Origin of the sequence: Mesorhizobium loti (assembly GCF_003148495.1) — a bacterium.
GTDB classification, from domain to species: Bacteria; Pseudomonadota; Alphaproteobacteria; order Rhizobiales; family Rhizobiaceae; genus Mesorhizobium; species Mesorhizobium loti.
Window position 1 is genome coordinate 1 of the sequence record NZ_QGGH01000021.1, and the last position, 57251, is coordinate 57251.

Consider the following 57251-nt stretch of genomic DNA (forward strand, 5'->3'; position numbering starts at 1 on the left):
CTGTCCGGGATTTAGCGGAATCGCTGTCCGCGAATTACTGAAATCACTGTCCGGGATTTAGCGAAAAGGGTGTCCGGGAATTACCGAAACACGCAAGCATCTGGTCGCGAATTCCTTTGGCATCAAGTGATTGGTCGAGCCCATCTCCAATCCGTTCAAAGAGAAAAAGACCCTGTTCGCGAGTGGCGCTTTCAGGGTGGTCTTGGAGGAAGATTTTGCGCTGCTGTTCGACCAATGCTTTCACACGATGACGCAATCGTTCCTCTTCCGCCGCGCGGCGCTTACGGTTCAGTCCTTTGAAGAGCGCCTTCATTCGATCTAGAAAGACGACGATGCTAGCTTCGAGCGCTTGATCCGCTTTCGAGGTCTCGCACAAGGCGACAATAGCGCGAGCGAGACCAATCTTATCGATATGGCTAGCATGAGACTCGGCCGCCACCTTCAGTGCGTCATAGATGCCGACCTGCTTGTTCAAGTGAGGTACGACTTCGGCGGGGGTCAACGTGATCGTCCCACCCTCGCGGAATTCAGCAACCTCTCTAAAATAGATATTTGCGGCAGCGACGGCGAGTTCGATAGGTAGGAGATCCTCCGGTTCTGTCATGGCATAGCTTGGATCCTGGACTATCCCGAAATCAGCGAACTGCATCACGTACTCGGGATTGAGGAGACGGCGGACTTTCTTATCATTCCTGCGTAGTTTTTCGGCGGCCTCATTGCCGCTTTTGTCGGAGTCGAGCAGAATGATTACTGCTGGCGCGTCGCTGTCGCGACCCCGGATCAGATAGAGCATGTATGGGACATGGCTGGCTGAGCCGCACGGCACCAAAACGGTCCGGTTGAGATCTAGCAACTCGCTCTCGCTCGCTGCGCCGCGGCGCTGGATCGCTCGTGAAAGGCCTGCGAGCAGGACCTGGTCAGCGGTCCCTTCGACCAGAAGATTGCAGGCGCCGATAAAAGCCGTTTCGCCTACATAAGAACCGAAGGCCGAGCGGAGAGGCTCGTAGTGATTCTGCGAGGCGTCTTTAATTACGCGAGTACCATCTGAACCCTTGCCCTTCTGAAGCACGCGAATGCGCTCGGCACGATTCTTGTCGAGCAGAAAGGGCGAGTGGGTCACATAGACGACTTGGACCGGCCGCGCATCTCCGTCAGGCTCTGCAAAGCCGCGAAAGATTTTGAGCAGATCTTGCTGGGCCTCGGCCGAGAGGTAGGCATCGGGTTCGTCCATAAGCAGGATTTCAGGTCGATCAGGATCGGGCTCGTGCGTTTGCGACTGGATGAAATAAGAGAGGAAGTATTTGAGTCCTGCGCTGCGCTCGTCGAACGTATATTGAGTTCCGGTCCGATCTCGGATTGTAAAGACGAGATCGGACTCGAGTGCAGTAACACGAAGTTGGAAGTCGCGATCTTGGACCCAATATTTTGGGAAATTGAGTCGTTTTTCCAATTGCTGATTGATGCTGTCGACCAACGCCGTCACGTGTCCATTCTCTCCTGCATCGATAAACTGCCCCAGCTCGACTAGGCGCTCAGGCTCAACATTGGCAAGGTGCAGCAATAGCTTACGCGCAAGCGTGTAGGATTTTCTGAGCTCACCCTGTGTGGCAGGGCTTTCATCCATCTCGGAAATAATTGGGCTGAGCTTAGGCGCGAGGCCTGGCAAGTCCTTCGCAAATCGCGTTTGGTCGGTAGAATAGATACCACGAAGGATGTCGGCGACCTGTAGTGAGAGCCTCCGGTTTTGCCGGTCACGCAAAACGCCACTTTGTCCAGAGATAAGTTCAGAAGTCGGTAGCGCACCAGGTAGCGCGACGTTTGATTGGATCGTGAAGACTCGCGGTAGCACGGACTTGCCGAAGTCGCGTGCCGCAGCACCGAGGAGCTCCTCACGATGAAAGATGCCCGTTGACGTCCAGAAGTATAGCTCGAGCTTGTCAGGACCTTGGCGGAACATCAGGAAAGACTGGAAGCTCTCAGGCGCGCCTGCTACCTCGGAACGGATCTTGCCGACTTCGTCCTCTGTCACGTCACTCCAAGCGATACCAAGATGAGGCCAAAAGTCGTTCCCTCTCTCGACATTGAAGAAGTCGCAATATCGGCACAGATCCTGGTGCTTGAAATCCTCTCCGCTAATAGCCTTGCTGATCGCGCCCAATAAGTGACTTTTTCCAGATTCGTTGGCGCCGACAATAGTAGTGATGCGAGCGTCGATCGGAACTTCTATGTAGGGGTACCACGACTCTCCGATCATTTCCCACGGGCGGGGTTCAGCGTCGCGATGCGCCTTGCGGTGATGATCGTAGTTGAAGGATTTATAAAAACGCGCGTAGACTTTGTTGATTTTCACGACAGATTGTGTTGAAAAAGTCGGCGTTGCTGTGAGCTTGAAGTCCTGATTCACTGGTTTGAGTGAATCGGAGGCGCTGCCGATGATGGGCGAACAGACGAACGTTCAGGATGCTCTGTTCTACGAGTTCAACCTCGAGCGCCATGTGCCGGCCAGTCACCTGTTGCGGTCGATAGACAGGTTCGTTGATCTGTCCGGCCTGCGCGCGCATCTGAAGCCATTCTACAGCGAATTGGGCCGCCCCTCGGTCGATCCCGAATTGATGATCCGGATGCTGCTGGTGGGCTATTGCTTCGGCATCCGCTCGGAACGGCGGCTGTGCGAGGAGGTCCACCTCAATCTCGCATATCGCTGGTTCTGCCGGCTCGGGCTGGAAGGCGATGTGCCCGACCATTCGACCTTCTCGAAGAACCGCCACGGCAGGTTCCGCGATAGCGGCCTTCTGCGCGAATTGTTCGAGACGACGGTGCGCCGTTGCATTGCGGAGCGACTGGTAGGCGGCGAGGGTTTTGCCGTCGACGCCAGTTTGATCCGTGCGGACGCGCATCGTCAGAACGGCGTGAAGGCGAAGGAAGAGCTTGACCCATCCGCCAAGCGGGCCGTGGCCGAGTATCTCGCTGTCCTGGACGATGCGGCGTTCGGCGCGGCCACGCCGGTTGAACCGAAGTTCATCTCGCCTGTCGATCCGGCCGCGCGCTGGACGGCTTCCTGGGGCGGCCCGGCCGTCTATGCCTATTGCGCCAACTATCTGATCGACGTGGAGCACGCTGTCATTGTCGATGTGGAACCATCGACTGCGGTGCGCCAGGCCGAGGTCACTGCGGCCAAGAGGATGATCGAACGCTCCCACGACGATCACAATCTGTGGCCCGAGCGGCTGATCGCCGACGCTGGCTATGGCTCGGCCGAGATGCTGGCCTGGCTGGTCCATGAACGCGGCATCGAGCCGCATATCCCTGTCTTCGACAAATCCGAACGCCGGGATGGAACCTTTGAACGGGCGGACTTCGAATATGACCGCGAGCGCGATCTTTACGTCTGTCCCGGCGGCAGGGAATTGCGGCAAAGACAGCGCAACTTCACAAATGAGCGTCCGCCACCGGTCGACGACATCGGCATGGTTCGTTACCGCGCTCGCAAGGCCGACTGCGATGCATGCGCCCTAAAGGCCAGATGCTGCCCGAAGGCGCCGGCCCGCAAAATCCTACGCTCCATCCACGAAGGCGCCCGCGACATGGCCCGGAATATTGCAACGACCGACGCCTACGTCGTCTCCCGACGACAACGTAAGAAGGTCGAGATGCTGTTTGCACACCTCAAGCGCATCTTGAGACTGGACCGCTTGCGCTTGCGCGGACCGAACGGCGCAAAAGACGAATTCCATCTCGCCGCCGCAGCCCAAAACCTTCGCAAACTCGCAAAACTGATACCGATGCCAGAGCCGATGCCGGTCTAACGGCCGAGCGCCCACATTCAGCTCAAAGATCCGAAAGTCGCCCCGATCAGAACATCGACTTCTTCAACACAATCGGCATAAAACGACCATACCAGCCGTCTCGGCTCTGGGGTGCATTGCACCGTTGCAGCCAGGGCCAGAAGCGGAAAGTCTGCAATTCGTCCGAGTGAGTGGTACACAGACATGAGCGCTCAACTAGCGGCTCGAATTTCAGCCTGGGAACGTCTAATGTAGCAGGTGATCGGAGACGAGACATGACAAAGATCAAAGGCAAGAATGATGGCCCCGGGGGCCGGAACGAACATTACGACATCGGCAATCGAAAAGATGTTCCTCGAAGAAGCGTCGTGGCCGAAATTAAGCGTGGCGAACACGAAGGCGCACACGTCGTGAAAATTAACGGCCGGGAATATGCGCGGGACAATCCTGATAATTCGAAGAAGGATAATGTTAATCGAGGAAAGTGACCACATTTCGCCTTTGGGCCGGCAGAAGACCGTCGGCTTTCGGGCAACCGATCTGCCAAAGCAGGAGCGCAGGTTAGCGACCCAGCCCAATCAAGAGCGCCCCACTAACGCTCTCACCAGCTTTTCACGTCGCTCATGGCAAGCCCCGATTCCATGTCGGAACGTTTTGCGATAAAAGGGCCTCGCGTCTGCACGACGCGATTTGCGGTTCTAGGGGAAATGAATATCTACAGCGCAGCGCAACTTTCTGTTTTGACTCGGCTGTTCTCCGCAACCGTTTTCCGCGAAATGGCGAAGAATGGCCGATCCGGCTTGTTCCGTCGGCTGCTCGAGCAGACCGATTTGCGCGAGCACGCGGGCACGCGCGCGACTGTCGGCGACATCTTCGACTTCGCGTTCGAGATTCTGAAGGTCGCAGGACACCGCGACGAGTACATCTATCGCGCGGCGATTAGCCACAAAGTGCTGTTGGGCACGCACTCGCTGCGTACTGCCTCGATGCTCAACGAATTCCGGGCTGGCAACTGCAAGGCGGACCTCGTCATCCTGAATGGCACGGCAACCGTCTATGAGATCAAGTCCGAGCGGGATACGCTCGCGCGACTCGCCAACCAGATTGACAATTACAAGCGCGTCTTCGCCAAGGTGAACGTGATCGCGAGCGAACGCCATGTCGAAGGCGTGCTGGCCACGGTTCCGGACGATGTCGGCGTAATGTGCCTGTCGAAGCGCTATCAGATTACAACCGTGCGCGACGCGATCGACTGCCCGGCGCGTATCTGCCCGGTCACCGTCTTTGAATCGCTGCGCACGGGCGAGGCTACGGCGATCCTCAAAGCGATGGGCGTGACCGTGCCGCAGGTCCCGAACACGCTGCGGCACGCCGTGATGCGCGATCTCTTCGCCGACCTCGATCCGGCGACCCTGCACGTCGAGATGGTGCGGACACTTAAGCGGACGCGTGATCTGGCACCGCTTGGCGAACTCATCGACCATCTGCCGGCGTCCTTGCAAGCGGCCGCCCTGTCGGTGTCGGTGCGGCGCGTCGACCATCCGCGACTGGTCGACGCCGTCGCGACGCCGCTGCCCGCGGCCATGACCTGGAACTGACAAGCGCATGTATCACCCATATTTTCGCGGCAAGCAGTTCGAACTTCTGACCATTCGGGAAACCGCCAAACTGATGGCGGAGCAGAATTTTGTGCCAGTCATCGAGCCCGTGAAGGAGTCGCTGGGCGGCCTTGAAAAGGCGCTGAAGGCGATTTGCGATGCAGAGGGCAAGGCGATCGTCATCGTAAACCCGTACCATGGCGACCATCAGGAGAACGGAACCGGGATTTCGCAGCTTCTGCAGCAGGGCCTGTTCGGAGGCGCGATCTCGGCGGGGATTCTGCTACGCGGCAACATAAACCTCGCCGATGCGGTCACATGTCACCAAGCCCATCTCGGCCATAATCCGACCTTCATCCACGCCGGATTTACCGAGCAGAAGGGCCTTGCCGGCTACTTGCACGACGCGCTGCCGCAGACACGGCATGTCTTCATCGCGGACCATGCCAATACGCTTTACCGCAAGCACTTCGAGGGCAGCACCCGCATCCTTATTCGCGACGGGTTCAAGCCGCGCAAGAACGCCGAGTTCGCCAAGATCCCTGTCGAGGAATTTTCCGAACTCCATCTCACCTTCCAGAGTGATCTTGGAATGAACGGCTTCGGCGATTTCCTGATGGTCGGCGACGTCTATTCCGAAGGGGGCGGCCCCGCCTACGCCGTCGCGATACACCTGACCTTCATCGACCCCGATGCCGACGAGGTCATGTACATCTATCACTTCGTCTCGACCACGAACGACACGCCGACGGACCCCGCAGGCAAGTTCGGTCAGGCACTGCAGAAGCTCATGGTCAAGCTCAACTCCGGAACGTCAAAGCTTCTGGAAACAAGCGCGATCAAAGAGTTTCGCGACCTCCACGCTAAGGGGCATTTTCCGGGCCTCGGCTATGTCAAAAAGCTCTCGATGAAGCACCATATCGAGACGCTCGCTGACTATCTTGGCTGAGCCCCATGGCACAGCGGTTCTGCTGCCCGGAGTGCTTTGACGATCGCGGTCTGCGCGATCAGCTTTTCCCGTCGCTCGACCCGGGTCGTGGCACCTGTGATTTCTGTGGGACCGCTGACACCCAGCTCCTCGAACCAGGCAAGCTAGCCAATTATTTCGAGCTGCTGGCCAACGTCTACGAGCCGAGTGACCACGGGAAATCGCTGGTCGAATGGATGAAGGACGATTGGCAGCTCTTCAGCCATTCGCGCATGGACATCGCACACGCCAAGGAATTGCTCGGCGAGATCCTCAATGATGGTGAGATCGTGCGGCGTGGCTTCGCCCCGTCGGCGAGCTATATCAGCGAAGGCCTAGCGCAGTGGGATAAGCTACGCGACGAGATGATGTATGCCAATCGCTGGTTTCTCGACGTCGCCATCGATTTGGACCGTCTCCGCCAGCTGCTCGACATGCTGTTGGCGCCGCCCTTGCCCCGGCTATGGTATCGCGCGCGAATTCGCACAGAGGATGAGGCGTTCCCGATTGAAAAGATGGGCGCACCGCCGAAGCGACGATCGTCACATGGCCGGGCCAATCCGGCCGGCATCCCCTATCTCTATCTGGGGTCGCTTCCCGGTACAGCTGCGGCTGAGATTAGGCCCCATACCGGCGAGGTTGCTTGCGTTGCGGATTTCATCATTCCCGAGATCAAGGCCGTGGACCTGCGCAATCCGCGCAAGCTCGTGTCACCGTTCATCCTGACCGACGCGAGCGAGATCGGCCAGTTGCGCGCCGACTTGCCGTTCCTTGAACGCCTGGGTGAGGAATTGACGCGGCCGGTGCAGCCGGCCGGCGCGGCGATCGACTATATTCCGAGCCAGTATCTATGCGAGTTCATCAAAAAGAGCGGCTTCGATGGCGTGGTCTATCGCAGCTCGGTCAGTGATGGCATCAATCTCGCCCTATTCACTCCCACCCAGGCTATTGGGGGAACGGTGGCGCTTTACAACGTGTCCAAGGTATCGGTCGAAGTGGCCGCCGCCTAATATTGGAAGTCCCGCGAACGGTAGCTTCCAGAACCTGCGGGCTGATTGTTGATTGTCCGCGATTAAGCGCGTTGTGGCCGCCCCAAGCATCGCGCGGCGAAGGGTGGTGCCGAGCCCGTAGTGGCAGATGCTGTGTGGACAATGAACTCAGGGACGCGCAGAAACGGACATAAAAGACCTCACATATGTGTTCGCATCAATTCTACCCGCTTGCCTCGCCCCCTCTGCGAATCTTCAGGGAAATCATATCTTTGTCCGTGATGTGCGTCATGGCTGCGTTGTTCCCCGATGCCCTCGCGGACTTGTGCATAAGATCGTTGCAACGTGCATAATGGTGGCGGATCACTTCAAACACATCGTGTTCCCGACTACCGTTCAAGTTTAGCGGGCGGAAGTAGCGGTATAGACCTGCCTCTTTTTGGGTCGGGACCACCCAGCCAAAGCGCTCTTTAAACTTGGAGCCGTACGGGCGCTTGTGCACGAGTTCGTTTCGGATCGAGGTTACTTCCTGCATCCATCCTGCCACCGCGAAATTTCCGGGTTTTTGAGGATGCGCGGCGATGTCGCCACCCGCAAACAACAGCTCCAACAAGGCATCTTTCGGCAAAGTTGCCTGCCGGAGTTGCCCGACGAGCCGCGCCATTGAGTCGATCTTTGCATGGTCGAGGCCAATGCGGTGGGCGATAAGCGCACCCAGGTAGTCTCGCGCCGCTCCAAGATGCAAGAAGAACGAGTGGACATGGGCATACAGTGTTTGGGACAACGTGTTTGCGGATCTTTGCCCGTCGACGCGCCCGGCGGCCATATGGTTCACAAGTTGCTCATGGTAGTGTTCTGCAATTTGCTCCACGCTGATGTCCATGCTCCGCAAACTCAGGCTGACGTAACTCGCCAGCGCTTCCACCGGGTGTTGATCGTCTAGGGCTTTCGCAATTTCTTCTTCGGCAGGATGCTTGGCAGATTCGAAAAGCTCTTTGGTGCGCGGGCGCGAGATATTTCCCGCAATGTTCCTCCAGAGCTCTGCCGGACCTTCGGAATGGTTGGCTTTCTCAGGAACAATCGGCGCCCAAGCGGAATGGTATACGCCATCCATCCAACCCAATCGTTGGAATGCAACTGCGCGGAATTTGTTCTGTGTCGTGAGCAATTGAAGCTGGGCCATTGTCAGAGGGCCCGTGGCACACGGCTTATCGTTGACGAAGACGGGTTCAATCCTCCAACCGCCTTCGGCGAGGTTGGCGGCGCGGAAACCGCCTGTGAAATGCAGATAGAAGCCTGTGCCATCCGATTGGCGTGGAAGTTCAATAGTCTCTGTCACAGCCTGCCCCATATGATATCTGGAATTAGGGTCGTGACGACGAACTGCACCCAGCGCCCTAAAGCTTACAGTATCAGCCGCCTTGTTCGCCAACGCTTTGGGCGGTCCGCCCATCTCTACATATCAGCATGCCGGTTTGAGGTTGAAAATAGCTCTTGAAACGTCTTCCTGGATCATCGCTTTGTCCACATCCCGAATCTTATGCCAAGCGCGTTGAGTGCCGGGCTAACGCTTAAAAGATGCAAATGAAAACCGACACAGAGACTGTCGACAAGGGGCGATTCGGAGCCACCGATAGAAGGGCCGCGGGGAAGCGATTTCGCGGATTCGCTGCTGGGGATGAGACCTACATATGAAACGGACCGACCATTCTGTACGAGGTGATCGCGCCCTGAGCGCCGGCGATGACGACAAGCTTGGTTTCCGCGAGGTTGCGAAACGAATTGCGGTATCACTTGTCGATCGAGCCTCGGAGGACGGACTGGTTGTGGGTTTGGAGGGGGCTTGGGGCTCCGGCAAATCCAGCCTGCTCTATCTGGTCGGTGAAGAACTCGAGAATCTGCCACACTCGCGACGGCCGACTGTTATTCATTTCCGGCCCTGGCTGATCGGCAATCGGGATGCCTTGATCAGCAGTCTGTTTACTGAGTTGTCCGACCAGCTGGATCAGGCTGCGCTGGCCGCTGGCGATGCAACAAAAATATCGATCAAAAAGGCCAAGGAGGCCGGCGAAGCCCTTCAAGCGTTCATGTCGGGGTTAAGCAAGGCTGGCGGTTTGGTTGAGTTTGTAGGCGATATCACGGGTGTCGGGCCACTCAAATACGCCGGCACAGGCATTAAGGTCGTGGGAGATGCTGTCGCCGGCAAGAAAGCGCCGCCGCAATTAGCGTCTCTCAAAGACAAGCTGGTTAAATCCCTGCGGGACCTCGGCCATCGCTTCGTGGTGACGATCGATGATATAGATAGATTGGAACCAGCCGAAATCCTTGAAACACTCCGCCTGGTTAAGTCGGTGATCGATCTCCCGAATATGATCTATCTGCTTTGTTATGACAGCGAGGTGCTTGCCCACAGCGTCCAAGAAGCCGCCAGCGTCCAGGACGGGGGTGCATTTCTGGAGAAGATTGTTCAGCTGACGGTCATGGTACCTAAGCCGGAAGCGTTTCAGTTGCGCCAGTGGTTTGCCGAGGAACTTCAGCAGATCGCCTCCGTAAAAGACGATGACGAACGCGAGCGCCTCCGTCAGGTGATAGATTATGAAGGTGGCCGCCGACTGCGCACCCCTCGATCTGTGGTCAGGACTCTGGATGCAATCCGCTTCTTTTGGCCTCCCTTGCGTGACATCCATGCCGATCTCGCCGATCTCGTCTGGCTACAACTGATAAAAGACGGAAACCCGTCCCTTTATCGCTGGATTGAAGCCTATTGTGGATCGGCCGCTGCGCTGTCTCTTGGCACAGCGCGCATCGAAGACGCCGAGAAAAACCTCCAATCAGCCTCGCTGGAAACGGCGGCTGGGAAGTCTGCGTTCGACGATCACATGTATCGACATGTGTTTGCTTCGCAGCTGCCGGGCCTCACACCCAGTTTTGCAAAGGACGATTCTCCATTCCAACTTTTCGAAAAAGTTGATGACCGGAAGAGAGACATCGCGATTCGAAAGCGGCGTTTGGCGAGTCCTGATCACTACAGGCTCTATTTTGCCATGGCGAGCCCGTCACACGCCCTTACACAAGCCGACTTCGATGCGATGTGGCGAGCGCTGGCATCCGGTCCGGAGGAGGCCTCTGCGTTGCTGCTGGCGCTGCATGCTCAAAAGGCTACGGGATTGCTCAGCAAATGCGATCTGATGGTCGAGCGGATCAAGGGCGGGGCTTATGAGATATTGGATGTCCCGCAGTCTCGCAACCTACTCCTGGCCCTCGGCAACAGCATGGACGAAGCTTTCCGGCTGCGCCCTTTTGATGGATTTGCTTTCAATTCCCTGTGGGACAGGACTCTTCCCCTCATCCGTCTCGTTTCCACTCGTCTCAAGCCAGCTGTGCGTGATCGTACAACTAACGAGATGTTTGAATCCGGCAGAGCGATTGGCTGGCTCACTTTCGTCTTCAGACGCGAGGTTTTCGCACACGGGCGGTATGGCGATCAGGATCGTCCCGCCGGCGATTGGCTGCTGGTTAGCGAGCGGCAGCTGGATGCGGCAACGCGCATCATGCTCAAGCGGTACAAAGCGATGGCCGTCGACGAAATCCTACAATCGCGCAGCCCATTAAGTCTGCTTTACGCTTGGCTTCAGGCGGGTGATGCAAAAGGACCGCGCAGAAAACTGGCTGCTCACATCAAATCGAATGAAGGGCTGTTACAGGTCCTCAAAGGGCTGACATCTCAGATCAACAGCAGTGATCGAGGAACGTTCGATGTGTTGAAGAAACAAGACATCGACCCGTTTATGGACTTCGAAGATGTCACAAGGCGGCTGACAATCCTCGCTTCAAAACCAAAATTCAAAAACAGCGCAACTGAGATGCTAGAGCTCGTCAAAGACGGCGATCGGTACTGAGCTACCGTTGCCACCTAAAACACGTCGACGAGGGCTCCCTGCGGACCGGTCTGAATTCGCACACGGCCATCCTTACGAGTGGTAAGCACGCGTCTGCGTTTACCGTTCAGATCGATGCCGCGGCATCGCTCCCGGTACCAACGCTGCGTCTCTTGGGTGGCGTATTCCTGTCCAGAATCGGATACGACGATAAAATAGGGGAACAGGCCAGTCTCGCGAAATAGGCGATCGCTGCAGCCGTTGCGCCTGCCGTGATGGGAGGCTATCAGAATATCAACCTGGCCCATCGCTGCCCGAAAACTTTGCCGCTGCAGCAGCCTCTCCCATCCCGCAACTTCCATGTCACCGGGAAAGCAGATGCGGATGCCGTGGCTCTCGATGATTGACACCAGGCTCAGGTTATTTTCGTCTTCGAAGTCGGAAGGGTAGTTGTTCCAGAAGCATCGAATCCTGAAATCGCCGTAATCGACATCGCCGCTGAGCGGTCCCGTATAGGTCGTCATCATATTTGCCAGCGTGTCGATGCCCCTGCCAATTCCGCCGATTTTTTTCAATCGGCGAAGGCTGTGCGCCGACACCGAGGGATTTTTGGTCAAGGTGCGTATGTCGACGACCCGCACCAGATTGTGGAGGTCGCTCGCATGATCCTCGTCAAAATTCGATATAATCAGCTTGTCGATATGGCGAATGTTCTTGCCGGGCAGATAGGTGGACGGCCGCCAGTTTGTCGTCGAATTATGACCGGCATCGATTAGGACATGCCGGCCGGTATCCGTGACAATATGCGAGCACTGCCCGTGCTCAACGTCAAAAATCCTGAGATCCATCTAGGCCGCCGTCGTCGATGCGTTGGGCAGCATGCGGCGCAGCCTGATCGTATCGCAGGCGGAAAGTAGCGCGGTCGCGTACTGCACCCCGGCCTCCCAAACCCATTGCCTGGTCACGACAAAGACCCAGATGATGATTGCGGCCGCATTGACGGCCATGGCCGAAAGCACGGCCGGCCCGAGCGGCACGAGCGCGCCGATTGCCATGCGCCAGTCGTGCTTCTGCAACAGATTGAAAAACCCCGGATTGCTGTAGACGATCGCACAGGCCGACGCGGCCAGCGTCAGCCCGCAGATGATGATGCCCACCGGCTTCAGGCCACGCAGGTTGCGGCGGAAGCCGTATTGCGCATTTTCCCGATGAACCATCGAAAAGTCTTTGCCCCGCGCCATCTCCTTGAGCCAGACAATCGCCGAGTCATAGACCGCGTCAGCTCCTGACGGATCGACAGCTTCCTGTTCGGCCGTGGGAAACGCCGGCAAGTCCGGCACCGCCGAGCCCAGGAAGCTGAGGTAGCGCTGGCGCGTGTGCTGATCGAGATGGCTGTCGCGGTGGCGCAGGATGATGGTCGTCGGCCACCCTCCCCATGCCTTCCGCAGACTCGGCTCAATGCGCCGCCCCTTGGTGCGGGCATAGGACCCGAGCGCGTAGAGGAGGCCGCACGAAGTGGCAACCGTCAATAGCGTCGCGCCGATACTGGACAGAAGCAGCCAGGGGAACCAGGCAAAGACCGCCAGCAGCGGCGGAAAGATCGTCAGTAAGCCCGGAAACAGCCGAGCCTGCCGGCCATAGCCGTCGAACATCTGAGCGATATCGGTGGTCAAGGGGATGGCCATAGCCTATTCCTCATACTCTTCGGGATAGGCAGCCGGCGTCGCGGGGCTCCACCCCTCCCGGGACGGAGCATTCCATGCTGTCCGGAAGCTCACCCCTTCCGTCATGTGTAGATTGGCGCCGCGATGGATCATTGCGCGCATCACCACCTTGCGAGGATGGTCTTCGTCTTCCTTGGCGGAGCTGATGACCGCGGTGAAATGACCCTGTTGAGGCTTGCTGTCCACCGGCTCTCCGAGCATCAAATTCAGCAGTTCTGTCGTTAGGTTGCGTCGGCCGCCATGGTGCGGGACCTGGAACCGGTCGACGCCCGGAAGCTGCAGGCCCGCAGAGGGCGCATAGGCGATGACCTCCGCCAGCCCGTCCCGCCCAGTGTCGGCGGTCAGAAGGATCTTCTTACCGCACAGGTTTGCATACTGCACGACGCTCATCTCGTTCTCGTTGCTGGTATCCTCCGCAGGGAACGCCTCGGCGCCCCACGCGGCCCGGATGTAGGCCACCGCGCTTTTGCCTTTTTCCACCAGCGTGGTCAGGAACCCGTCGAAGGCCGACGTTTCGGTCTTGCCTTCCGGAGTCTTGTCGGAGGTGACCACCAGGTCCAGGAACCGGTTACGCGTCGGCGCCATCACGCGGAACGCACCGATCGCGGCCCCCTGGAACGCTTCGCGGATCTCGATGCCCTTCCGCTCTGCGATTTCTTCCAGTGCTGCCAGGTTCGCGTACGCCGAGCGCAGCTTGGAGCGCAGCCGGTCGACGTCATTGTACGTCTCGAACCTGTCGATGATCTCCGCAGCATAGATCCAGGGCCGGTTCATCCACAGCACGCCGACATCGAAGTGCTCGAGTATCTCCACGAGGCCGCGGGCGTGGTCACCGTCATTGTGGGTGGCGACGACGTGGTGGATGAACGTCGGGTTTCCGTAGTGTGCAACGATGTGGTCACGCAACGACTTGCCGGTGTCGACGTAGCCGCCGTCAACGACATGGATATAGGTCGCGCCGTCCTTCTCGTACCGCAGCGCGATCGCGTCTCCGCTCTTCTTGGTTTCAACGCCAAGAAAATCGATCTCAAAATAGTCTGCCATTTTTTTTGGTTTCCTCCCGCCAGTAATTTGCATAATACAAATTTCAACTTCTCCGTCGAAGTGTTGGCGTCAGATGTGAACGCCAATGCTTTCTTACAAGAGAGGAGGCGAAGAAAATTTACGAAAAAGAAACCAGGTTTGGCGGGTCCTCATATCGGGTCGTGAAGCAAGGGATTTTCCCTCGAATTTATTCGACCAGCCGCGCTCGAAGTCCATCGCTGCCGGATCAGCGTATTCCGGCCGAACCTGGCGTCAACCTCATCAATGGCCCATTCACCGCCGACGTCCGTCGCAAGGCGACGTCTGCACCGCGAGTCTGGCCACTGCACAGCCGGCGTTGTTCGACAGGACGATCACCGATCGACCGCTTAACGACCGCGCAAAGGCATGCTCGCAACTGCGGTACACGTCATCGAGTGTCTTTCATGGTCTTAACGCCGCAACGCCCCACTTACGAGATCTGATCTCCAACGAAATCGTCCTCGCCTTCTCTGTTAGCCAAACCGGCAGGAATACCGCCGGCCAGCAGCTTTTCTTTCGACAGCAGCCCTGCGTCCTCCAGCGCCTCGAAATCCGGCAGCTGGCGCAGCGTGTCGAGCCCGAACTGCGACAGGAACGTTTTGGTCGTCACATAGGTGTAGGGCGCGCCGGGCTGCGGCGAACGCGGCCCCGAGGCGATGAGCCCCTGCGCGCGCAGGACGCCGATCACGTCGCGCGACACCTCCTTGCCGAAGAAGCTCGACAGTTCGCCACGGGTGATCGGCTGGAAATAGGCAATGCACATCAGCACGAGCGCCTCCGATTGCGTCAGCTCTTTTGGCCCCGCGCACGCTGCCGTGCCGAAGGCTGCGCGGATGGCGTCGCCAAAAACCTTTTTGGTCCGGTGCTGCCAGCCGCCGGCGACCGCGACCAGCTCATAGGGGCGGCCGGCGAGCTCGGCGCGGATGTCGTCGATGATCAGCTCGATATTGCAGTTTTTTCCCACCACCCGCGCGAGGACACTACGTGTCACCGGTTCGCTGGCCGCAAAAATCACAGCTTCAACGCGGCCCATCCACTCGCGCCAGCGCAGTTCTGGCGGCAGGTGCTCCAGCTCGGTATCCAGCAAAGCTGGCTGACCGTTTGGCTTGCGGCGGGCAGACGCTTCGCTCATCGCTACAACGCAAACAGCCGAAAGGTGGTGCGGCCGGAGAGCTCGCGCACGGCATCCAATTGTTGCAGCCGGTCGAACAGGCGCCGCGACGCAAAGCGGGACAGGTTTTTGGTCGTCAGCGAGCCCGAAACGGCGTCTTCATTGAGCAGCAAAAAAATCACGTCACCGGCGCCCTTGGCGCGCAATTTTGGTGCGATGGCGATGAGTCTTTTGGCACGACGCGACAACTCGGCGGCCAACCGACAAGCGTCGGCGGCGGCCGCAACGAGCGCGATGCAAACCGCCCGCTCAAAATTCTTGTCCCCGGGTCGGATGCGCTTGCCGCCGGCCTCGCCGCGAAAAGCCGGGCCAAAGGCTTGCGCCATCAGCAGCGGCAGCGGTCGCGGCCAGCGCAGGCCTTGCGCCAGCACCAGGTCGGCGAGCCACCAGCCCAAAAGCTCGGCATCGGGCCGCATGGCGACGACGTGAGCGGCGATCGCCGCGGCGGCGAACGGCGCCGGCCGCCCCGAGCGCGCCAGCTCGTCGATGTGTTCACAAAGCGCAGACAGCGCCTCGACATCCCAATGGAGGCCAAGCTGGTCGAGTATCTTGTCGAGCCGGTCGGGCGTAGCGGCGGGTGGCTGCCCGGCCAACTGCCGCCAGGCGCCAAAGATGCTGCCGGCGGGACCGGGATCGGCGCCGGCCGGACGCAGGTGCCAGGCGTCGCGCAAGGCGGCTTCGTCCTCGGCGCGGCCGGCCAGCCGCATGCTGGCGGTGGCACAACGAAGCGCCAGCCGCTGCCGCCAGGCTCCGGCCCAGCTGGCTTGCGCGCGGGCGAGCGTGTCGAGCGCGGCCAGGGCGGCGCCGGCCTGGAAGGCGGCGTCGGCGTCGCTGGGGGCGCCGACGGCGAGCGCCCAGACAGGCACGGCCGGCGGCAGGGCGGGGCTGGTCGCGGGATCGAGGCGAATCATGATGTGGAGGGTAAAACGCCCGTGCGCTTTGCGCCATGGTTTTTGCACCAAAACGCACAGCCTGTCGGAGCAACAAAACGAACGATAATCTTGCATTATCAGCCGTTTAAATCGTCACGATATCCATACCTCTAAGTAAGCCGGCTAACCATGCAGCTCTCGACGGAGCGCGCTTTCTGCTGCGCGGACGAAGATTCCGTGCAGCCATGTCACGAAACACTCGGCCCGCTCCTCTGCCGCCCGATGGTCCATGAAACCCCCTCCCCGCGCATGATCCCGGACACCTCCTTTCCGATGTACCGATCAAGCACCGGCCTCCATGGCACGAGCGTGAACTCGCGCGACTTATCGATCACGGCATATTTGCCGCTGGCAAGCTCGACCGATCGGCGCAGCGTGCCTTCTATTCGTTCTCCAGGCTGCGCTTCGGCATACGAGAGACCGAGCTGATCCGACAGCTGGCCGGCGACACGGTTCAGCTCGCGCTGGCGCAGGATCGAAATCATGTTGGCACGATAGACGACCCGGTCCTGTTCTTCGTGCGCGAGGCCTTGCGCGATCAGCCACTGCCGCCGACGGGCATGCGCCTCCCGCACCTCATGCCCGAAGCCTGAGTTGCGCAACGGCTCCGGTCTCTCGGCAACCAGGTTCCGGTCGAGCCAGGTGGCGCCTTCGAAGCTGACTTGGCGTTCCAGCGGCATTGATGAGAGCTTCTCGACTATCACAGGCTCGACCCTGGCCCGCAGGCGCTCGTATTCCGCGACACGATCGAGATGATCCGGCGCGATGATCCAGGTGCCATTCGGCTCGCGCTCCACGCCGCCGGTGGAGCGCCGGATCGCCTCCAGCCGGCGGATATGCGTCTCGGCAAAGCTTTCGGTGGCGAACGCATCATGCTTGAGGTGCATATCGACGCTGTAACGGCCGCCGTGTGCGGTAGCGATGTCGGCGATTGTACGGTCGACTTGCCTGGGCTTGGTATCCCTCGACGTGACACGCACGATGCAGCCGTCGGGCGTCGGTTCTGTCAACTCGCCTTTGCCGATGTCTATCCAATGGCTTTTGCCGTCAACGCCGTCGACGATGAGGTAATGCCGATCGTTGATTTCGTCGGCGAGCCCGCGCGCGACGAGGCGGCCGACGACCGGTGGGGAGGGCTCTTCACGTCGATCGTGGACAAGGTAATCGGCGGCACTGCGAGCGAGCCCCTTGCCAGTCAGTTCGCGGTGCATGGTCTTGATGATGTCGCCGCGTTCGCCGGTGCGGCGCAGCGTGGCTTCCAGCTCATCATCCAGGCGCCAGCGGACCGGGTCGACCTCCTCGGCTAAGCCCATCCGCTCGAGCTTGCGCAGACGGCCTTGATGCAGCGTCTGGCGAAAGGCGTCGCGGCCGTCCGTAGAAACAAGTCGGTCCTCATCGCGCATGCGCAGCAGCTGCCGGTCGATGCTGGTGAAGCGTTCCTGCTCCATTTCCTGGCGCAAGCGCTGTTCAATCTCGCGGTCGGTGCGGGGACCGAGGTCGAGGCTCACCAGTTCGGCCGCCCGTTCGCGGATGCCGCTCGAAATATACTCCCGCGCGATGACGAGGTTTTCGCCGCGATCATCCTTGCCGCGGACAATGATATGGGTGTGCGGATGGCCGGTGTTGAAATGGTCGACGGCAACCCAGTCGAGCCTGGTGCCGAGATCCTCCTCCATCTGCGCCATGAGCCGCCGCGTCAGCGGCTTGAGGTCGTCATACTCAATGCCGTCTTCCGGTGCGACGATAAAGCGGAATTGATGCCGGTCGCTATCCGCGCGATCGACGAAGGCCTTACTGTCGATGCGATCACTGCCGGGGCCATAGAGTTTGCCGGGTTCGCCTTCCCTGGTGACGCCATCGCGCTGGATGTAGCGCAGATGCGCACGCGCCCCGTCCGCACCCTTGCCGGCCAGCTTCACAATCCGCGCCTTGACCATCACCCGCCGCTGCCGGAAGGCGGCATACCGGTCGCGTGACTTGAGCAGCGCGGCCGCCGCCCCGCCGCGGCCTGTCCGGCTCCCCGTGAAGCGACCGCCGTGCTGGAGGCGGCCGCCGGCTCGGTTGATCGCTGCCTTGACCTGGCCGGCATAGCGCTTGCCTGCATTCGAGCCGCGCGAGCCGATCTTGCCGAGCTTCGGCCTGAACTCATCGTCCTGCATACCAGCCTCCGGGCAAATTCAAGCGAAACCTGAGTCTCGCTGGCCCACCCTCCTGGCGCCGCCGGCAGCCTCCGGCAAAAACGATGTGCAGACAAAGGCCTCGCCGCCTCATGGAGGCGGTGCCTTTATCTTGCCTTACGCGCCCCTCGCCTTAAGCGTCCCCGGCCCCTCCCGGATGCCCTCAACAACGCTAGCCATTGTGCTTCCTTGGCCGCGCGCGATCCCTGCCGAGCGGCACGAAAAGGCCGCCATTCGTTTCACCGGCGCGAACACCGTCGCGAAGGAAGAACAAAGAGCGTCCGGAGGGAGCGTTCCGCCCCTTTGAAGTTGTGGATTGGCCTTTGAATTCGTTCATGTCGGCCGCCGAAATCCCCGTCGCCTCAAGCTGTTTCAGATAGGCAACGGTCTCTTTCGGCAGCGGCCTTCGAAGCTTCAAATGGCCTTGATAGCGCTCGGGTCCAGCGTTGTAGGCGGCAAACAGGCCGGGGAATCCGAAACGCTTATACATGGCGCTGAGATAGGCGGTTCCGGCCAAGATGTTGTCGCGCGGATCGTGCGGGTCGGCTCCCAGACCGTGCTCGACGCGCATCTCCTGATAGGTGCCGGGCATCACCTGCATGAGGCCCATGGCGCCGGCGCGGGAGGTGATGGGACGGCCATCGAGGACGGTCTTGCCGCGGCTTTCGGCATCGATGACGGCGCAAATCCAGGCCTGGGGAATGTGGAAGCGTGCGCTTGCTTCCGATACGAAGTGCTGCCATCGTTGCAGCTGCGGACTTTGGGAGATGACGGCTGGCTCAGCGCCGGTCGAGGCGGAACAGGCGCATGGCGCGACGGCGATCATGCCGAGCATCAGGAGGGTCATTCGGTCCATAGCGGCACCAGCCTCCCGATGATGTTTTCGGCCGGCACCGGCCCGAAATATCGACTGTCGAAGGAGTGATTTTTCTCGTTGCCGAGCAGGAAAACCTCGTCATGGGCGAGCGCTCGGCAGCCGTTCCACCAGGGCAGCGGACGGCCTTGCGTGTCGATTTTGAGCCGACGGGCGACGATCTCGCCGCCGATGATGATGGCATTACTAAAGGCGCAGACATGCTCGTCCGGCAGCGCGGCGAGACGCTTCACCAGCGGTATATTGCGAGGCAGATAGCCGCGTTGGTCGGCGAGATAGGCAACGAAGCCAGGCGGGCGGGCGAGCACAAGATCGCCGCGCGCAGGCGTGCCAGACCCAACGCGATAGAGACCGACCGGCGCGCTAGCCGAGGCGTTCCAGACCAGCAAGGGAGACGGCTTTGGGAGCGCCGTGAAGCCTGTCAGGCTCAGGCCAATCGCGGCGATGGCGATTGCCTTGCGCGCCCGAACGCGCCGCAAACGGCTGCCGATCAGATGGATGGAAGGCCGCCGGCTCATGAGCGGTCTCCCTCGTCGGCTGAGCCGGAACCGCCCTTGTCATCGTCGGAGCCAGGTTCTGGCGGGCGGCCTTTCGACCAGTCGTCGAGTTCGTCGATGTGGTAGCGGACATAGCGGCCGTGCTTGCGGTATTTCGGGCCGCCGCCGGTCAGCCGCATCTTTTCCAGGGTGCGCTGGGACAGGCCGATATAGAAGGCAGCCTGCGCGGTGTTCAGAAACGGACTGCCCTTCTTGGCGCGGGCCGCGCGGTCGTTTTCGTCGTCCATGATGGTCCTCGTTTCGCTTCGGACAAGCGACCCCGAGGATCGGCGAACGAGGTCGTCGTGGGGACGGGCGAAGAGTCGGGTGGGAGTTTTCGCCGCCCCTTCGGGCGAGCGTCGGCGGGAAACCCCCGCGCCGAGTTGCGGCGCGAGGGCTTGAGCCGGCCGGTCAGTCGGCCGGGTTCCAGATGACGGCGTAGGTGTCTTGATCGTCTTGGCCGGCGGCGCGGCCGAGATTGGCGTAGAGCTTGCGCGGACCGAACTCCGGTGCGGCGATGGACAAGCTCACATAGTCGTTGCCGGAAGTCTCCCCGGTTCGGATCCAGCCGGCGCCGACCTCCACGCCCTGCGTCAGCACCCGGAAGTCGGGATGGTTGTCGGCGGACTTGCTCCGATTGGGCACGATGTCGATGTCGGCGCGGACGCTGAGTGTCCTGAGCTGGCCTTTGTAGCTGCCGTTTTCCTGCTTGTTGACGTAACCGATCGCGGTCATTTTCCTGTCTCCTTTTGCTGTCGCCGGGGACCATTCCCCTGCGATGGCGGACCGTGATGGGCGCGTCCGGACCGCCCGAACCCGGCAGGGCCGCAGCGGCAGCGAAGGACCCGAGCGGGCAGCTTTTTTGAAGCGAAGCGGGCGCGAGGAAGCCGCGTCATGCGGCGGGGAAAAAAGCTGGTGGCGAGGGTTTCGGGCGGGCTGGAACCGCCCATAGGTCAATGAGCCAGCCGCAGGGGAATGGTCCTCAAGACGTGTGGGGACAGGTCGCGTGATCGGGTGAGCACAACAAACGATCGGAACGCGTGCGGCGGGTTCCGCACGCTCAACACCGTGCCGGATCGATAAATGTGCCCGTGCACCGGAAGCTCCAGCAGGCATCTCGGCGTGGTAATCGAGCACTGGCAAGGGCGAGCTTTGGCGGCCGGATATTGTTGCCGGAGGCGGGGTCCAAGGGACGGAACGTGCAGCCAACGCGCCCCGGAGAGGCGCCAACCCTCGGCTATCGACGAGCCGCCTCGGCATGGCGGACTCATTCGAGGGTAAACAGCGACCGGGTCTTGGTCGAAATCCGCATCAGCAGGTTCCCGTGGAGCGAAACCGATCGTCTAGGCGTGATCGAGGAACTCGACCACATTGATACCGATTGCCTTCGCGAGGTCCGCCTGGCTGAGACCAGACGCTTTCCTTTGATCGACGCGGACATGCCCGGGGTGATCGGCCAGCCGCCATCCGCTAAGGTTAGGTCGTTCCTAGCGGCGCGGCGGGCACAGCTGAGCCCGCGTCCGAAGTGACGAGGAAAGGGTATTGCTCCCCCGATTTCCGAAGAAGGCCACTGGTCGCAATTGCCCCTGTGGGCCGTGGCGATCTTTTGGTCGCGCTTGCGACATTCTTGTCAGCCTTCGGGACACAACAATGTTTTCGGATAGGCGCGCACGAGGGGGCAAATCAAGGAATCTCAATCATGCAAACGCCGTGACGCCCAGCCGGACTCGATCCTCACGGCGTGGAGACCGGCGCGCCGTGCTGAAGAGCTCGAAGGTGTCAAAGGCCTTCCTCGACAGGGGGAGCAGCAACAGCGCGATCGTAGGCGCGACGGCCGCGTCTTCGCAGATCGCAGCCTGCGCACGCAATTACACGTTAGAGACAAAGCCTTACGCGGTCGATGCCGGCGTGCGGCAATGCATCGGCTCGGCCCGTCCGGAACGGTTTTCGTCTTCCCTAGCCGGTGCGGAAGTTCTGACTACTCCGACAGTATAGCACCTTTGCGGTCCGGGTGACCAAGCGATTGTGCGGCGCGCGCCGTCTCGGTCAAGGCACGGCGCCCTGCTCAAGCCGACAGGGCTTCGGCAAAAGATAGTCCGATTCGGTGCCCCCAAATGAAATGGCATAGCGCTTGCTGTTATCCGTTAGAGCCCATCAAAGCACGTCGAAAGCGATGAACAGAACCCTGGCAAAAACGCGAAGTTCCATACCAGCGCCCAAGGAGACCGTGCACGTTTGCGCCGAACGTCCCCTCCAGACGTCCCTGCTCCGGTATCTGATTTGCGATGGCTGGTTCGAGACTGACGGAGCCGTGGCGCTCGCCCAATTGTCGCTTACCCGCCTCCGGCAGGAGGATGCCTTTTTGGAACACGGCGTCGACCAAGTGCGGCCTCTCGGTCTCAGGACTGTCGCCGACGCGATCAACGTGCATCAGGCGACGGTAATCCGGGTGACGTCGAACACATACATGCAGACCCCGCGCGAAGTGTTCGAACTGAAGTATTTTTTCACCGTCGCGAGCGCGTCCTCCCAAGGTGGCGACGCGCGGTCCCCCCGAAGCTGTCCGCCATCGGATCATGGCGACAATCGCCGACGAATCGCAAGATGACGTGCTTTCCGACGACGACATCGTCGTCCGGCCCAAGGAAAGGGCGATCGATTTGCACGCCGCACCGTCACAAAAAATCGCGAAGCGATGAACATCCCCTCGTCCGTGCAATGCCGCAGGGAATGGCGCTTCTGGCGTTAATGCGGGTCAACGCAGCCACCCGAGTTTACAGCACATCCAAACTGGAGACCCTGTTGATGACCGAATCCGCTACGGGCTTCATGGACGGAGTTCTGCATGACCCAGAACAGCCAGATCAACGGTCTGGTCCCGCATGGGGTGCAGTCATTTCGCTTGCCTTAGGCACCTTCGGGCTTGTGACGGCAGAGTTTCTGCCTGCCTCCGTGCTGACGCCGCTCGCACATGATCTCTCTATCACCGAGGGTGCAGTTGGACAGGCGCTGACAACGACCGCCATTGTGGGGGCGATCTCGGCGCCGACGATGGCCGTCATCACAAGGCCCCTGGACCGCAGGATTGTCATATGGGCGATGACGCTGCTGCTGATCCTGTCGAACGTTCTATCGGCCGTCGCGGGGTCGCTGCCGGTTCTCCTGGCCGCCCGCGTCGTGCTCGGCATAGCGCTCGGAGGGTTCTGGTCGATTTCGGCAGCGCTGGCGATGCGGCTCGTTCCAAGTCACCTCCTGCGGCGCGCCATGTCGATCATCCTCACCGGCGTTACCGGCGCTACCGTTTGCGCGGCTCCAATCGGCGCCTATGTCGGCGACATCTGGGGATGGCGAACCGCCTTCATGATCGCTGCAGTCGTCGGCGCCGTTACGCTGGTAGTGCAACTCATAACCATTCCGAGGCTGCCTCCGATTGGAGTGACGAGCTTCCGCAGTCTGCTGGATGTGGCCAAGAATCCGATGATCAAAGTCGCGATCTTGGTCGTCCTGTTGGTCGCTTCCGGGCATTTCGCCAGCTTCACCTATATCCGCGCCTTCCTTGAGAAGTTTCCCGCGCTTGATATCGAGACGATCTCGCTCGTGTTGCTCGCCTTTGGCATCGGCGGCTTCTTCGGCAATTTGGCCGGCGCATTCCTGGCCGAGCACAGCCTCAAGGCAGCCGCGGCGCTGCCGCCCCTGCTCATAGCGATGGCCACTGTCTCGCTGCTGACGCTGGGAGCATCGGCTTGGGCCACGGCGATTGCGGTTACCGTATGGGGCTTTGCCTTCGGCGCGGTGCCGGTGGGACTGCAGACATGGATGGTGCTGCACGCCGCTCCCGAACAGGCCGAAAGCGCCGGTGGGCTGATGGCCGCAACGTTCCAGGTGGCCATCGCAGCGGGCGCGATTTTCGGCGGACTGCTGATGGACAATGCCGGCGTCGCCAGTGCCCTTGCGTACAGCGCCGTTGCCTCGTTCCTCGCCGCCCTGACAGTGTTCTTGCTCGGCCCGAAGCGCGAACCTCAGACCACCTGACAGAGAGGCCATCAGTGCAGCGCGGGAAAGATGCAATCATCAGCCGCGCTGTGCGATCCTACGCACGATTTTTGGCGGTTGCAGGCCTCGTCTCCGGGTGATCGGACGCTGTTGTCCGGTCGATTTCGACCGGCGGGGGCGTTTCGAATGATGGTGCCGACGAGAGAAACTAAGAGAGTGCCGAACCGGACCGCCTCGCCGTCGACCGCTCTGGCACGGCGACAATGTCGCTGCAGTGTAGGTATAACCACCTGAATTTTGAAAGATCCTCCAACAGGCGAGAACACGCTACGTGGCCACACGGCCGCTGCTAACCGTCAGAGCGTGCGGTCTATGCAGCTTTGTCTTGCGGCGAGCATCGGGCGGATCGCGCGCCTGATCTCTTACATGAAGCTCGGGGCCGAATATGCCCCGCGGCTTCTGATTCGGCCCGAAATAGTAGGATCGTTCGGCGATATCGTAGTTGTATTCACCAACTGTGATCCAGCCGCGATTGAACGTCGACAGACCCGCGCGGCGGCTTTCCAGCGGCGGAATCTCAAGCGCCGCCTGCCCTTGGTAAGGCGGCTTACCGGAATTCGGCAGGACGACGAGATGAGTTATCTCACGCTCAGGATCCCCGCAATTCGGTGCGGCGCATGGCGAAAACCTTCAGCCTCGCACAGCTTGCGGTAAAAGTACTTCTTCCACTTCACGTTTTTGGTGTTGCCGGCTGCCAGCGTGGGGAAACACGTGGCACGCGTCATGCAAAATCATCGAATTTGCGTCAGACCCAATTTTACACGCCGGTTCGCACCCGTATGAGGCGCTGAGTAAATCGAGACTAAGACCAGGAGTGCCCGCGACTTCACATGCGGGATGCCTCCTGCAACATTATCTGCCGCATCCAGATGCTTGCCGGATCACTGTTGTGAAGGGTGGGCCATTGGACGGCCTCGGTGAACGTGGGTAGTGGCCGCGGAAGTTCGATGATCCGCAGGGGAAAGGTTTTTTTGAAATGCTGAACCAGCCGGAAGGGCATGGTCGCTATACGAGCTGTGCCTGAGACCATCGGCGGAATCATGCTAAAGGCCTGCACGACGATCTCGACACGTCTCTTGAGACCATGCTCAAGCAAAAACTGTTCCTCGATGGAGGGCATCTGGGCACCGCCGACCCTGAACGCAATGTGCTTCATCGATACGTATCTCTCGAATGTAAGCTGCCGTGGCAACTCCTTGTTCGTGGGGCAGCCCACGCACACGAATGTCTCGTCGAACAGCGCCGCTCTTGGATGGGCGCTTGACATGAAAAATTCCGGAAGAATCAGAAAATCGACGTCACCGCGCCGGAGAAGCTCATCGGGGTCGTGGTCGAGCGGCCGCAATTCGAAGCTGACGGCGGGTGCTTCGCGTGCAACCCGCTCCACGACCTTTTCAAAAAACACGAGTGTGGCGAAATCGGAAAGAATGATCCTGAAGCGGCGATCGGATTGAGCCGGATTAAACGGATCCCAAGAAATAATCGAGCATTGGATGTGCAAGAGTGCGCCACGAACTGCGGGAGCGAGTGTTTCCGCACGCGGGGTTAGAACACGTTCGCGGCCGCTCATCGTAAACAGTTCATCGTTGAAATAGTTGCGCAGCCGGGCGACGGCCGCGCTCATGGCCGGCTGACTAAGGTTGATGCTGCTTGCCGCCGCCGTGAGGTTGCGCGCGGTCAGCAGTGCGTCGAGCACGACGAGAAGGTTCAGATCAAGGCCTTTGAAACGCATGCCTCATCTGTCCGTAACGTGGTTGTTTGTCATCGTGACCATTATGGGCGCTCGTTTACGGTCCCACTCAGAGGTGTTGTGTCCCGACCTGCCGCCCGCGCGCGTGGAGGACGTGCTCGTCGTAGTTATGGGGATAGCGCGGCCGATGAGCGAATGGCCGACCGGTACAACAGTCGATCGGATAGGTCCGGAGCTATGAAACATGTCGATTACAGATGCGAATTTTTCACGTGGCTAATTGATTACAGATTGAGATTTGAGCGGACTTGGGTGCGGCGGCGCTCCGACAACGATCCGCGACACATATCCGAGGTTGCGCGCAATACTGCGAATTGCCATCGCTATGACGACAATCGCCACTCCAAGCACAGTTGCGAAGGCGATTCTGGTCGTGAGATTCCAGACTTCTCCAAACTGTATCAAATCCATGAGGCGAAACACGGCACCCTGGACCAGGTAAAGCAGCAGCGTGCTCTGACCAAGCTGCACCGCGACAAAGCGAGCTACTCTAGTCGAATAGACAAGTCTCCAGCATTGGAACATAGACTGCATTGCTACCGCAGAAGCCGCCAAAGAGCCAGAGAACATCAGAAAAACTCGTTTAGCTGACTGTTCATCATGAATTAAAACGAGATTGTTGTAGGCATAAGTCTCCTTGCCCCATCCGAGGAAGCATATGAAAGCCGCTATCGAAAATAAGACAACAAAAATCGATTTGTAACGCCAGATGACACCATTCTGCCATCCGATCGGCTGGGCAAACAGGAACCCTAAACAATAAAATGGGTAAGTGTATTTTAACAACGGGGTTATTGATAACGTGATGGGTGCGAATGCGACCGCAATTGCAGATGCGCTTATGATCCACATCGATAGACGGTTGAACGTTGTAAGAACTCTAATCAGAATGAACGAAATAAATGCGGCCCATATGAACCAGTAAGTTCCAATAACTTCCGTCAACAAATCTAACAGAGTATCAGTCAAACTCTTCGTAGGAAAAATAACTGCGGACTTTAACGTCCAAATCAACGTACACCAAAATAGCATTGGCAGTAGTAGCTGCATTGCCCGCTCACCGACACCCTGGGTGAACGATTTTCGCAAAATTGCCCCAGAAGAAAGGTATCCGCTTATCGCCATAAATAGAGGCATATGAAACATGTAGATCGACTTGAAATACGGCGACAGCCAGAAAGCGTCGGTGCCCTGGTAGATTAAATATTGTAACAAGTGCCCAATTATCACCAAAGTAATGAGTATGCCTTTGGCGAAATCAAAGCTTAGGTCTCGGTTGTTTGTCCCTGCTGGGCACGAGCCGCGTCCCTTCGCTCCGGCTCTTATGTGATCAAGCATCAGACTCCAGCCTATCTGTTGCAGTTGCTACTTGCCGTTTCTGGGCACGGCGAGCGCGGTGCAAAGGATCGAAAATCACGCGGATCGCGGCGTGGTATGGAGGGCCGATTGGCTGCAACCGAGCGGACAAAATCCCAGTGCCTGATCGCAAACCTCGAGCGCATTGGCGGTCGCATGTGTGGCGATGCGAACGCCCGGCACTATGGTCGTCTGGCCGTCTCTGCAGAACCTCTCGAGATGGTTTCGCAACGGGTGCCGAACCATGCCAAAAGCGAATGGAATGCCACGCTGCTGCAGCACCGGCCGCATGATGCGGATAGAATGACTCATTCCGAGTCTCTCAAGATCCGGATGCATCCTGTACGATCCGAGCTCGCCTACCAAGAAATCAACCTCGCCAACCGTGAAGAAATGGCGCAGCAGGTCCGAGTGAGCTGCTACGCCGTGCACATCAGAGCCGATTGCGCGAACCTTCGGCCCTGCACCGGCCCAGCTACAACCGCCTGAAAGCCCCTGTCGCCCATAGGCCTTTTGGAAGAAGGCGGAGAGTTCGACATGATCGGCTACTTACAAGTCATTTCCCGGCACACGCTGCAGAAGCAGTGGCGTGATCGGGCGCATGTCAAGTGCGGTCATCTATGCAGCGCCCTGGAAGTTTGGTAAAATCGATTGTTTAGATCGCGAGCATCCACGCTATGGATAAGTGAAAGATGCGCTTCAAGGGCCTTGATCTGAACCTTCTCGTCGTGCTCGACGCACTGCTGACCGAGCGGACCCTCACGGCGGCGGCAAGCAGCATCAACCTTAGTCAGCCGGCCATGAGCGCGGCCGTCGCCCGGCTGCGCGACTATTTCAACGATGAACTGTTTACGACGAGCGGCCGCGAACGTGTTCTAACCCCGCGTGCGGAAACACTCGCCCCCGCGGTTCGCAGCGCACTGCTGAACATCCAGTGCTCGATTATCTCTTGGGATCCGTTTAATCCGGCTCAATCCGATCGCCGTTTCAGGATCATTCTTTCCGATTTCGCCACACTCGTGTTTTTTGAAAAGGTCGTGGAGCGGGTTGCACGCGAAGCACCCGCCGTCAGCTTCGAATTGTTGCCTATCGACGACGACCCCGATGAGCTTCTCCGGCGCGGTGACGTCGATTTTCTGATTTTTCCAGAATTGTTCATGTCAAGCGCCCATCCAAGAGCGGCGCTGTTCGACGAGACGCTCGTGTGCGTGGGCTGCTCCACGAACAAGCAGCTGCCACGGCAGCTTACATTCGAGAGATACATGTCGATGAGGCACGTTGCGGTCAAGTTCGGGCGGACGCTGAAGCCCTCAATCGAGGAACGGTTTTTTCTTGAGCATGGTCTCAAGAGACGTGTCGAGATCGTTGTGCAGGCCTTTAGCATGATCCCGCCGATGGTCTCAGGCACAGCTCGTATAGCGACCATGCCCTTCCGGCTGGTTCAGCATTTCAAAAAAACCTTCCCCCTGCGGATCATCGACCTTCCGCTGCCACTACCCACGTTCACCGAGGCCCTTCAATGGCCCGCCCTTCACAACAGTGATCCGGCAAGCATCTGGCTGCGAGAGATATTGCTACAGGAGGCGTCTCGAATGACTTCTCCGGGGGACGCCAAAAGGCGCCCCAGGCAGCCCTAATTTACTCCCGCGTCTCACGCCGGCACTCGCGTCAATAGCCCGTGTCGGAAGAGAGCGATGCTCGCGGCAAGTGCGCCTGCGAGGTCGTCCAGCGGGTGGGCTGCGTCGACAAACGGTGCGAATGAGAAGGGCCCCCCATAGCCGCCATCAAGCAGCGCCCGGATCTGGCTGCCATTGTCGGAACCGACTAGGACGCGATCCGGGTAAATCCAGTGGATCGGATCGTTCACGCTTGAAATGTGGACGAGACCGGTCAGCTCGGAGGAGAAGAACGTCTCCCCGGCAAGCGTGTGGTGGAACGTGTCGTGCACGAGGCGGAAGACGGATTGGCCATCAATGGCGGCAATGGCCTTAGCCGCTTCGTTCTTCGATCGAAGCGAGCAGGTCCGGAAGCCCAGCGGCTCGATGAGACCGATCAGACCGCGCGACTGGAGGATCGGCTTGAGCGCCTTCAAGGCGACGCGGAGATCGCCGCGGCGCTCGACATTGGCGGGCCAGGAGCCGTCGTTGACCGGCACCAGCATGAGCGTCTTGGCTCCGCAGGCCGCTGCATAATCGGCGAGCTTGCTCGCCTCGGCCCTGCGGGCGGGGGTCCACTCATTGAAGCGCTGGAGGGCATTGACGGAAATAATCCCAACGCCTGTGTCGGCGGCCGCAGACCGGACGTCCGCCGCCGGCATGCCGCGTGCAATAGCATTGCTGCCCGGTTGGCTGCGGATCTGGACATCGGTTAGGCCCTGGTCGCGGGCAAAAGCGAAAAGTGCCCTGACGTCAAGTCCGGGCGTCGCCAAATAATCGAGTGCAAAGCGGGGCGATGCTTGGCGCATGGCTTGGCTTTCCTTCCATGAAACGGGCGTCATTCTCGGCTGACTGGCTTCTACCGTGCGTTGATTCGCGAGGGCCGAAATGATGGGCATGAGCGAGGCGAGGCAGTCGTACTCACGTTTCTCTCACGCTATGTTTTTCTCTCATTTATGAGCCGACGTTCACCCAAACGGCGGTGCCGCGCCTCCTGAGACATGGCTTGAATAGGTGCAATGACCGAACTGGCTCGCAGCCATCCAACTGCTTCCGCAAGGTACCCGCCAACCCTGAAAGATGCCCAACCGATCAGATTCAAACTCAAGCAGCAGGGTGTTTCGCCAGAGCGAGGCAGACGCCCAGCGCGATCATCGCGCCGCCTGACGCCTCCCTCAGGCGGCGGATCAACCCGGGACGCGCTGCCGCGCCGTCTTGAATGCCGCTGGCCACGACGGCAACCACGATGTCGGCGAGCGTGTTGAGCGCAATGGACACGGAGCCAAGCACCACGAATTGCAGAGCTATGAGCCCTGCGCTCGGATTCGCGAACTGCGGAATGAAGGCGAGGAAGAAGATTGCCGTCTTCGGGTTGAGCGCCTCGACCAGTACCCCTTCACGAAACGCCCGCCGGGGTCCGACTGGACCCACTGCGGCGCCGTCATCGCCGCCAGTCGCTCCCTTGAGGCGGGCGGCTTGAAAGGTGCGAAAGCCGAGCCAGACGAGGTAGACCGCGCCGAACAGCTTTAATGCGGAGAACAGTTCCGAGCTTTCGAGCACGATCGCGGAAACACCTAAGCTTGCGGCGAGGACGTGGATCATGCCCCCCAACCCCGTGCCGAAGCTAGAAGCGATACCTTCCCGACGACCACCGGCGAGCGTGCGCGCGGCAACGTAGAAGATGCCCGGACCGGGGGTGATGGCGAGCACGGAGGCCGCGGCGAGGTACAGGGCGAATGGGGTCAGTTCTGGCATGATGGTCGATTCCGACGAAGATTATTTTGGGATGAGAGCGGCGACGTCGCGGTCAGATGCCCGCTCGCTCGCCGCAAGGCCCGCCGCCACGCCAGCGCGGTCGGCCGCGTTCCGGTTCTGGCTCATTTTGCGCTTGCCCTCCAGCCTCGTGATTGGCATGCGCAGGCCGACGATTCCCCGGAGTTGCGCCTGTACAAAATCCGGCGGCGCGTCCGACACGGCCCAAGGCGAGGCGCGCTCGCCCTCGTGGTGGTCGGTCAGCCGATTCACGACGTCCAGCAGTCTTCCCGCATCCTCGAAGAACTCGACCGGGCCATAGGCGTGGACGGCGACGTAATTCCAGGTCGGGACGACCTTCCCGGTTTCCCGCTTGGTCGCATACCATGCCGGCGTCACGTAAGCGTCCGGCCCCATGAAGATGGCCAAGCCGTCGCCCAGCGGCGGAACACGGCACTGGGGATTGGCCTTCGCCAGGTGCCCGTAGATCACGCCGTGCTCGCCCTCGCTTTCGTCAAGGAAGAGGGGCAGTGGCGTTGCGAGCGGCCCTTCCGCCGTGACGGTAACGAAGTTCGCCAGCAGCGCCGCGCGAATGGTCGCGCGCAGGCATTCCTTGTCGTCGTCGCGGAAAGCGGGAGGGATGTACATCGCGAAACTCCTTGCGTTACCAAGTCAGGTATCGGCAAGCTGGCCCGTTGGAAACAGCCAGTCAGAAGCTATTTAGGTAGTCCAGTTGGTGAAAGATGGCATCGCGCGCCGGATCAGAGCACCGGAATCCCCGGTGCCGGTCACGGTATGCGAATTGCTTGCCAAACCTTTTGGACGCAGCCAGCGATCCCGCAGGGTCGCGCTATGTGAGCCTGCGGCAAGCCCAATGAAATCGATCCAACGCGAAGTGGACCATACATTCAAACAATCGTCGAAGAGTGAACCTACCGGCGGTGCTGGGCCATGCCGAGAGCGTGCGCGGGTCCTCATCGTAGCAGGTGACAACAGACGTCTAGGCTTAGCCAACTGTCGGAGCCGACCAGTTCGTCCGATGTGCTTGTTCGCAGGGCGTAAACGGCCTGTAAGCCTTCATAAGCGAGACCACACAGGTACTGGCTGGGAAAGCAGGTCCATGCGATCTCGCATTTCAGTGATGTTCTGGAAGCGAGCGAATTTCATATCCGCAGGCATCTAATGCAGGAATCAGATTGGACAGCGCCATAACGGTCTGGTTGCGCAGACTGGCTTGAGTGCTCCGTGTCGACTCGTCGGGAGGGCATCCGTCGTGCAAGAGCACGATTGCGCCGGGGCGTACCGAGGCGAGCACTGCATCGACGATCGCGTCGGTGCCGGGGCGCGACCAGTCTCTTGGGTCGATCGACCAATGAAGGGCCGCGAGCCCCGCGATCTCTGAGGCAGTGAACACTTCTTCGCTCCAGGCGCCGTATGGCGCGCGAATGTAGCGGATCGAGGCCTGCGGGCATGCCAGCATGATGGCCTGGTTCGCCTCAAATACCTCACGTTGCACTTCGCCCAAACCGCATTTGGACAGGTCCGGATGAGACATCGTGTGGTTGCCTACCTCATGCCCTTCTGCGATCATTCGTTGGATGAGATCCGGATGCTCTGCGGCGTAAGCACCAATGACGAAGAATGTCGCTGGCACCCGATTTTGCGCCAGCACATCGAGTATCTGTGGTGTGAAACATGGATTGGGACCGTCGTCAAACGTCAGATAAACGCTTCGACGCCCGGTGCCGTCAGCGCATTCACTCTGCGCCTCCCATCTGTCATCGAGACGTCTCATAGCTGCGAACCCTTGCGGTCAATTGTTGTACCGGTCGGCCATTCGCAATCGGCATAACCCCGATCCTTGAGGTAGGGGCCTACGCTATCGGGGGGAGCTTGTCGCGAAGAGCCGACGCGATGCAGCTTGCGCCGATCACCGATGTACCTGGTCGAAAAGGGGATCGGCTCGCTCGATGTTCGGTGCAGACCAGGAGGGACACACCAGAAAATGCTCCTCGGAGCCAACGCATGCATCGACAATCTCCTTAGGGCTGCATCCTTGAATTCTTCCTATGGGACGTTCTGTCGAATCGGCAAAATCGATTGTTTCGATGACAAGCATCCACGTTGCGGATAGATGAGACAAAGGCTTGGATCGCGCGCAACCTCACGGCGGCAGCAGCATCAACCTTAGTCAGCCGGCCATGAGCGCGGCAGTCGCCCGGCCGCGCGACTATTCAACGATGAACTGTTTATGATGAGCGGCCGCGAATGCGTTCTAACCCGCGTGCGGAACCGTCAGCGTCTCAGAGTCGAGCGACGACGTCCCGCAGCATCTCGACGCCTTTTTCGATCTGCCGGATGCTCAGGGCGGAATAGCCCATGACAAGCCCGACGCGGTCGGCTTCGCCTGCTCCCGACTGCCTATGATAAAGCGGCGAAATCGGGTGCAGACCGAGACCGGCGTATTGGGCAGCTTCGACCAACGCCGTTTCACGCGATCGCGGCAGGTCGTTGAACCATATGACGACGTGCAGTCCAGCCTCTGCCCCCTGGACGGCGATCCGACCTTGAAAACTCCGCTTCAGGGCGGTCAGCAATGCCTCCCGGCGCTCGCCGTTGATGCGGCGCACGCGGCGCACATGGCTTTCATAGCCACCGCTCTCGATCAGAGAGGCCAATGACTCCTGCCCCGCCATCGGAGAATGCCGGTCGGCAAGCTGCTTGGCGGTTTCGAAAACCTGCAGGAATTCCGCCGGGACGACGAGATAACCGATCCGCAGCATCGGCGAGAGCGTCTTGGAGATGGTGCCGAGGTAGATGACGGCCCCATGATCCTCGAGGGTATGCAGCGGGGGAACGGGGCTGATATCGTAGCGATATTCGCTGTCGTAGTCGTCTTCGATGACATAGGCGCCCTGCTCCCGCGCCCATTCCAGAAGCTGATGCCGCCGCGGGATCGGCATGACGCCGCCGAGCGGAAACTGATGCGAGGGCGTCACATAGGCCAGCCGGGCCGCGACCCCCGCCAGTTGCTCCGTTTGCATGCCGTGATCGTCAACCTCGACGGGAACGGGCGTGGCACCTGTACTGGCAAAGACCTGGCGCGCCATCCTGTAGCAGGGGTCCTCGATGACGAAGCTGTCCCCGGGGTCGAGCAGCAGGCGCGCGCAGAGATCGAGGCCCTGCTGCGAACCATTGACGATGACGATCTGCTCGGGGTCGCAGCGCACAGTACGGGCGCGCCAGAGATAGCCCTGAAGCGCTTGGCGGAGCCGGCTCGAACCGCACGGATCGTCATAGGCGAGCCGTGCCGGCCGCTGCGCCATCGCCGCGTTCATCGCGCGCTTCCAAACCGATGCGGGGAAATCTGAGGGCGCCAGGACGCCATAGCGGAAATCAACCTTCAGCGTGTTCGGCAGGTAATCCGGCCAGCGCGGAGTACCACGCAGCCGTTCGCCATAGCTTGACAAGTGAACCGGGCCGAACCGTTTTGGGGGATTGGCGGTCAGCTCATGTCCCAGCAGTGAGGATGCGACACGAGGGCGCGCGCCTTGACGGATGTCGATGAAACCTTCCGCGGCCAGCTGCTCGTAGGCGACGGTGACGGTCGTTCGCGAGACTCCAAGTTCCTCGGCGAGACCACGGGAGGACGGCAGCTGGCTGCCGGTGCCGTAAACGCCTCTGAGGATCTGCTCGCGAAGCGCTTCGTAGATCTGGCGCGCGCCCATGCCATGCGAGCGGGTTGAAGCACCGGGACCTGGAGACTGGACCATTTCTTTTCCTGCCAACTGGACATTCCATATCAACCAGTTTGCAGCCACTCCTTCCGAAAGCCAAGAGCACGTCTGAAGCCGATGCCCGAGACCGCAATCCAAGACCGGAAAGTGGCACATCTGCGAACGATGCCAAATTCGGCTTCGCTACCCGCGCCATCCATCACGGCTACGATCCGGCTGGTTTTCCCAATGCCGGTCAACCACGCGTCTTCCTGAGCTCGACCTACGATCGAAAGTGTTGCGGCGAATGAGGCCGCCGCCTTTGCGGCGCAATCCTCGGCGACGCGGAAGCCCTCCACACGCTGTACGAAACGGGCTTGCGCTACATCACCGGCGCGGCGCTCTCGACCATGTCCTCCTTCCTGGTTCTGCGCGGGCTGAAAAGGACTCTCACGCTTCGCATGGAATGGCACAGCACCACGGCGCTTGCGATCGCGCAGGTGCGCGACGGGCATTCGGCCGTGGGTTAGGTGAGCTCCCCTTCCTCGACTCGCATCCCGATCAGGCGATTGCCCGAAAGCAGATGTCGGGCATCGCCAACGAGGGGGCCGAAGGGTCAAGGCGCGCTAAGACATGATCGTCGCCCCACCAACGCATTTTGCCAAAAGCATCTCAACGACGAATATGCCGGCTTGGCGCGCCGTAGGGCCGCCGCCTTATCCCGCGAGCCGCGCAGCCCGCTCGCACGTCCCGTCCGCTATGCGTAACACCAGGCTGATGCCGGAGACCATAGGCAGTCACCGAACCGGGTCCGCCGTCGAGAAACGACGAATTGGTGCTGTCTTGAGCCACCGGCAAGCAAATCCATTACTGATCCTCGACTGCCATAGGCGTTATGCATGCTCGCAGCCTGGGCACAGTCATATGAAGATGCTTGGACAGACCGGTGTTTCGGCAACTGCTATCTTTCGTCCAGCGATTGGCATCAGTTTTGATGGACGCGAGCAGCTTGCGAGGGACGCATGCGAACGCGGCGCTGCTCCCACAATCGTCGCAGTTCTCCTGTGAGAGTCTCGCGCTGGGCCTGATCCAGCGTAATTGTATCGAGGAGATCCGCGAGCACGGCTTCGCCTTCGATCCGCGTCAGCATATCGAACAACTCATGTGAAATACGCGCACAGTCACGGCTGGAGTGATCCGTTCGGATTTCGCAGACGGTCTCCTGGCGATCCTGCGCCGTGTATGCGCGGACTTTATGCAGGGATACATAAGGCGGCAATGAAACCGCGAGCGCAGTCCAATCCTGCAGCGTTGCGGCCCGTTTTTTGACGAGGAACGGCCCGACCACAAGTCCATCCAGCTCTGTCGTCAGGAATGTGGCAATCGAGTCTGCAACGGAATCAACGATTGGCTCGGCATTGTTGTTGAAGGACGTATTGAGCAGAATTGGGATGCCAGTGCGCTGCTTGAAGGCATTGATGACGTCCCAGTAGGCCGGACTGGCCTTGCGCGATACTGTTTGCAGCCGAGCCGTACCGTCGACGTGGGTGATGGCGCCGAGCAAACCACGCTTGGAGTCGCGCACACGGACCACGAAATTCATGAAGGGAAATTCGCACGCACTGCCTGGGAGGTCGAAAAATTCGCGCGCATCCTCCTCCAGCACTGACGGGGCGAACGGGCGATACCCTTCCCGCTTCTTGACCATGGCGTTGATCCGGTCCTTGTTTGTGGCGGGCCTGGGGTCGGCAAGAATGCTGCGATTTCCGAGCGCGCGCGGCCCGAACTCCGAACGACCTTGCACCCAGCCGATCACGGCGCCACCGGCCATCCACTCGGCTGCCCTATCCGCCACCTCCTCAGTGCGTTCAAACTCCAGGTGCCCCGCCCATGCTTTTAGTTCCTCTTCGACAGCATGATCGCTCGCGAGATCCGGCCCCCAATAAACCTCCTGCAATCGCGCACGCGGCGCGGGGCGGCCCAGCTCACCAGACACGATGAGTGCGGCGCCTAATGCGCAGCCAGCGTCATGCGACGCGGGCTGCACGAAGATGTCTTCGAAAAGTCCTGAATAGAGCAGCTTGCCGTTCACGGAGCAATTGTGCGCAACGCCGCCGGCCAGGCACAACCGCGTCATCCCGGTGGCCTCACGATGATGCCGAAGAATGTGAAACACGATGCGTTCGAGCGCTTCCTGCAACGACGCACTCACATCTTTATGCTGCTGGGTGAATGGCATTCCCTTTTGCCGGACCTGAATGCTGCGGAGCAAAGTCGGACCGATGCGGTCCAGGTGGACCCGATACTCGCCGTTTGCAGACAGTTCATAGAACTGCTCGAAAAGCTCGCGATAGGGAACGGGATCGCCGTAGGGGGCAAGCCCCATTACCTTATATTCATCGAACAAGCCGTAGCCGAGATACCGGATCACCTCGAGATAAAATAGCCCAAGGGAATTGCTCTCTGGGAAAGTCGCGAGTTGCGAAATTTCAGTACCAGATCCTACCGCCACGAGGCCCGACAGGAAATCACCAGAGCCATCGATCGCGAAAATCAGACTTTGCTCGAAGCCCGACATTGCAAAAGCGCTCACGGCGTGCGCCTGATGATGACTTACGAATGAGATACGCGAAGGGTCGAGTTCGGTACCGAACTCCTGCGCCAACAGCTGCTGCACCAAAAATTTGGCATCCAACGGAATGGAGGCGTCCGGCTCGGAAGCAAGCATGTTTTCGAGCATGGCGTTGCAATAGGCTTCGGTAGCGTAGTACGCCACATGATCGATTTCGCTGAGCTGAACCCCAGCGGCTGAAAGACAGTATTGAACCGAACTGATTGGGAGCTTGTTGGAGTGTTTGATCCGATTGAGGCGTTCCTCTTCTACGGCCGCAATGACCTGTCCGTCTCGGACGAGTACCGCAGCGCCATCGTGCATGAATGAGTTCGGAATCTGGAATCTGTTTTCATAGACTTTGTCTAATCCGCCGCTCAATCCTAGACACAGCATCTCGCTCTCCATTTGTCGTATAGGAAGACTGAATTGGCCTGTCTCAAGGCCGTTTGATCAAAAACACAGGCTGCGTTGTCGTTCGCCGGCGCGAACGCCAGTCAGACATCGCCAACCTCAAAGAAATTCTCTTCCGCCGGGGATCAACATGAGATCCTGTGATCGAGGTGCCGGGCGGCCCAGTTGATAGATTGAGTGGATGCCACCGAAGACCCTGGGTGGCATGCCGATTTCTGTTGGCGATGTCGCTTATTGGCAGCACGAAGTCCGTTGCGCATTGCTTATCTCCCTCTCTTTCGCGTCAGCGCATGAGTCGGCGGCGCAACAGCGCCATCGAGAGGAAGAATGGCAACAGCGCGTACAGGCCGAGCACACCGACATGCAGGGCAATGCCGCCGATCGGGCGATCAAGCATAACCGGACGAATGAGGTCGATCGCATGTGACAGCGGCATGCATCGCGCTATCTGCTGAAACGCGTGAGGCAGCTGATCCGATGGGAAAACGGCGCCCGACAGGAACATCATAGGTGTGAGGACAAGCGTCTGGTAAAACACGAAGTAATCGTAGCTGGGCGAAAGCGCGGTGACGACCATCGCGAGGCTCGCAAACACGCACCCAGTGAGAGCAATGATTGGCAGCGCATAGAGGACGGACGGCCAGGCTGCATAACCCAACGTTGCGGAGACAATGGTGATTGCCGTACCGGCCAAGAAGGCCTTGGTGGCTGCCCACGCCAGTTCACCCAGAACGATGTCGCCGAGGGTAACGTGCGTATACAACATTGCTTCCCAAGTGCGCTGAGAGTGCATGCGAGCGAAAGCCGCGTACAATGTTTCCATGGTAGAGGCGGTCATCGCACTTACCGCGACCATGCCGGCCGCCAAAAAGGCAATATAGGACGCACCGTCGACGCGGCCGACCATTATGCCGAGGCCGGTGCCTAGGCCGAAAAGATAGATCATAGGATCGGCAAGGTTTCCGAGAATCGTCACGAGTGAGACTTTCTTCCATGCCAGATAGTTGCGGCGCCACACCGCAACCCAGTTCCACGCATTGGCCGGCAGCGCCGCCGCAAAACCTTCAATCATCGTTCACTCCTCCATCTCGCGCCCGGTCAGCCGCAAGAAAACATCCTCGAGATTGGCTGGACGCAGAAGAAGACGCAGACCTGCTCGCCCCTGCAGTTGCGTGCGCACCTGGTCAGGGTCTGGCGCATAGCAATAAAGGGTTTCGCCGCTGACCTCGATGCGCTGGGAATGTGGCTTGACCAGCGACAGCAACTCGTGCGGATCGCCGCCATAAATCTCCATGACCTGGCATCCGATATGCTCGTCGATCAGCGCCTGCGGGCCGCCTTCGGCGATGTTGCGGCCCTTTTCGAGCACGCACAGCCGATCGCATAATCGCTCAGCCTCTTCCATGAAATGCGTCGTCAGGATAATCGTCTTGCCACGTGCCAACAGGGCGCGCAGCCGCTCCCAGATCAGGTGGCGCGCGTGCGGATCGAGGCCGGTGGTCGGCTCGTCCATCACAATGAGCTGGGGGTCGTTGATCAACGCCCGCGCCATTGTCAGGCATCGCTTCATGCCGCCGGACAGTTCCGAGACGCGCGCATTCGCCTTGCGCTCGAGGCGAGCGAACTCGAGAAGCGACGGGATGACCGCTTCGCTCTGACGAGTGCTCATGCCGAAGTAGCGTCCGAACACCAGCAAGTTCTCGCGTACGGTCAATTCCTGGTCAAGATTGTCGAATTGCGGGACCACGCCAATGCCCCTGCGTGCCAGCCGAGCGCGCGCCGGCACCGGGACGCCGAGCACCGTGATCGCGCCCGCGTCAGGGCATGTCATGCCGAGGAGCATACGCGCAATCGTGCTTTTGCCCGCCCCGTTTGGTCCGAGGAGGCCGAAACACTCTCCCGACGCAACGGAGAACGACAGTTCGTCGACAACGATCTTGTTCCCATACGACTTGGTTACGCCGGCAAAATCGACTGCCACGGTTGACGCAGAGTCAGGCACGGAGCTTTTCGCGCTTGTTTGCCCGTGAGACTCCCGTTCGATCGCAGGAGTCTCGAGCCGCCGCAATTCCTCTGGGCCCAACTTACGCTTCAACACTTGATGTTTCTGGTCCTGGCTCAAAACTCTTCCACCTAAGGTCACGTGACTATTGCTGTTCGCTGTAAGCTGCGTCAGATCCAACCAAGTCGGGCTTTGGAATGCTGCCGCCGGTGTCTGGCACGTTGGCCGCAGAGCTTCGCGACAACCAATCGCTATTGCTCAAAGTACACAGCGCGTATGCTTTCAAAGGGAGCAGGAGAAAGATGTTGATGACTGTGTGGAGCGAGAATCCGAGAAATCGAAGTTGGCGCGCACGAAACGCTGCCACGCTGCAGCGAACTATAGTCATGGCTGCAATCATCAGGCATGCCGTCCAAGGCGCAGTACCTGTCGTTACGAATTGCGCGAGCCCCGCCAGAATCGACAAAGAGAGCAATAATGGGCCAATATTCTGGCCAATCACGTCCAATGTGAGATAAATATTAAGGCCGCGCAGCAGTTGGAACGCCAGCAACGTGTCACGGAAAGTGCTCCGGGCCCAGCGAAGCTGTTGGCGCAGATAGGGACCCATGCTGTTGGGAACGACTGTTGCCGCGACGGCCTCCGGGACATACTCTGTTCGAAAGCCTGCTTTCAGCATCAGGATCGTAAGGTGGCGGTCCTCGCCGAAGTCGCTCGGCTTCCCTCGAAAGCGCTGCGTCTCGTACTGGTCCAGCAGCGAAACAAGCGCGGATCGCCGGTACATGGCACACGGACCGCAGCAACACATGACGGCACCGAACCGAGCCTGCGCTGCCCGCTCTTCGTTGCAGGCGAGCCAGTATTCCATGTCGATCAACCGCGTCAGCCAAGTTTCAGTGCGATTGCTAGCCGCCAACTGGCCCATGGCGGCGCCGACCGCTTGATCTTGCATCTTCAGCGCAAGCCTGGTGATGACGTCCGGCGCGAGGATCGTGTCCGAATCTACATTGAGCACCAAATCTCCGCACGAGCGGCGAATGGCGGCAATCTGCGCCTTGCGCTTTCCAACATTCTTTGGGAGCACAATGAAGTTGAACCTCGGGTCGCCCGCGTATTCCTCATGTACACCCACGAGGGCATCGCGGTTTGCAGAACCGTCATCAACAACATAGACCTGCAGTTTGCCGGCGTATTCCTGACTTGCAATGGAAGCCAGGCAGTCCGAGAGGGTGCGAGGCGCCTCGTTGTAGCACGGGATAATGACATCGACGCTCGGCCAAGGCTCACCGCCGGGCGGGTCGCCCGAGGTCGGCGCTACGTTTGTAGGCAGGGTATAAAACACCTGCGCGGTTTTGTAGACGGTCGACAGCAGCGCATAAGAGCAGATGGCAACAGTACTGGCTGTGGCAAACAGGGTCATGAGATGTCAGATTCTTCAGTGGATTTGAGGGAAGCGGGCGGATAACAGATCCGCGGTCATAGCTCTGGACCGTTCCGATCGATCAAAGTGCCGGCCGGCCACTCGCTCATCGAGCGTCCAATTGGGAGCACCATGAGGAGTACGTCGTCGTCGACTCGCGTCGTGTAAGGCAGATCGGGGTACACGTCCGGGAGGGTTGAACGCACGCGAACGCCCGTCAGAATGTTCGCCAAGCCTTTGCGGCGGAACCTCCCAACATGGTTCCGGAGCGCTTGCCGAACCGTGCCGAAAGCGAATGGAACGCCAAGCTGCTGCAGCACTGGATACATGACGCTAATCGAATGGCCGATTCCCAGCCCCTCAAGATCCGGACGCACCCCGTATAGACCGAGTTCAGCGACCAGCAGATCAACGTCGCCAACTTTGATGTATCGGCGCAGCACGCCCATGTGAGCCGCTACCCCGTGCACATCATAGCCGATTGCGCGGACCTCCGGCCTTGCACCGGCCCAACTTCGACCGCCTTCGAATTGCTTTCCATTGAAGGCTCCGGTCGGCTCATAGGTCTTCCGGAAGAACTCAGAGAGTTCGAGGTGATCGGAAAGCTGCAACTCATTTTCCCAGCATAACCTCCACTGCACGTCAGGGCGCATGCGAAGACTTCCTCTTTTTCGGGTTCTTTTGTGCACCTCACGCGGTAGAGCAATGGCGGTGCATGTCATGGGTCTATGAACGACCCTCCCGGATTGGTAAAATTGATTGTTTAGATCGAGAGCATCCACGCTATGGATGCTGAAACCATGCGTTTCAAAGGCCTTGATCTGAACCTTCTGGTGGTGCCCGATTGGCCCCGATAGCGGCGACGCACCGATGGCAGCTGGCGGTGACACAACCTGCCTCAAGAGCGGCCGCCAGCGGCGTGGCTGCGCCCGTGCCGAAGCAGCGATCAAGTGGAGGATGGCCCGACTGTTAGGCGTCAGCAAACGCGGCGACCGTTGACGCACGATCGCGCAGCTCTGGATCGCCGGCGGCAAACAGGTTCCGCGAAGCCTCTGGCTCGACAAGTTGCGGCAAGGCGGCATGCCAATGGCGCGATGGTCGCGCTCGCCAACAGCAATCGTCTGGTCAATGCTCTCGAGTGTCGCCTGTCAACCGGACTGTCGGCGAAAGCACCTGGAGCGGGAAGGAGGACGCGCCCGGATGGCGCTACTTCGAACGAATTGTTTGAGGTTTTGGCCGACTGAAGTGCGCGAAGGGGCTGGTCCCAAACTCTTAGATCCCGCGCCCCATCAAAGATCGCCGCACACAGAAAAGGCAGCCTAAGGAGCGTCAGCACTTGCGCCGGCCGAAGGGCCGGGACGCGGGACTGACTGCAACGACGAGATCGGTTAAAAGGGCAGCCGTAGGAGTGGCAGCATAGCGCCGCCGAAGGCGGGACACGGGACCGACGGCCCCCAACGAGGAGTGCCGCTTTCCCGGCTAGGGATCGTCAACCACCTGGGCCGAAACACCTTTGAGGTTCGGTGGCGGCAGCCGTAGAGCCCGTCCCGCATAGGGAGCCATGCAAAATAAGGACTTCGCTTCATTTCGGTATTTATGGGTCATTTATTGGGTAAACCCGTTTCTTGATTTTTTGGGTATTTTTTTATATGACGCTGAAGACAGATTCCGTGCAAATTGCCCCCCAAATCCTTACCCTCGTCTCGGAGATTGACGAATTCAAAGGGGCTTCGCGGGCTGTTGGCACGCTCGCGCCAGAGCGCCTATCGGCTTTGCGCCGTGTTGCGACCATCGAGAGCATTGGCTTTTCTATCCGTATCGAAGGAAGTAAGCTCACCGCCGTTGAAGTCGAGCGGCTGCAACAAGGATGAGCTCATCGCGGCGCCTACAAGACATTCGCAAACAATGTGAGTGCGTTCGATGCCGACGGGAACGAGATCGGCGTCATCTTCGAAACGGCGACGCCTTTCGATACGCCGAAGCGGATGAAGGAACTTATCGAGTGGACGCGTGGTACACTCAACGAGCAAAGCCTGCATCCCTTGCTCGTGGTGGCGATTTTCATCGTGGTTTTTTTGGAAATCCACCCATTCCAGGACGGCAATGGAAGGCTGTCGCGCGTTCTGACGCCGCTCCTGCTGATGCGCAGCGGCTATGCATATGTACCCTACTCTTCACTCGAAAGCGTGATTGAGAACAGCAAGGAGGGTTATTATCTGGCGCTTCGTTTCATCAGGAAGCGGAAATCGGCTTTTGGAAGCGGGCCAGCAGGCAGTCTTCATTGATCGACGCGCCCCGGCACTCGATGCACTCGATCTCGGTCAACGATTCGTTCAGCATGGCGATAGTGGTCTCTGCACCAGCAGCGTGCCCCCAGCGTTGGCAATTGGCGTCACGTGCCGACCCGAAGACCAGCTGCCCACCTGGCGCAAGCAGGCCTACCAGGTTGCGGACTGCCGCGCCGATCTGAACGAGGCCTCCGACGTAGTAAAGAACTTCCGCCACGACGATCAGGTCGAACAGTTCATCACTCGAAAATTGTTGAACATCGGAGATTATCCAGCTGATGTGCGGCGGCTCCTTCACGCGTAAACGTGCTCGCGTAATCGCTGGCTCGACGACATCGATCACAGTGAGCCGCTGGCAAATGGGGGCTAGCCGTTCCGTAAAAGCGCCAGCAGCGCACCCGACTTCGAGCGCATTTGCGACTCGACCTTGCGCAAGTGACAAAAGGAGAATTTGCGTGTGGCGCTCCCGCTCGAACGGGTTGCCATCGAGCCGCCATGGATCGTCTGCGGCCATTTCTCGATTCAGCATTTCATGATCGATTTTATGGGTCAAATTCCCACCTCGCTAAGGCAGCAATCACCGGCGCTGCAAATGCCGTCAGATGTCGCTAGCGTCGGGACCCGGGCACACCAATTCTGAGAAGCGGGGCCGCTTCCTGCACCGGGCAGACCTGCGGGCCGAGGCACTTGATTTCGGTCACGCTCCTAATAGGGTCCGCAGGATTGGCAAATTGATTGTTTGGATGTAACCATCCACGCCGTAAACACATTGAGGGCCGAATTGGGCGTGGCTGGGTCCACGTCTGGGTGGCGCCGGCCGACACACTGCTCACATCGAACCAAATTCGCCAGTCTGTTACGACGCCAGCACGCTGACGATGATCCTATGATGACTGCGGTTCACCGTCTCAGCATGGCCGCAATGCCATGACGGACAAAGGGAAGATGTTGGCCGAGGCGCAGCCCCAGATGCCTTGCAAGCCGTGCCGCCGGATGCTCGCTTGAGTAGAGCCCGACGAGAATATTCGTAGCATGGTAGAGCGGCGCCGCCGACAGGCGCAGTCGGCTTTCATATCTGTGGAGCATGTCGGGATCGGCAATGTCGCGACGGTCGCGCCATGCTGTCTGGATACCACGGGCGAGCTGCTTCTGGCCGCCGAGGCCGATGTTGAAGCCATGCGCGGTCACCGGGTGCATGCCGATGGCAGCGTCGCCGATCAATGCGGCACTCGGCGCCCGGAACCTGTGCGCCCAGGTCGTGGCCAACGGATAGATATAGCGTTGGCTTGCCAGGCTCATGGTGCCGAGGCGCCCTCGACAGCGCTTTGTCAACTCCCTCAGGAACAACTCGTCGTCGAGGGCAAGCAGTCCGTCGGCCTGGTTTGAGGGCAAAGTCAAAAGCAGCGACGACACGCCTGGCGCGAGGGGCAACATCGCTATCGTCTGATGGTGATCGAACCATTCGATCGCGATCTGGTGATGGGGGCGCTCGTGCCTCACCCGGCAAATCAGCATCGAGTTGCCAAGCCGATTGATATCGGCGCCGATGCCGAGCAGATTGCGGGTGGCGGAAAAACGCGAATCGGCTGCAACGAGAAGCCGAGCGCTCAGTTGCCTGCCATTGGAGAGCGTTATCACTGCTCTTTGACGGCTGTTTGTTGCACGCACGACCGAGTGGCCGCACAGCAGCCGGGCGTGGCCCTGCAAGCGGATGATCTTGAACAGGGCATCGCGGATCTGGCAATTCGGGACCAGAACGCCCAGCGGTTCCGCGGATCCGCCGGGGGAATCGAAACGCAACGCAAACGGGCTCGATCCGTTGAGGACCCGTGCGCCTTGAAGCGGTGACTTGTCCGAAGCGGAGATAACATCCCAGGCGCCGAGCTCGCGAAGGATTCCAATCGAGGCGTGGGTGAGCGCGATCTCGCGGCCGTCGAAAGCCGGACTTGCCAGTCTTTCCAGGGACTGCCCTTCCACAACCGCCAGTTTGAGCTGGCTATGGGCAAGCGATGCGGCGAAGGAAAGTCCGACCGGCCCGGCGCCCACGACAATAATGTCGAAGCTGTCGTCACAGCCGGCCATCAGCGTGCCGCCAGCGCGTCGGTTCTCTTCGCGAGACGCTGCTGGAGCCGAGCCGCATGTCGTGCATCGATTGCGCTGTGATCTATTGCCCGCCTCGCCTCAAGCGCGTTTCTCACGTCGGTTCCTGGCTGGTGAAGCGTCATTTGCCTGCTGTATGATCTGGATTGTCAAGACGTTGGGAGCGACGGCAGACTGTCGGTCAGCCCATGCGTTTTTCCCGTGAAGGACTGGGCGATCAAACCACGCCGACAAGGGCGTGGCCTTGATCTGGGTCAGTCGAGGCCCAACCGGCGTCAGATGACATCGATCCAATCCAGTCATGTGCCAGCTGATCCCATGACGACGCCATGGCACCAGCCAGCCCAAGGAAGAACCAGGCGTCTGATCTGGGGAAGGCTGTTTTAAGGACTTTTGCGAGATCAGCGAATAACCGGCTCGCCATGGAAGCGCCGGCGCGAGGGCGGCGAGACGCCGAAGCCGACTTCCATCATCAGCCGTGGCGTGCGCGACGGTACGGTGCCCATATGGAAGCCGAACGGATCCTCGACGAAACCGAGACCGGCTTCGCCGGTCAGCGTGACGGGGCTGTCATCGCCATAGACCTTGAGAACCTCCTGCGCCGGATGGCCGACAAGCAGCGTCAGCTGATGCTTGATGGCGCGGCGGTTATGACTGCCACGGACATAGACATGCGGGCCGGTGCCCTCGTCGACCGGCGTCAGATAGAAGAAGAATTTCAGCATCCTCCAGTCATCGAGATCGAAATGATACTTGCCGAGCGAGGCACGGTTCTTGTCGGCGTCGGAAGCCTCGCTGGTCGGGAAGCTCCACCACACGCGTGTGGTGATCAATTTCGCCTGAGCGCCCAGATAATGCGCGGCGATGTCGAGCAGCAGCGGGTCGTTCTGGATGGCGACCGCTGCCTTGCAGCCGAGGATGTGTTCGAAAAAGTGGCCGCTGAGCAGCGAGCGGCCGAAACGCTTCTCGGCCTCGGCATGGTCCTCAGCCATGAATTCGAGACGGCGATCGAAATTGCCGAAACAAGGCGTGTACCGGGCGAAGGCGGCGATCTCCTCATGGATGGAAGTCGGCAGGACGAGCCCGCAAAACAGCCCGTCCGAGCGCAGCGCCTCGACAATTTCCTGGCGATCGACGCCGGCAAACATGGTGTCGTGGGCTTTTTGCGACACGCGAACCGGCTTTGCCCCCCGCCAGTGCATCCGGCGCGCCGGCATGGTGCGGGCGAGCACAAACATCGGCAGCCATGCCGGGTTCTCGCGAATGTCCGACAGATAGGTCGGAATGCGCACGGCGATGCGGCGCAACACGCCGCCGTTTCGCGCGATGGCCTCGAGACTGGCGGCGCCGGATTTGTCAGGGCTCGAAAGGGTCATGAAGGTCCTCAGCTAAATGCGATATCGACGAAGCATCGATTCTCACTGCTTCGCCGCTGGTCCAAGCCCGATTCCCGCTGCGGAAGGACGTTTAGGCGCGCGTCGGATTTTGTGCAATGCACAATAGCCTTGCGCGTGGCAAATGCTGTTCGGACCGCCGTGCGCATCAGCCAATTATTCCAGCGGCAGGCAAAGTGGGCGGCGGCACCCGCAAGAGCCGCCGCCCGGCTTGGCACCTATTCGCGGACGAACAGCGGCTGGACGCTCGCCCATTGATCGGCGGTGCGGAAGCCGCCGCGTTTCGTGTAGCTTTCGACCGGGAATTTCATCCAGTTGGGCAGCCAGTTGACGATTTTCTCGCGGCCGTTCTCGCCCGCGAGGCAATCGCGGATGATCTTCTTTTGCGTCTTGACCTTCTCGGCGACATTGCCGTCGGCGACAGGCTTGCCGCCGAGGTCGGCCAGCATCGCATTGGCGATCTCCCTGTCGCGCAGCAGGTCGAAGAAGGCGTCGTCCGCTTGCCACCACGCGCCCATGTCGATGCCCAGATGGTTGCCGAGGGCCTCGACGACGGCGCTGCCGGCTTCGAGCGTCTCGGCCATGACAAGGCTGAGAACGCGCATGACATCGTCGTCGCAAAGTGCCAGCAAACGGGCGAACACGGCGGCAAGCGCAAAGGCGTCGCCACTGCCGCCGGCTATCGCACCCTCCTCGTCGGCCTGCCCAAGCAGCGCCAGCACCGCGCGCCGTTTTTCGGCGAATGCGGCTTCGGCCCTGGACGCGGCAATGCTTGCCGCCACCGCTTCATTGGCGGTGCGCTGCGGCTCGCGGCGAACCTGCCACAGGCCCGACCCTGTGATGGCATGCGCCACCATCAGGCGCAGCGCCACACCTGGATGGTTGAGCATGGCGGTTCGCGCGGCGCCGTGGCGGTGCAGATCGACATAGTTCTGCATCGGCCCGGTGAGTTCCGGCCGCGACGGCTTGGCGGGGGTTTCTTCGGGCTCGCCGCCCTCGCCTAGCGCGCGGGCGCGGCGGGCCTCCTTGCACGACAGCCAGCCCTCGTGGCATTCGACCGCACCGCGATGCGAGACTGATATGAAGACCTTGCCGCCCTTCTTCCTCGGCGTCTTTTCGTGCTCCCAAGACTGGAAATGCTGCCCCGGTTCGAGCACGGCCACCTCGGGCCAGCCGGCTTCCAGATAGGCATCCCGTCTGGCGGCGATGGCCTCGTTCTGCTTTTGCCAGAACAGGTCTGCGTCAGCGAAATAGCTGTCCTCGCCGAACAGGTCGCAGACGATCAGGCCGGGATAATCCTCGATGGCGAACAGCGCCACCTTGGTGGAAATCGACTGGCCGCCGAACAGCCATTGTTTCAACTGGTGGCCGCGCGGCGCGTATTGCTCGGGATCGGCATAAAGCGCCAGCCAATCCTTCTGCTGCGCCTTGGAGGCCATGGTCAGATGGCGCGCCGTCTCGGCGTCGATGTCCTCGCGCCGATAGGCCTCGCGGATTTTGGGCAGAAGATCGCCGAGCGCCAGAATGCGTTTGACCAGAAGCTCGGTGATGCCGAAGGTTGCGGCGATATCTGGAATGGTGCGGCCTTCCCTGATCAGCCGCGAAAACGTCTCCCACTGCGACACCTCGTCGGGATCGAGCCGGGCGAAGTTTTCGATCAGCGAGGCCTCGAGTGCGTCGGCGTCGTCGCCGTCCTCCATGATGGCGCAGGGCAAGGCATCGTCCTCGCCGCGCTCGTCGGCGAGCGATTTGGCGGCGAAATAGCGGCGCCGGCCGGCGACGATCTCGAAGCTTTCCGGCGTGCCGTTGGGCCGCACCAGAAGCGGCACCAGGACGCCGCGCGCGCGAACCGACGGCAGAATGTCCGACACGTCGGGCGCGCGTTTGGAATGGCGCATGTTGAGCGCGGAAATGTTGAGCTTATCAAGCGGAATGTGGGCAAGTTGCATGGTTGGTCTCCTTCGTTTCAGGGGTGGGATTGCCCCGCCGCAGAGGCTGCAAGCCGGCGCGGCGGGACGGTTTTCGCGCCTAGCGGCGCGTCTGTTCCGCCGTGTCGGGCGGAAGCTTGGAATGGGCGTTGCCAAGGGCTTCTGCCGCCTGTCGCAGCAGCCGGTCGGCTTCGGTGATGTGGCCGGCGCTGCACGCTGCCTGCGCGTAAACGGAGAGCGGAAAGCGCGGCTTGAAGCAGAGGTCGCGCTCGATGCCGAGGCCAAGCCGCCCCTTGATGCTTGCAAGCTCGGCAAGGCTGACGCTGCCGAGTTCGGGGAAGCCGAAGCCGAGGTCGCAAAGCCCGAACAGAGTGTCGCCGTCGGCGTCGAGTTCGGTGAGAAGCCAGGTTGCTGGCCCGGTCGGATCGAACAGTTTGAGCACCGGGACATGGTCGGTTTCAGTGTCGGTTGCGCCATTGGCGAGCAGCCGGGCGCGAAGGTCGTCGGTAATCAGGATCATGGGAAACTCCTCTCAAAACAGGTCGCGTTGATTTCTGGCGTCATCGAGCAGCCGATATCGAGCGGCTTTTGCGCCGCGGGCGGGCGCATCGGCGCGTCGGCCAAAAGGGCGAGGCGGTCGCGCTTGGTGACCGGCCGGACACCGGGGTGTCGGGATCGCGCGCGCTCATGCCGCGATCTCGTCTTGTTGCGCGCCTTCGGCCTCGGCGTTGAAGCCGAGAAGAAAATCAGCGGCTTTGGAGGCAAGGCTGGCGGCGCGGAAGATGGCGCGATTGTCCTCGCGCAGCACCTTCAGCCATGTGCCGATATAGTCGGCATGGCGCACGGTCGGCTCGATGCCGAGTGTCGAGCAGACAAAGGCAGCAGTGATTTCAGCAACCAATTCCTCGCGCGCATACGTCTTGGAACCGAAGGCGCCGGAGAGGTCGCGCGCCAGCCGCGCGGGGTGGCCGGTCCAGTGGCCAAGCTCGTGGAAGCAGGTGCGGTAATAGTCGATCTGCTGAAAGAATGCCGGCTGCGGCGGCACCTGAATGGAGTCGGTGCCCGGCATGTAGAAAGCGCGATCGCCGCCGATGCGGAAATCCGCGCCGCTTCCTCGAATAAGCGCCTCGGCTTGGGGGACGATCTCGCGTTCGGGCAGCGGTTCGGCGTTGCCGTAAAGGTGCTCGGGCAGGCCGTCGCACTGCGCGACGTTGAAGACGGTGAAGCGTTTCAAATACGGCACGGCCTGCGGCTCGTCGCCGTCTGTCTTGGCGCGCTCCTTCTCGTTTTTGGGGACAAAGCGGTCGGCATGCACGATGGTGGTGCCGCGCTCGCCCTTCCTGACATTGCCGCCAAGGACAAGCGCCTGCCGGAAGGTCAGCCAGTTCTGGCCGGGATAGCTGCGCTCGATGACGGCGCCCCACAGGATGAGGATGTTGATGCCGGAATAGCGGCGCCCGGTGGTCGCGTTGCTGGGCAGGCCGAGGTCGGCCTTTGCGCTGCCCCATGGCTTGACCCATGGCACGGTGCCGCGCTCCAGTTCGGCAATGATGCGGTCCGTGATTTCCTGATAAAGGCTGGCGCCCGTGCGCCCGCCCCTGCCCGCGCCAGCCTCTGCGCTGCCGGAACGCTGGTGTTTTGCACGCATCGTCTGGTCCTCCGCTCTTCAATCCCGCGCCTTTCCCCGGAAGCGGGGTGGGCGGCGAGACGCGACCGGAAAGGCCCGCCGTCGGAGGCGGACCGCATCCGAAGGACCGGAACGAAGAGGAGGACCCGAAGCGAAGCGAAGGGTTGCGGGATGCCGCGGCGGGCCTAGAAGGGAGTGCCGCCCACCCCGCGCCGCCGGGAACGGCCAACGAACAAACCGCGCCGGCCGACAGGGCGGCGACCGTCAGCAGCCGACAGGCTGCCCGCGCCAGGGGGCGAAGCCGGATGGCCGAGACCGCCTGAGCCTGGCGAAGAAAAAGCGGGCTCGGTTCACGAGCACCCGGCACGCGCCGTCAGGCGCGCGGGCGCCGTCAAAGCTTAGGCCAAATTGCCGCTTTCCGCGGATGCGTGGATGCATGCCTTGCGCTGCGGTTATCAGGTCGCAGGGCATCGGTGCCCCCGCCAGGCGTGCGGGCGAGAAAGGCGCTGAACAGGTTCTCGTTCCAGGAACGGTCGTTCCTGTTCCATAACGCGGTCGGCAGGTCGCCAGGGCCCCGTCGCTCGAGGTCCTATGCGAAGTGCGGTTACACATCCTGACGCAGCCAATAGAAAACATCCGCCGTTTTGAAGAGAAAGCCGGGATGCCTCCGTGCCAGCCGCTGCGCCATCTGAAACTCCCCGACCTGTTCGGCGCTATCGACCGCATGCCGACGCCTGGCACGTTGTTGGGTGAGCGAAAGTTCGAGGGTTTTTAATCCATCCACTGGCGAAGTGTTGGCAGAGCTACCCGACATGGACGCTGAGACGCGCACGGCGATCGACAAGGCCTTATACGGCGCAGGCTGGATGGGCGGCGTTGACTGCCAGGGATCGCAGGGACATGCTCTGGCGCTGGCATCAATTGATCATCGAGCACGCCGACGACCTCGCTGCCATCCTCACAGTTGAGATGGGCAAGCCGCTTGCCGAAGCCAAGTCGGAAGTCTCGCATGCGGCGGCATATCTGCAATGGTATGCCAAAGAGGCCAACCGCATCTATGGCGAGACGATCCCCCCGCCCTCGACTGACCGGGGCATGCTGGTGATCAAGCAGCCAATCGGCGTTGTTGGCACGATCACGCTAAGGAATTTCCCGGCTTCAATGGTGGCGCGCAAATCTCACCGGCACTGGCGGCGGGCTGCACCGTGATCTTGAACCTGCCGAACAGACGCCGCTTGTTGCAGGCGCAATGTGCGCGGCCGGCTTTCCCAAGCGTCGTCAACCTGATCCATGCTTGCAAAGGCGATGCCGTCGGCCGCACTCTGATCAACCGAAGAACTTGATCCACAGGCGCTTGAACCATGCGACGATGGCCTTGAGCCCCTTCGGCTGGGCGCCGCGCTTGAGAAGGCGGTCATAGGCACGGGCCGCTTCGATCTGCTCGCGAGACATCTTGCCGGCCCAATGGATCGATGATGACTGCCTGCAGGAACTGGGCTGGATTTTCCAAAGTGCGGCGCGACCTCGCCCAATGGCTGGCCAAGTGGGAAACGCGCTGCCCCAAACTGTGCCAGTGGGTGGAGGACAACATCGAGGAGACTCTCACTTCAACCGGCTGCCACGCCAGCATCACAAGCGCCTGAAGAGCACCAACATCCTGGAGCGGCTCAATCAGGAGATCAAGCGGCGCATCCATGTGGTGCGCATCTTTCCCAGCGCCGAGAGCTGCCTGCGGCTCGTCCGCGCGCTCGCCGTCGAAACAACACGAAAACTGGCTGGAGGCCATGCGAATCTCAACATGGAGCACCTGGCCGAGCACAAGAAGGAGATGCTGCGCAAGCCGGAGCAGCCCAAGGCCGCGGGCCGCGCCTGACCCGCCAACACCGGCGACCGTGATCGCAAATTTGCAGAAGACTCTGGACAGAGGTCCCCAACTGCATCAAAAATAGCCAGAGCTAAATTATGGAAGCCGATTGAGATGGAGGAGGAGGGCTTACAAGCCTTTGTACAGCTCTCCCAAACTTTTCGATATCGATGGGTTTACCTGCGGACCGTTTAGCCATCGATTCCGATCGTTTTAGCTTCGTCTCACGACGGGAATAGGCGCAGAGAGGTCTGGCCCTGGTGCAGAAATTACTGCCGGTACCACCGAAGTGAAGGAGTCGAACTGCTTTGTGTAGCGCCAAATTGCTGACCGAACGTCCGGCGCCCATTGTTGCTGCATGCCTCGATTCTTGGGGCGGTCTGGATGACGCTATCCACCATCTCACTCCAAAGGGCAGTGGAATCTGGAACAATGTCGCTTTTGTACGCAAGACATCCTTCACGCCGGATTGGCATATAATCTTTAACTCTCCTTCTGTTTTTGGACTTCCTGTCGATATCGAGGCGAGCCCGAACAGGACAATTTTTGCAATCGGCGAACCGCCGACGAAAGCTCATCGCGCCCTCCATCTTGGGCAGGGGGAAAATACCATCGTTCTGACGTCTGACGCAGAGCTGGTAGCTCGGCAGAATGCAGGGCGTCGATTCGTCTTGTCTCCACCTATCACTCGGTCTTGGTCTGTAAGAAAGACGTATGACCAACTTCTGGTCAGCGAAGTCGTTGACAAGCCGCATCGGCTCTCATGGATTACCAGCAACATCGCCCTGCTTAAAGGCCATCGATATCGGCTGGCGTTTTTGGAACGGCTGAGAGAGGAGATCGAGTTCGACCTGTTCGGCCGAGGTTTTCAACTGATTGGAGATAAATGGGACGCACTTGCTCCTTACCGCTACAGTATAGCTTTCGAGAATACTAGAGCTGATTACTATTTTACAGAGAAGCTTATGGACTGCTTCGTTGCTGAAACAATGCCGATCTATTACGGCAGCCCGGCAATCACGAGGTTCTTTCCGCCGGACTCAATGGTTCTGATTGATCCAGAGGACAAGAACGTAGGTCCAAAGATCCGAGAAATCATCAACTCGGACCTCTGGATGGAACGTCGCGATGCAATACGAGAGGCGAAGCGGTTGGTACTTGAGAAGTACAATATATTTGCTTATCTCGCGGGCTTCATCGAAAGCGTTCAGGATAAGCCTTTGCCGCCTAAAGTTATGCACATCGGTACGCCCGAGGTCGATTTTGGGGTAGACGAATGAACTCCAAAGTTCATTCGCTTCGCGCGCCCGGCGGTTGGTGGTCTGGCAGGGTCCGTACCGAACACTCGGCGGAGAATGCCTCAAGCATCTTTGATGAACACAGAGTCGGTTTGGGAATCACGCGATAGGTCCTGTCTGATTCACTGTCCCGGTGATTTGCGAGGAGGTGACGATGACGAGGAGCCTAAGGGCGGACCTTCGTGGGCGCGTGATTGCGGCCATTGAAGTAGGGGTTTCGACGCGGGAGGCGACGCGTCGCTTCCGGATCGGTATTTCGACGGCCGGGGAAGCGCGCAAGCAGGGCCAGCCGTCGCGTTCGAAGCTCGATGCGCATGAGGCCTTCATTCCTGGTCTCATCGAGGACGCGCCGGACATCACGCTTGCTGAGATCGGGGAGCGCCTTGCCGCCGAGCGTGGCGTGCGGGCAGCGTCGTCCACGGTCCGGCTGTACCTCGACCGGCGCGGCATCACGTTTCAAAAGAAGACGGCGCACGCCGCCGAACAGCAGCGCCCCAATGTCCTGCGCCGCTGCAGAACCTGGTTCGATGGCCAGATCGATCTCGACCCCGAGAGGCTGATTTTCATCAATGAGACCGCAGCATCCACAAAGATGGCGCGGTTGCGTGGCCGCAGCCTGCGCGGCGAACGATTGTCGGGCGGCCGTTCCTCACGGCCATTGGAAGACCACCACATTCACGGCCGGCCTGCGGCTGGGCGGCTTGGCGGCGCCAATACTGCTCGATGGCCCTATCAATGGTTCTGCCTTCCTCGCCTACGCGCAGCAGGTCCGCGCACCCGAGCTTCGCCCCGGCGACATGGTGTCATGGACAACCTACCCGCCCACAAGATCAGCGGCGCGCGCGAGGTGATCGAGCAGGTTGGCGCGGCTCCTGTTCCTGCCGCCATACTCGCCCGACTTCAACCCGATCGAGATGGCTTTCTCGAAGCTCAAGGCTCTCGTGAGAAAGGCTGCAACCCGAACCATCGACGAATCCTGGTCGGTCGTGGCCAACTGCCTCGCAGCTTTCACAGCCGAGGAATGCAGGCACTATTTCGAGGCAGACGGCTATGACCCGGAATAAGTCGAATCTGCTCTAGCTGCGCAAACGGGCCGAGATGGGCGCACGACATTGGTACGCCACCCGGCTGCTGCTGATCAGGCGAACTGGGGAAGGCCGGGAATGGAATTGAGGACCTCGTCCACGAGTTCGTCGCCGGCATGTTCCTTGGCGAAGGCGATCGTCTCGTTAGCAAGGCCGGCGATATTTCCCAGGCTGAGACCCTCGTTCATCAATTGCTGGCCGAAACCCACCACACCGCCTCCGGCGAGGACGCTGCCGCCCTCTGTGTCCTCACCATCATGCTTCGCCACTAATTCCGAAGCTCCGGGAATGGCCTCGATCATGCGCGTAGCGGGACCGTCGGCTGCCTCGCGTTGCAGGAAACCCAGCATCATGCCAACGGCCTTGTCTGCGAGAGCCGGGTCGACGCCGACATTGGTGGCGATGCGTGATACGAATTCTTCCAAGGCAGGGCACCTTTCGTTTTATTGAGGTCAGAATGATTAGCTATGTTTGTCCCGCTCAAATGGTTGAGCGCAGCGCCAGTCTACGCCTCCGCAGTCTTACGCAAAAAACCTCTCAGGTATTGGTCCACCCTCTTGGCTATTTCCATGGACTTCACGTCTACAAGGCGCTGAAAAGGCACCGCAGCAATGATGGTGGTTACAAGTACAATGAGGACAGTGCTACTGGCCGCAATGGCATGCCCCCATTGGATAGTCCAGAGATAGACAAAGCACCCGAGGGAGCAAAGGATAGGGAAATGAAGAAGGTAGACCGCGAACGACAATCGACCCAGGAGTGGGAAAAAGTATGACGAGAAGGCTCGCTGAAGCGATGGAAGCGCGAGAACGCTAGCGACAAGGAAGGTTGCACCGACGCAGTGCATTGCGTCCTTCAGGGGATTAAAGTCGATTGGGGAGAGTTTGATGATCGGCTCATACAAGATGTTGTTTGAGAAGCCGCCAAGATAGAGGGCAGCAAGAAAGATTGCGATCTTGGCTTTGTGAGGCCATTTCGCTGGAGAAACGCGAGTCAGGAGGACGCCGACCCCGAACGACAAGGCGAAGGGCAGGTAAGCTATATGGACCGCAAAAGAGAGAGCCGCGGCAAAAACTGTGACGAGGGCGAAGGTGAACCACCTCGCAGCGAAGGCGAACATGAAGGCTAAGTATGAACCGACGAGCTCAATGGACATCGTCCAGAGTGGTGAATTGAGTTTGTTCTTACCGAGAAATAAAGACTCATATAGGGCCTCCTTGGCGATGGTCGCGGCCGTAATTGAGCTAGGGTAATACCAGGTTAGCCAGATCGAGCCCGTGAGTGGAGCAACTTCAAGATTTCTCATCAGCCCCATGGCAAAAATGGTACCGGCAAAAACGATTGAAGCCGCGATTGGAATGCCGAGGCGGGGTATCCGTCGGATTGCCCTGGATACAAGCACCGACGCATTTCCAGTGTCAGCAAAAGACTTGGTAAGGACGAAACCGCTTAGAACGAAGAATACACAAACCGCAAAGCTTCCGTTGATAAGCATGCTGAATGGGGGGAAAGTTAGAAGCTGAGCAGGCCATCCGATTTCTGGCCACGCTGCTTGCGCCAACGGGTACATGGTTTTGAATATACCTGGCTCGACAGCGAAGAGGGCGTGAGACAAGAGGACGCCAACTGCAGCCAGCCCCCTCAACCCCTCTAAAGCAATAAAACGCCCAGATCTGGCCTGCCCTGCCGCCATTGCGTTCATGGATACTCTGCCCCTTATGATGCGCCGGTTTCGACTTGGTCTTCCTACAAAGTCCACGCTCGTGAACGTGAGCTGGAAAACACGGGACATTGGCTTTCCTGCGCTATGCAGCATCATGACTGATGGGTAAACTTGATAGTTTGGATATAATGCATCCATGGGATGGATATGGGGGCAATGCCCACCGGCGACAGCCGGTCCTGGATCTGAAACTCGGCCTGATCGTGCGAGAGACAGTAGAGCGCCTGAAGCACCATGATCTTCAACATCATCACCGTATCAAAGGGCGGCCGTCCGCCCTTGGCGCTTCGGAGGCGGCGAAGCCGGTTGGCCGAGGCCGCCTGAGCCTTGCGAAGAAAAAGCGGGCTCGGTTCACGAGCACCCGGCACGCGCCGTCAGGCGCGCGGGCGCGTCAGATTTCTGCGCCGTGCGGACATCGGTTTGGCGTTCCGGTCGAACTCGTTCAGAACGAGGTCTTGATGCCAACCATCACCGTCGCCGCGGCAAAATCGCCGCCGATCCAGTCGTCTTCGCCGCCAGTCTCCGCGCCGGTCGCAATGTCATAGGTGTTGTAGTCGCCGCGAGCGGTGAACACCTTTTCGTAGGAACCGGAGACGAAGAAGCTGGTCTGCTCGTTGTACTGGTAGCCGACGCTGCCGCCGACCATCAGAACCGGCGCCGCTTCGAAATCATCCTCGAAGCGCAGGTCACGCATCCAGTGATGATCGGTAGCGCCCGCCGAGAAGGTCGTGCCGCCCTTCAGCGCAAAGCCGAAGTTCCAGCGATCCTGGACATAGGTCGCATCGATGCCGGCGAAGGCGACCGGCAATTTCTGCTGGTAGCTGATGGCCTTTGCGTCTCCTGGGAAGTCGCCAACCGAATCCCGGAAGCCGGCAACGCTGTAGACATAGGAGCCGCCATAGGCAGTCCACTTGACCGAGGTGTACTTGAAACCACCGTTGACGTTGATCAGCAGCTGGTCGCTGAACTGGAAATCGTGGCCGAGCGCGACGGTTGCCGAATAGAAGTAATCAAGATCGGTGTCGGAATGGCGCGAACGGTCGCTCCAGTCGTTCCAGCCATCATTGGTCGAGAATGACGGGATCCAGTCATAGTCTTCCATGTAGCTGTCGCCGCTGAAGGCGATCTGGCCGGAAAGCTTGGCGGTCCAGCCGGCCTCGCTGCGCGCCGTCATCTTGGCTGAAATGACCGCAGAGGTGCTTTCCCAGATAAGGTGGCTCAGCTTCGAGCCGCTGTCGGGAGCCTGATAGACCAGCTCGTTGGCCTCGATGTCGATGACGCCGACGCCGCCAGCGAAAGAGAAATTGGGATTGTAGGGCGCCGGTTCGCTCGCCACCGCGTCGCTGGCCATCGCCGGCCAGGCAGCGAGCAACGCTGCCGCTCCACCAAAGACTTTCGCGTACAATTTCATAGGACTACCCTCATAGGAATCATCAGCCATTCGGCTATACGCAGTGTAACCGGGTGCACGTCAGGTGCGGTCGTCTATGCAGCGCCCCTGTAGGTTGGCAAAATTGCC

The 57251-nt window shown here is 59.9% G+C and carries 48 protein-coding genes and 8 pseudogenes; 18 read left to right on the forward strand and 38 right to left on the reverse strand.

The annotated features are described in order from the left end of the window. Window positions 1-43: 43 nt before the first annotated feature. A complete protein-coding gene (locus C8D77_RS34320; RefSeq protein ID WP_146211862.1) occupies window positions 44-2404 on the reverse strand; it encodes an AAA family ATPase in 2361 nt (786 codons plus the stop codon). A 28-nt stretch (window positions 2405-2432) separates the two neighbouring features. Between C8D77_RS34320 and C8D77_RS34325 the strand changes: the two genes are divergently transcribed. From C8D77_RS34325 to C8D77_RS34345, 5 genes are all read left to right on the forward strand, one after another. Continuing rightward, a complete protein-coding gene (locus tag C8D77_RS34325) occupies window positions 2433-3806 on the forward strand; it encodes a transposase (RefSeq protein WP_109672069.1) in 1374 nt (457 codons plus the stop codon). A gap of 254 nt (window positions 3807-4060) precedes the next feature. Further along, window positions 4061-4273, forward strand: a complete 213-nt coding sequence (locus C8D77_RS34330; protein WP_109671962.1) for a DUF3892 domain-containing protein — start codon at window positions 4061-4063, stop codon at window positions 4271-4273. A gap of 219 nt (window positions 4274-4492) precedes the next feature. Continuing rightward, window positions 4493-5383, forward strand: a complete 891-nt coding sequence (locus C8D77_RS34335; RefSeq protein ID WP_109671965.1) for a sce7726 family protein — start codon at window positions 4493-4495, stop codon at window positions 5381-5383. A 7-nt stretch (window positions 5384-5390) separates the two neighbouring features. Further along, entirely contained in the window at window positions 5391-6332 is a 942-nt protein-coding gene (locus C8D77_RS34340; protein ID WP_109671968.1) for a sce7725 family protein, read from the forward strand. Window positions 6333-6337: 5 nt separating this feature from the next. Beyond that, window positions 6338-7360 (forward strand): RES family NAD+ phosphorylase, encoded by a 1023-nt coding sequence (locus tag C8D77_RS34345; RefSeq protein WP_109671970.1) that lies wholly within the window; start codon window positions 6338-6340, stop codon window positions 7358-7360. Between the two features lie 202 nt (window positions 7361-7562). On the opposite strand, the gene C8D77_RS34350 is transcribed toward C8D77_RS34345, so the two are convergent. Continuing rightward, complete coding sequence (locus C8D77_RS34350) at window positions 7563-8678, reverse strand: hypothetical protein (RefSeq protein WP_146211863.1); 1116 nt, start codon at window positions 8676-8678, stop codon at window positions 7563-7565. Between the two features lie 352 nt (window positions 8679-9030). Between C8D77_RS34350 and C8D77_RS34355 the strand changes: the two genes are divergently transcribed. Further along, window positions 9031-11238 (forward strand): KAP family P-loop NTPase fold protein, encoded by a 2208-nt coding sequence (locus tag C8D77_RS34355; protein ID WP_109671976.1) that lies wholly within the window; start codon window positions 9031-9033, stop codon window positions 11236-11238. Window positions 11239-11252: 14 nt separating this feature from the next. Here C8D77_RS34355 and C8D77_RS34360 read toward each other — a convergent pair whose 3' ends face one another. From C8D77_RS34360 to C8D77_RS34405, 10 genes are all read right to left on the reverse strand, one after another. Next, window positions 11253-12065: a ComEC/Rec2 family competence protein gene (locus C8D77_RS34360; protein ID WP_109671979.1), complete on the reverse strand. Its 813-nt coding sequence runs from the start codon at window positions 12063-12065 to the stop codon at window positions 11253-11255. Next, window positions 12066-12902, reverse strand: coding sequence for a hypothetical protein (locus C8D77_RS34365; protein WP_109671981.1), 837 nt, complete (start codon window positions 12900-12902; stop codon window positions 12066-12068). A 3-nt stretch (window positions 12903-12905) separates the two neighbouring features. Next, a complete protein-coding gene (locus C8D77_RS34370; RefSeq protein WP_109671984.1) occupies window positions 12906-13985 on the reverse strand; it encodes a ComEC/Rec2 family competence protein in 1080 nt (359 codons plus the stop codon). A 451-nt stretch (window positions 13986-14436) separates the two neighbouring features. After that, the gene (gene scpB / locus C8D77_RS34375; RefSeq protein WP_109671987.1) at window positions 14437-15138 is read right to left on the reverse strand and encodes an SMC-Scp complex subunit ScpB; all 702 of its coding nucleotides are present in this window, start codon (window positions 15136-15138) and stop codon (window positions 14437-14439) included. Between the two features lie 2 nt (window positions 15139-15140). Beyond that, window positions 15141-16088, reverse strand: coding sequence for a DUF1403 family protein (locus C8D77_RS34380; RefSeq protein WP_109671989.1), 948 nt, complete (start codon window positions 16086-16088; stop codon window positions 15141-15143). Window positions 16089-16297: 209 nt separating this feature from the next. Continuing rightward, window positions 16298-18268: a relaxase/mobilization nuclease RlxS gene (gene rlxS / locus C8D77_RS34385; protein WP_027056361.1), complete on the reverse strand. Its 1971-nt coding sequence runs from the start codon at window positions 18266-18268 to the stop codon at window positions 16298-16300. Between the two features lie 190 nt (window positions 18269-18458). Then, entirely contained in the window at window positions 18459-19142 is a 684-nt protein-coding gene (locus C8D77_RS34390) for a lytic transglycosylase domain-containing protein (protein ID WP_109671992.1), read from the reverse strand. Continuing rightward, window positions 19130-19678, reverse strand: coding sequence for a S26 family signal peptidase (locus C8D77_RS34395; RefSeq protein WP_027056363.1), 549 nt, complete (start codon window positions 19676-19678; stop codon window positions 19130-19132). Before C8D77_RS34395 ends, C8D77_RS34390 begins: the two co-directional genes overlap by 13 nt. Continuing rightward, window positions 19675-19944: a helix-turn-helix transcriptional regulator gene (locus C8D77_RS34400; protein WP_069091175.1), complete on the reverse strand. Its 270-nt coding sequence runs from the start codon at window positions 19942-19944 to the stop codon at window positions 19675-19677. The genes C8D77_RS34395 and C8D77_RS34400 overlap by 4 nt, the downstream gene beginning before the upstream one ends. Window positions 19945-20107: 163 nt before the next feature. Next, window positions 20108-20431, reverse strand: a complete 324-nt coding sequence (locus C8D77_RS34405; protein ID WP_006328923.1) for a DUF736 domain-containing protein — start codon at window positions 20429-20431, stop codon at window positions 20108-20110. Window positions 20432-21869: 1438 nt separating this feature from the next. Between C8D77_RS34405 and C8D77_RS34415 the strand changes: the two are divergent. Together C8D77_RS34415 and C8D77_RS34420 are read left to right on the forward strand one after the other, a co-directional pair. After that, window positions 21870-22445: pseudogene (locus C8D77_RS34415) on the forward strand (RNA polymerase factor sigma-54). Between the two features lie 56 nt (window positions 22446-22501). Further along, window positions 22502-23728, forward strand: a complete 1227-nt coding sequence (locus tag C8D77_RS34420; RefSeq protein WP_027056366.1) for an MFS transporter — start codon at window positions 22502-22504, stop codon at window positions 23726-23728. 621 nt (window positions 23729-24349) lie between these two features. Here C8D77_RS34420 and C8D77_RS34425 read toward each other — a convergent pair. Next, a pseudogene (locus C8D77_RS34425) lies at window positions 24350-24465 on the reverse strand (nitrogen fixation protein NifQ); the annotation flags it as partial. Between the two features lie 110 nt (window positions 24466-24575). Beyond that, entirely contained in the window at window positions 24576-25481 is a 906-nt protein-coding gene (locus C8D77_RS34430) for a LysR family transcriptional regulator (protein ID WP_027056367.1), read from the reverse strand. Between the two features lie 43 nt (window positions 25482-25524). Here C8D77_RS34430 and C8D77_RS38595 point away from each other — a divergent pair, with 43 nt between their 5' ends. Further along, window positions 25525-25680 (forward strand): GNAT family protein, encoded by a 156-nt coding sequence (locus C8D77_RS38595; RefSeq protein ID WP_272481108.1) that lies wholly within the window; start codon window positions 25525-25527, stop codon window positions 25678-25680. Between the two features lie 35 nt (window positions 25681-25715). Here C8D77_RS38595 and nolL read toward each other — a convergent pair whose 3' ends face one another. Next, window positions 25716-26837 (reverse strand): nodulation factor fucose acetyltransferase NolL, encoded by a 1122-nt coding sequence (nolL, locus tag C8D77_RS34440; protein ID WP_109671997.1) that lies wholly within the window; start codon window positions 26835-26837, stop codon window positions 25716-25718. A gap of 75 nt (window positions 26838-26912) precedes the next feature. After that, a pseudogene (locus tag C8D77_RS34445) lies at window positions 26913-27341 on the reverse strand (GNAT family protein); the annotation flags it as partial. Between the two features lie 206 nt (window positions 27342-27547). Here C8D77_RS34445 and C8D77_RS34450 point away from each other — a divergent pair. Further along, the gene (locus tag C8D77_RS34450; RefSeq protein ID WP_097574720.1) at window positions 27548-28492 is read left to right on the forward strand and encodes a LysR family transcriptional regulator; all 945 of its coding nucleotides are present in this window, start codon (window positions 27548-27550) and stop codon (window positions 28490-28492) included. Between the two features lie 14 nt (window positions 28493-28506). Here the strand turns inward: C8D77_RS34450 and C8D77_RS34455 are convergent, their stop codons facing one another. The 4 genes from C8D77_RS34455 to nodB all read right to left on the reverse strand — a co-directional run bounded on the left by C8D77_RS34455 (window position 28507) and on the right by nodB (window position 32057). Continuing rightward, window positions 28507-29352: a TIM barrel protein gene (locus C8D77_RS34455; protein WP_027056371.1), complete on the reverse strand. Its 846-nt coding sequence runs from the start codon at window positions 29350-29352 to the stop codon at window positions 28507-28509. A 262-nt stretch (window positions 29353-29614) separates the two neighbouring features. Beyond that, entirely contained in the window at window positions 29615-30265 is a 651-nt protein-coding gene (locus C8D77_RS34460) for a LysE family translocator (protein WP_109672000.1), read from the reverse strand. Between the two features lie 21 nt (window positions 30266-30286). After that, the gene (locus C8D77_RS34465) at window positions 30287-30910 is read right to left on the reverse strand and encodes an FMN-binding negative transcriptional regulator (RefSeq protein WP_006328898.1); all 624 of its coding nucleotides are present in this window, start codon (window positions 30908-30910) and stop codon (window positions 30287-30289) included. Between the two features lie 487 nt (window positions 30911-31397). Then, window positions 31398-32057: a chitooligosaccharide deacetylase NodB gene (gene nodB / locus C8D77_RS34470; RefSeq protein WP_107652895.1), complete on the reverse strand. Its 660-nt coding sequence runs from the start codon at window positions 32055-32057 to the stop codon at window positions 31398-31400. Between the two features lie 376 nt (window positions 32058-32433). Between nodB and C8D77_RS34475 the strand changes: the two are divergent. After that, a pseudogene (locus C8D77_RS34475) lies at window positions 32434-32543 on the forward strand (LysR family transcriptional regulator); the annotation flags it as partial. Window positions 32544-32565: 22 nt separating this feature from the next. Here C8D77_RS34475 and pdxR read toward each other — a convergent pair. Further along, the gene (pdxR, locus tag C8D77_RS34480; RefSeq protein WP_109672003.1) at window positions 32566-34035 is read right to left on the reverse strand and encodes a MocR-like pyridoxine biosynthesis transcription factor PdxR; all 1470 of its coding nucleotides are present in this window, start codon (window positions 34033-34035) and stop codon (window positions 32566-32568) included. A 320-nt stretch (window positions 34036-34355) separates the two neighbouring features. Between pdxR and C8D77_RS34490 the strand changes: the two genes are divergently transcribed. After that, window positions 34356-34508: a PLP-dependent transferase gene (locus tag C8D77_RS34490; RefSeq protein ID WP_244846079.1), complete on the forward strand. Its 153-nt coding sequence runs from the start codon at window positions 34356-34358 to the stop codon at window positions 34506-34508. Between the two features lie 227 nt (window positions 34509-34735). On the opposite strand, the gene C8D77_RS34495 is transcribed toward C8D77_RS34490, so the two are convergent. The 6 genes from C8D77_RS34495 to C8D77_RS34520 form a co-directional block, all read right to left on the reverse strand. Further along, window positions 34736-34879, reverse strand: coding sequence for a nodulation protein NodZ (locus tag C8D77_RS34495; RefSeq protein ID WP_425453796.1), 144 nt, complete (start codon window positions 34877-34879; stop codon window positions 34736-34738). Window positions 34880-34963: 84 nt separating this feature from the next. Beyond that, a complete protein-coding gene (locus C8D77_RS34500) occupies window positions 34964-36985 on the reverse strand; it encodes a carbamoyltransferase family protein (RefSeq protein ID WP_109672072.1) in 2022 nt (673 codons plus the stop codon). A gap of 301 nt (window positions 36986-37286) precedes the next feature. Beyond that, window positions 37287-38075: an ABC transporter permease gene (locus tag C8D77_RS34505; protein WP_109672010.1), complete on the reverse strand. Its 789-nt coding sequence runs from the start codon at window positions 38073-38075 to the stop codon at window positions 37287-37289. 3 nt (window positions 38076-38078) lie between these two features. After that, entirely contained in the window at window positions 38079-39101 is a 1023-nt protein-coding gene (gene nodI / locus C8D77_RS34510) for a nodulation factor ABC transporter ATP-binding protein NodI (RefSeq protein WP_109672013.1), read from the reverse strand. Between the two features lie 49 nt (window positions 39102-39150). Continuing rightward, complete coding sequence (gene nodC / locus C8D77_RS34515; RefSeq protein WP_109672015.1) at window positions 39151-40425, reverse strand: chitooligosaccharide synthase NodC; 1275 nt, start codon at window positions 40423-40425, stop codon at window positions 39151-39153. 56 nt (window positions 40426-40481) lie between these two features. After that, a complete protein-coding gene (locus C8D77_RS34520) occupies window positions 40482-41078 on the reverse strand; it encodes a NodA family N-acyltransferase (RefSeq protein WP_097574712.1) in 597 nt (198 codons plus the stop codon). A 996-nt stretch (window positions 41079-42074) separates the two neighbouring features. Between C8D77_RS34520 and C8D77_RS38600 the strand changes: the two genes are divergently transcribed. After that, complete coding sequence (locus C8D77_RS38600; protein WP_245951960.1) at window positions 42075-42296, forward strand: hypothetical protein; 222 nt, start codon at window positions 42075-42077, stop codon at window positions 42294-42296. Window positions 42297-42332: 36 nt separating this feature from the next. Next, a complete protein-coding gene (locus tag C8D77_RS38605) occupies window positions 42333-42710 on the forward strand; it encodes a Fic family protein (RefSeq protein ID WP_027056379.1) in 378 nt (125 codons plus the stop codon). On the opposite strand, the gene nodS is transcribed toward C8D77_RS38605, so the two are convergent. The 6 genes from nodS to C8D77_RS34555 form a co-directional block, all read right to left on the reverse strand. Continuing rightward, window positions 42658-43242, reverse strand: a complete 585-nt coding sequence (gene nodS / locus C8D77_RS34530) for a nodulation methyltransferase NodS (protein ID WP_109672018.1) — start codon at window positions 43240-43242, stop codon at window positions 42658-42660. The genes C8D77_RS38605 and nodS overlap by 53 nt on opposite strands. A 371-nt stretch (window positions 43243-43613) precedes the next feature. Further along, entirely contained in the window at window positions 43614-44795 is a 1182-nt protein-coding gene (gene ubiM / locus C8D77_RS34535; RefSeq protein ID WP_027056382.1) for a 5-demethoxyubiquinol-8 5-hydroxylase UbiM, read from the reverse strand. Between the two features lie 419 nt (window positions 44796-45214). After that, on the reverse strand, window positions 45215-46189 hold the full coding sequence (locus tag C8D77_RS34540; RefSeq protein ID WP_027056383.1) for a hypothetical protein: 975 nt from the start codon (window positions 46187-46189) through the stop codon (window positions 45215-45217). A gap of 236 nt (window positions 46190-46425) precedes the next feature. Beyond that, entirely contained in the window at window positions 46426-48156 is a 1731-nt protein-coding gene (locus C8D77_RS34545; RefSeq protein WP_109672020.1) for a ParB/RepB/Spo0J family partition protein, read from the reverse strand. Between the two features lie 79 nt (window positions 48157-48235). Continuing rightward, window positions 48236-48655: a DUF2958 domain-containing protein gene (locus tag C8D77_RS34550; RefSeq protein WP_109672022.1), complete on the reverse strand. Its 420-nt coding sequence runs from the start codon at window positions 48653-48655 to the stop codon at window positions 48236-48238. Window positions 48656-48820: 165 nt separating this feature from the next. After that, a complete protein-coding gene (locus tag C8D77_RS34555; protein WP_109672024.1) occupies window positions 48821-49783 on the reverse strand; it encodes an ArdC family protein in 963 nt (320 codons plus the stop codon). 640 nt (window positions 49784-50423) lie between these two features. Between C8D77_RS34555 and C8D77_RS34560 the strand changes: the two are divergent. After that, a pseudogene (locus tag C8D77_RS34560) lies at window positions 50424-51087 on the forward strand (aldehyde dehydrogenase family protein); the annotation flags it as partial. A 1-nt stretch (window position 51088) separates the two neighbouring features. Here the strand turns inward: C8D77_RS34560 and C8D77_RS38900 are convergent. Further along, window positions 51089-51214 carry a hypothetical protein gene (locus C8D77_RS38900; RefSeq protein ID WP_281277073.1) on the reverse strand — a complete coding sequence of 42 codons (126 nt, stop codon included), beginning with the start codon at window positions 51212-51214 and terminating at the stop codon, window positions 51089-51091. A gap of 22 nt (window positions 51215-51236) precedes the next feature. On the opposite strand from C8D77_RS38900, the pseudogene C8D77_RS34565 reads away from it, so the two are divergent. From C8D77_RS34565 to C8D77_RS34575, 3 genes and pseudogenes are all read left to right on the forward strand, one after another. Then, window positions 51237-51635: pseudogene (locus C8D77_RS34565) on the forward strand (transposase); the annotation flags it as partial. 314 nt (window positions 51636-51949) lie between these two features. Beyond that, on the forward strand, window positions 51950-52906 hold the full coding sequence (locus C8D77_RS34570) for a glycosyltransferase family 10 domain-containing protein (RefSeq protein ID WP_170136905.1): 957 nt from the start codon (window positions 51950-51952) through the stop codon (window positions 52904-52906). Between the two features lie 172 nt (window positions 52907-53078). Then, a pseudogene (locus C8D77_RS34575) lies at window positions 53079-53988 on the forward strand (IS630 family transposase). Between the two features lie 74 nt (window positions 53989-54062). Here the strand turns inward: C8D77_RS34575 and C8D77_RS34580 are convergent. The 4 genes and pseudogenes from C8D77_RS34580 to C8D77_RS34595 form a co-directional block, all read right to left on the reverse strand. After that, a complete protein-coding gene (locus tag C8D77_RS34580; RefSeq protein WP_109672031.1) occupies window positions 54063-54434 on the reverse strand; it encodes a hypothetical protein in 372 nt (123 codons plus the stop codon). 80 nt (window positions 54435-54514) lie between these two features. Beyond that, window positions 54515-55801, reverse strand: coding sequence for an acyltransferase family protein (locus C8D77_RS34585; protein WP_170136906.1), 1287 nt, complete (start codon window positions 55799-55801; stop codon window positions 54515-54517). Window positions 55802-55899: 98 nt separating this feature from the next. After that, window positions 55900-56034, reverse strand: a pseudogene (locus C8D77_RS34590) (transposase); the annotation flags it as partial. 140 nt (window positions 56035-56174) lie between these two features. Further along, entirely contained in the window at window positions 56175-57143 is a 969-nt protein-coding gene (locus C8D77_RS34595; protein WP_109672035.1) for an omptin family outer membrane protease, read from the reverse strand. Window positions 57144-57251 lie beyond the last annotated feature (108 nt).

Bases quoted from the DNA above. Each gene is read 5' to 3' on its own strand.
- C8D77_RS34325 (WP_109672069.1), top strand. From the start codon at position 2,433: ATGATGGGCGAACAGACGAACGTTCAGGATGCTCTGTTCTACGAGTTC.
- C8D77_RS34330 (WP_109671962.1), top strand. From the start codon at position 4,061: ATGACAAAGATCAAAGGCAAGAATGATGGCCCCGGGGGCCGGAACGAA.
- C8D77_RS34335 (WP_109671965.1), top strand. From the start codon at position 4,493: ATGAATATCTACAGCGCAGCGCAACTTTCTGTTTTGACTCGGCTGTTC.
- C8D77_RS34340 (WP_109671968.1), top strand. From the start codon at position 5,391: ATGTATCACCCATATTTTCGCGGCAAGCAGTTCGAACTTCTGACCATT.
- C8D77_RS34345 (WP_109671970.1), top strand. From the start codon at position 6,338: ATGGCACAGCGGTTCTGCTGCCCGGAGTGCTTTGACGATCGCGGTCTG.
- C8D77_RS34355 (WP_109671976.1), top strand. From the start codon at position 9,031: ATGAAACGGACCGACCATTCTGTACGAGGTGATCGCGCCCTGAGCGCC.
- C8D77_RS34360 (WP_109671979.1), bottom strand. From the start codon at position 12,065: ATGGATCTCAGGATTTTTGACGTTGAGCACGGGCAGTGCTCGCATATT.
- C8D77_RS34365 (WP_109671981.1), bottom strand. From the start codon at position 12,902: ATGGCCATCCCCTTGACCACCGATATCGCTCAGATGTTCGACGGCTAT.
- C8D77_RS34370 (WP_109671984.1), bottom strand. From the start codon at position 13,985: ATGGCAGACTATTTTGAGATCGATTTTCTTGGCGTTGAAACCAAGAAG.
- scpB (WP_109671987.1), bottom strand. From the start codon at position 15,138: ATGAGCGAAGCGTCTGCCCGCCGCAAGCCAAACGGTCAGCCAGCTTTG.
- C8D77_RS34380 (WP_109671989.1), bottom strand. From the start codon at position 16,088: ATGATTCGCCTCGATCCCGCGACCAGCCCCGCCCTGCCGCCGGCCGTG.
- rlxS (WP_027056361.1), bottom strand. From the start codon at position 18,268: ATGCAGGACGATGAGTTCAGGCCGAAGCTCGGCAAGATCGGCTCGCGC.
- C8D77_RS34390 (WP_109671992.1), bottom strand. From the start codon at position 19,142: ATGGACCGAATGACCCTCCTGATGCTCGGCATGATCGCCGTCGCGCCA.
- C8D77_RS34395 (WP_027056363.1), bottom strand. From the start codon at position 19,678: ATGAGCCGGCGGCCTTCCATCCATCTGATCGGCAGCCGTTTGCGGCGC.
- C8D77_RS34400 (WP_069091175.1), bottom strand. From the start codon at position 19,944: ATGGACGACGAAAACGACCGCGCGGCCCGCGCCAAGAAGGGCAGTCCG.
- C8D77_RS34405 (WP_006328923.1), bottom strand. From the start codon at position 20,431: ATGACCGCGATCGGTTACGTCAACAAGCAGGAAAACGGCAGCTACAAA.
- C8D77_RS34420 (WP_027056366.1), top strand. From the start codon at position 22,502: ATGACCGAATCCGCTACGGGCTTCATGGACGGAGTTCTGCATGACCCA.
- C8D77_RS34430 (WP_027056367.1), bottom strand. From the start codon at position 25,481: ATGCGTTTCAAAGGCCTTGATCTGAACCTTCTCGTCGTGCTCGACGCA.
- C8D77_RS38595 (WP_272481108.1), top strand. From the start codon at position 25,525: ATGGGCGCTCGTTTACGGTCCCACTCAGAGGTGTTGTGTCCCGACCTG.
- nolL (WP_109671997.1), bottom strand. From the start codon at position 26,837: ATGCTTGATCACATAAGAGCCGGAGCGAAGGGACGCGGCTCGTGCCCA.
- C8D77_RS34450 (WP_097574720.1), top strand. From the start codon at position 27,548: ATGCGCTTCAAGGGCCTTGATCTGAACCTTCTCGTCGTGCTCGACGCA.
- C8D77_RS34455 (WP_027056371.1), bottom strand. From the start codon at position 29,352: ATGACGCCCGTTTCATGGAAGGAAAGCCAAGCCATGCGCCAAGCATCG.
- C8D77_RS34460 (WP_109672000.1), bottom strand. From the start codon at position 30,265: ATGCCAGAACTGACCCCATTCGCCCTGTACCTCGCCGCGGCCTCCGTG.
- C8D77_RS34465 (WP_006328898.1), bottom strand. From the start codon at position 30,910: ATGTACATCCCTCCCGCTTTCCGCGACGACGACAAGGAATGCCTGCGC.
- nodB (WP_107652895.1), bottom strand. From the start codon at position 32,057: ATGAGACGTCTCGATGACAGATGGGAGGCGCAGAGTGAATGCGCTGAC.
- pdxR (WP_109672003.1), bottom strand. From the start codon at position 34,035: ATGGTCCAGTCTCCAGGTCCCGGTGCTTCAACCCGCTCGCATGGCATG.
- C8D77_RS34495 (WP_425453796.1), bottom strand. From the start codon at position 34,879: ATGCATAACGCCTATGGCAGTCGAGGATCAGTAATGGATTTGCTTGCC.
- C8D77_RS34500 (WP_109672072.1), bottom strand. From the start codon at position 36,985: ATGCTGTGTCTAGGATTGAGCGGCGGATTAGACAAAGTCTATGAAAAC.
- C8D77_RS34505 (WP_109672010.1), bottom strand. From the start codon at position 38,075: ATGATTGAAGGTTTTGCGGCGGCGCTGCCGGCCAATGCGTGGAACTGG.
- nodC (WP_109672015.1), bottom strand. From the start codon at position 40,425: ATGACCCTGTTTGCCACAGCCAGTACTGTTGCCATCTGCTCTTATGCG.
- C8D77_RS34520 (WP_097574712.1), bottom strand. From the start codon at position 41,078: ATGCGCCCTGACGTGCAGTGGAGGTTATGCTGGGAAAATGAGTTGCAG.
- C8D77_RS38600 (WP_245951960.1), top strand. From the start codon at position 42,075: ATGACGCTGAAGACAGATTCCGTGCAAATTGCCCCCCAAATCCTTACC.
- nodS (WP_109672018.1), bottom strand. From the start codon at position 43,242: ATGCTGAATCGAGAAATGGCCGCAGACGATCCATGGCGGCTCGATGGC.
- ubiM (WP_027056382.1), bottom strand. From the start codon at position 44,795: ATGGCCGGCTGTGACGACAGCTTCGACATTATTGTCGTGGGCGCCGGG.
- C8D77_RS34540 (WP_027056383.1), bottom strand. From the start codon at position 46,189: ATGACCCTTTCGAGCCCTGACAAATCCGGCGCCGCCAGTCTCGAGGCC.
- C8D77_RS34545 (WP_109672020.1), bottom strand. From the start codon at position 48,156: ATGCAACTTGCCCACATTCCGCTTGATAAGCTCAACATTTCCGCGCTC.
- C8D77_RS34550 (WP_109672022.1), bottom strand. From the start codon at position 48,655: ATGATCCTGATTACCGACGACCTTCGCGCCCGGCTGCTCGCCAATGGC.
- C8D77_RS34555 (WP_109672024.1), bottom strand. From the start codon at position 49,783: ATGCGTGCAAAACACCAGCGTTCCGGCAGCGCAGAGGCTGGCGCGGGC.
- C8D77_RS38900 (WP_281277073.1), bottom strand. From the start codon at position 51,214: ATGTCTCGCGAGCAGATCGAAGCGGCCCGTGCCTATGACCGCCTTCTC.
- C8D77_RS34585 (WP_170136906.1), bottom strand. From the start codon at position 55,801: ATGTCCCGTGTTTTCCAGCTCACGTTCACGAGCGTGGACTTTGTAGGA.
- C8D77_RS34595 (WP_109672035.1), bottom strand. From the start codon at position 57,143: ATGAAATTGTACGCGAAAGTCTTTGGTGGAGCGGCAGCGTTGCTCGCT.